Source organism: Solibacillus sp., assembly GCF_040273735.1.
Taxonomy (GTDB): domain Bacteria; phylum Bacillota; class Bacilli; order Bacillales_A; family Planococcaceae; genus Solibacillus.
Map to the genome: position 1 here is coordinate 173,014 of NZ_JBELZM010000003.1, position 55,961 is coordinate 228,974.

Sequence of the window (55,961 nt, forward strand, 5' to 3'; positions counted from 1 at the left end):
TAGGGCAAGTCATGTTGTATGTAGAAGACCAGGAAAAGTCAAAGAAGTTCTGGACTGAAAAGTTAGGATTTACTGTAGTTTCCGACATCAATAACGGCATGCGTATTATTACGATTGCACCAAATGATGAAACGCAGACAAGCATTGTATTGCATGATAAAAAGAAAATAGAAGAAATGTCTCCTGAATTGAATTTATCGACGCCTTCATTAATGTTTTATGCACAAAATTTAGATGAACTGTATGAGGACTTTAAAGCAAAAGGAATTACAGTTGGGGATTTCATGAAGATGCCTTTCGGGAAAGTGTTCAACTTTGCTGATGATGAGGAAAATTATTTTGCAGTAATGGAAAAGTAAAAAAAGGAGCTGTGCCAATGGCGGCAGCTCCTTTTCTATTTTCTCATTTGTATAAGTTTGCGTGCTTTTTCAGTATTGGCAAAATGCCATTTCGTCATGGAACGAAGTGTATCTTCGCCATGCTTTAACCAAATTTTAGCGGCCATTTCATCCACTTTGCCGCTCGCTCCTTTTTGAAGTGGGTACCCTGTCACTTTTGCAAGTCGATCCATTTCTTTAAGAAATGCATAGCGCGCCAAAATCGAGGCTGTTGCAACAGCTACATGCAGGTTTTCTGCTTTTGTCGAGAACAGGACATTTTGGCGAACAATTTCTTTTTCATTTTTAATGTGATTGTAGTAAATTCCGCGCTCTGCGAATTGGTCGATTAAAATATATTGCGGGGTTTCCGGTGCTATTTTTGTTAGTACATGTTTTAATGCCTGATTGTGCAGCAGCGCTTTTATTTTTCCTTGAGAATTCCCGCGTGCCTGTATTTCATTATATTTATCATTACGGAGCGTTAAAATACTGTGAACGCACACTTTCATTAAATCCGGAGCAATTTGTCGCATATAGTCATCAGTCAATTGTTTGGAATCCTTCACACCAAGTTCCTGAACGAGTGCTATTTTATCGGCAGGAACATAAACAGCGGCAACGGTTACAGGACCAAAGTAATCCCCTGTACCGGTCTCGTCTGAGCCTAAAACAGATAATGCTGCAAAATTTTCCGGAAGTGTATCGCCCTTCGTGGAGGCGATTTTAGTACTTGGAGCACCTGCTTGCCCCCAGCGTGCTGCTTCACGTTCTGCACCACCCCCTTGAAACATTACTTTTCCTGATTTATATGCAGTAATGGCCGTATCAGCAAGTTTTACCGAAAAAATAACACCTGGAGCCTTTCGTTCAATAAGAGCGTCTTTATAGAAATGTTGAATTGATTGCTGTTGTTCAGCACTACAAAGTAAAACGATATTTGTCATAATTGATCCTTTCAAAAACGATGTATTACTATGTAGTATAGCTTTTTGAATAAAAAAGGGGAACCTACATATGTATGCTTCTTTTGCAGGAACATTCGGGACATGGTGTTGCGATAGTGAAATTGGAAATGTTATGATGTACAATAGGAAAATGGCATCGTTATATAATAGAATCAATCGGGTTTGCTTTCAATCTTTTAATGGACAAAGAACGAAAAAAACTTATTCGTTACTGTTCACTTATTTTTTCTGGAGGGATTATTTTGGCTGAGCAAGAAAAGAATCGCATTTCCGTAGAAATATATGGTAATACATATAAAATGGTAGGAACAGAATCATCGGTCCATATGCGTCTTGTTGCTTCATTAGTGGACGACAAAATGCGGGAAATCAGTGCCCATAATCCATCTTTAGATACAGCGAAGCTAGCTGTATTAACAGCCGTTAATTCTGTGCACGACTATCTATTATTAAAAGAGCAATGTGAAAAACTAGAAATACAATTGAAACATTTGAAGGGTTGACATACATGTTGGATTTAATTATTCTCGCAGTCTTTATCATTAGTCTTATAGTTGGAGCGAAACGAGGGTTCGTTGTTCAGCTTATTAATATCGGAAGTTTTATTATTGCCCTCATTGTAGCGATTATTTATTATAAACCGCTAGCAGAAAAATTTGTTTTATGGATTCCGTATCCTGGATTTACAGAAGGTTCAACAATGACGCTCGTTCTGGATTCACTCGATGTTGACCGTACATTTTATCGCGTCTTTGCGTTTGCCATTATTTTCTTTGCAGTAAAGATTGCCCTCCAAATTGTCGGATCGATGTTTGATTTTTTAACGTATTTACCTGTATTGAGTTCGCTAAACTATGTATTAGGTGCAGTTCTTGGATTTATCGAAATGTATCTTGTACTATTTATTGGACTGTATGTTGTGGCATTACTGCCGGTGGAATCGATTCAAACATTCATCGACAGTTCAATTTTGGCAGGACTCATACTTGAGCACACACCGATTATTACGAGCATGTTCCAAAATTGGTGGTACATTCAAAAAAATTAACTTATTTCAGCGGGTATCCTAAATTCGGAAAGGGAGTTTACTAAAGAAAGAAGTCAACCTGAAAGCATCGCATTATGCTAAAATAGCTGACTTATCCGCGCAACGTGGATCTTTAGCCGGATCAGGATACCATTATGCCGAGGCGTAATTGATTTGAAAATCATGCGAATGCTTCTCTCGATTTTCGGGAGGAGCTTTTTTAAAGGAGAGACAATGATGAACAAAAAAATTATTATTCGTACATTGGAAAAAATAGCTTTATATATGGAGCTGCAGGCAGAAAATCCGTTTAAAGTATCCGCCTTCCGAAAAGCGGCAGCGGCACTCGAAGCAGACGAGCGGAGCCTAAGCGAAATCGATGATATTACAGCAATAAAAGGAATCGGTAAAGGAACGGCAGCGGTTATTACAGAGCTGATGGAGATCGGGGAATCGACTGTATTGAAAGAGCTGGAGGCAATAGTTCCGAAAGGACTTGTTCCATTGATGAAACTACCGGGTTTAGGTGGGAAAAAGCTTGCTAAATTGTATCAGGAACTAAACATAGTTGATGCAGCCACATTAAAGGCAGCTTGTGAGGCGGGTCAAGTAAGAGGGCTTGCGGGGTTTGCGGCAAAAACAGAGGAAAAAATTCTAAAAGAACTTGAAACTTTTGGTTCCCGAGCGGAACGATTACCTATTTGGCAGCTTGAGCCTGTCGTATTGGAAATTAATGAGCTTTTGGCAAGTTTGCCTGAAGTAGAGCTGTTCTCGGTTGCAGGGAGCTTCCGACGCGTTGCGGAAACGAGTAAAGACGTTGATTTTATTGTAGCGACAAAGGAATATGAAGTTGTACGTGAAGCGATTTTAACGCGCCTTGCAATATTAGAAACCGTTGCGGCAGGGGATACAAAAGTGTCCGTCATATTGGACCGTGAAGAACCGGTAAGTGTCGATTTCAGGTTAGTGACGCGGGAAGAATTTGCAACAGCACTTCATCATTTCACTGGATCGAAAGACCATAATGTACGCATGCGTCAGCTTGCAAAATCAATGGGGAAAAAAATCAGTGAATATGGTGTTGAGCAGGAAGACGGCACTGTTCTAACATTTGAGTCGGAAGAAGCGTTTTTTGCGCATTTTAACTTGCCATTCATTCCGCCGACTGTCCGTGAAAGCGGTAAAGAGCTGGACCGTTTGGACGAGCTAAGCGGCTTAGTGAAGCTGGAAGATATAGTAGCGGACCTTCATATGCATACAACTTGGTCAGATGGCGCGCATTCAGTCAGTGAGATGGGGCAAGCTTTAATGGATATCGGATATTCTCATGCAGTCATCACCGATCACTCGCAATATTTAAAAGTAGCGAATGGTTTAACACCTGAACGACTTGAACAGCAAAAGCTTGATATTTATGCATTTAACGAAGCAAACCCAAATTTCCGACTTTACAGAGGGACGGAAATGGATATTCTGCCTGATGGATCATTAGACTTTGGGGACGATGTATTAAAAGAACTGGATTTTGTTATTGCATCGATTCATTCAAGTTTTACACAATCGCAGGACAAAATTATGGCGCGCTTAAAAACTGCGGTCGAAAATCCGTATGTCCATATGATTGCTCACCCGACAGGCCGTATCGTCGGGCAGCGCGGAGGCTATGATCCGGATGTACCGTTATTGATCGAATGGGCAGCGGAACATGGTAAAATATTGGAACTCAATGCGAATCCGTACCGCCTGGACTTAAGCATCGAATATTTAATGCTGGCAATGGAGAAAAATGTACCAATCGCCATCAATACAGACGCACACGCAATCGACCAACTGCGCTTTATGGACATCGGTGTCAAATACGCACAAAAAGCATGGCTGAAAAAAGACCTGATCGTCAACACATGGTCAAAAGAAAAGTTCGAAGCATTTATTGCAAAAAATAAAGAAAAGTAATAGGAGGTGTTCTCATGATCGAACAACGAGCATTGAAAACACTAGAATTTCATAAAGTACGGGAGCAAGTAGCGGCATTTTGTACAAACTCTATCGGAAAGCAAGCGATCGATGAACTTGTACCGGAAACGGATTACGATACAGTTGTCGAACTCCTGGAAGAAATGGATGAAGGACTCGCGATTCTGCGTGTGAAAGGCAATGTGCCATTGGGCGGCATTTTCGATGTACGTCCACATGCACGCCGCTCACAAATCGGCGGTATGCTCAGCCCGATGGAATTAATGGAAATCGCAAGCACAATACGAGCAAGCCGAATTTTACGAAATTTCATTGAAGATATCGAATCGGAAAATACGATTGAAATTCCGCACTTTATCGAACGTAAAGAACAAATGCCTGTCTTGACGGCATTGCAGCACGAAATTAATGATTGTATCGATGATAATGGCACGGTGCTTGATTCAGCAAGTCCTGCATTACGCTCAATTCGCCAGTCATTGCGTTCAGAAGAATCTAAAGTGCGTCAAAAGCTGGAAAGTCTCACACGTGGTTCGAATGCAGCAAAAATGTTGTCTGACGCGATTATTACAATTCGTAATGACCGTTTCGTAATACCTGTTAAACAAGAGTATCGTTCACATTATGGCGGAATCGTCCACGATCAGTCCGCTTCAGGTCAAACATTGTTTATTGAGCCTGATGCAGTCATTCAAGCGAACAATGAAGTACAGCGTCTAAAAGTGAAAGAAAAAGCTGAAATCGAGCGTATTCTATCCGAGCTAACATTAAAGGTACAGGAAGTCGGTCATGAAATATTTGTTCTTGTACAGTTACTTGGAGAACTGGACGTTATTTTAGCAAAAGGGAAATACGGACAGGCAAATAAATGCACAATGCCAAAAATGAATAAAGAAGGTTATACACGACTTGTCCGTGCGCGACACCCCCTATTGCCAATTGACGAAGCAGTTGCCAATACGATTGAATTTGGAAGAGATGTTACAGCAATTGTTATTACTGGACCAAACACAGGCGGTAAAACAGTGACATTGAAAACAGTGGGACTGTGTACAATCATGGCGCAGTGCGGATTGCCGGTTCCGGCACTGGATGGTTCGGAATTGGCCGTGTTTGAGCAAATTTTTGCAGATATTGGTGATGAACAGTCAATTGAACAGTCATTATCAACTTTCTCTTCTCATATGGTGAATATAGTAGACATTCTAAGCAAATTTAACGAAAAATCGTTAATATTATTCGATGAGCTTGGCGCAGGTACCGATCCGCAGGAAGGTGCAGCACTCGCAATTGCTATCTTGGATGAAACAGTCGATCGCGGTGCACGTGTCATGGCAACTTCTCACTATCCGGAGCTGAAAGCATATGGTTATAACCGTCCATCAGTTGTCAACGCGAGTGTAGAGTTCGATATTGAAACGCTCAGCCCGACTTATCGATTGCTTATTGGTGTGCCGGGTCGTTCAAATGCATTTGAAATTTCCAAACGTCTTGGATTAAACTCCAATGTAATCGACCATGCAAAATCCTTTACGGGTACTGACCGTCATGAAGTAGAATCTATGATTGCTTCACTTGAAGAAAGCCGATTACGTTCTGAACGTGAAGCGGACGAAGCTCATCTTTTACTGGAAGACGCACAAAAAATCCGGGCAGAGCTCGAAGAACGTCTTCGTATTTATGATGAGAAAAAGGAAAACCTAGAGAAAAAAGCGAAAGATAAGGCTCGAAAAATTGTCGATGATGCGAAGAAGGAAGCGGAAACGATTATTGCAGAGCTCAGAAAAATGAAAGAAAATGCCGCATTATCGGTGAAAGAGCATGAGTTAATCGATGCGAAGAAGCGTTTAGATAATGCAGCACCGATTGATAACAATAAAGTGCTTCAAAAGGCTGTCGCTGCCCGTGAGCGTAAGCAAAATCTGCAAGTGGGCGACGAAGTGAAAGTATTAAGCTACGGTCAAAAAGGTACACTCCTGCAAAAAGCAGGAAATGAGTGGGTCGTTCAAATCGGTATTTTGAAAATGAAACTGCCCGAAACTGATTTGGAGTATGTGAAACCGGAAAAAGAGCAAGCTACTCGCCCGATGATGAATGTGAAAAATCGCAACAGCATCGTGAAGCTGGAACTTGATTTACGTGGGGAACGATATGAAGAAGCGCTTATTCGCACAGAAAAATATTTAGATGATGCGTTACTGGCTAACTATCCCCGTGTATCGATTATTCACGGAAAAGGGACTGGTGCATTACGCCAAGGGATTCAAAACTTCCTGAAAAATCATAAGCGTGTTAAATCATACCGTTATGGTGAAGCGGGCGAAGGCGGATTCGGTGTTACAGTCGTAGAACTAAAATAGTTGTTGCTCCTTTTAAATGATGCGCTAATATTAAACATAGAAAGAAAATAATTAAAGGGGGTAAAATGGATTGCTAGGATCAGACTTTTGGCACCATCCTCTCGTAGAAACAGCAGGCTATTTTAGTGTGGTAGTCCTTTGCCTATTCGTATCAATGATTTTATTTGAGGTCGTAACAAAGTATAAAAATTGGGATGAAATAAAAAAGGGAAATGTCGCGGTCGCTTTAGCTACTGGAGGAAAAATTTTAGGCGTCTGTAATATTTTCAGATATTCAATTAATCAGCATACGTCATTTATTCAAATGCTCGGTTGGGGTTTATTCGGTTTTACGTTATTGATTTTTGCCTATTTTTTATTTGAGTTTTTAACGCCGAAATTTAATGTGGATGAGGAGATTGCTGCTGACAATCGTTCAGTCGGATTTATCTCGTTTACAATTTCTCTCGGTTTGTCATTTGTTATCGGAGCAAGTATTTCATAGGAGCATACACATGGAAACATTATCGAAAATATTACTCGTCGTCTGTTTCATTTTTCTCGCAGTCGGCATTTACTACATGATGACACTCTAAAACATAAAAGCAAATGAACTAGCATTTAGTTAGTTCATTTGCTTTTTTCATTAGCTGAGCAGATTTATATCAATCGAATATTTTAACTTTATCTGCCCGTTACCAAAAAATATTTAAGATATTAAAACTTTATTGAAAAAGTATATTTCCATACTAAACGAATAGTCCTATATGTTTTATCTACAATAATACTATAAAAGTCAAAATAATAAACGAGAAAATAAATGCATGAACGAGAATAAAGTGTGTATATCTATGAAAATAGTTTGAAACCATTTCCAATTTTAATTATAATGATGTAAACAAGTAAAGCTTTAGCAAAGGGGAGGAGTTTTATGACAGAAAAGGTTTGGTTGGCAAGCTATCCGAAAGAAGTACCACATTCTATTGAGCTGCCGGAAATTCCTGTACACCAGTTTTTAACACAAGCATTTGAGTCAATGCCTAATAAAGTGGCAATACACTTCATGGGGCGCGAGCTTACGTACAAAGAACTTTATGAATCAGCGTTGAAGTTTGCGAACTACCTGCGTTCTCTAGGGGTGGAGAAGGGGGATCGAGTAGCGATTATGCTGCCGAACTGTCCGCAAGCGGTCATCGCCTATTATGGAACGATGTATGCCGGTGGGGTTGTCGTACAGACGAATCCGCTTTATACAGAACGGGAGCTGCAATATCAGATGGCGGATTCCGGAGCAAAAGTTATCTTAGTGATGGATATTTTATACCCAAGGGCAATGAAAATATTACATGAGACAAATATTGAAAATGTTATTGTTTCAGGAATCAAAGACTATTTGCCATTCCCCAAAAACTTAGTTTATCCGTTCATCCAAAAGAAACAGTACGGTTATAGTGTAAAGGTGGAGCATAGCGGAACTAACCACCTGTTTACAGAAATCATGAAAATGGCCAAAATGGATAAAATCGAGCAAGACTTTGATTTTGAAAATGATTTGGCATTATTGCAATACACTGGAGGGACAACAGGTTACCCGAAAGGTGTTATGTTAACGCATAAAAACTTGATTGCAAATACATTAATGTGTGATGCATGGATGTATAAATGCAAAAAGGGTGAAGAGACAATTTTAGGCATACTTCCATTCTTCCATGTATATGGTATGACAACGGTATTAATTTTATCTGTCATGCAGCAAGGCAAGATGGTATTACTTCCTAAATTTGATGCAGAGCAAGCATTGAAAACGATTGATAAACAAAAACCAACATTATTCCCCGGCGCCCCAACAATGTATATTGGCTTGTTGAATCACCCGGATTTAGCAAAATATGATCTATCGTCAATTAAAGCGTGTTTAAGCGGTTCTGCTGCATTGCCACTGGAAGTTCAGGAAAAGTTTGAAGAATTGACAGGCGGTCGTTTAGTAGAAGGATACGGCTTAACCGAAACTTCTCCAGTTACACATGCCAATCCGATTTGGGACCATCGTATCAACGGTTCAATCGGTTTACCTTGGCCAAACACAGAAGCGGTTATTTTACGTTCAGGTGAAGCAGAAATATTGCCTGTAGGTGAAATCGGCGAAATAGCGGTAAAAGGACCACAAGTTATGAAGGGTTACTGGAATCGTCCTGAAGAAACAGCAATGACATTTGCAGATGGCTGGTTTTTAACGGGTGATTTAGGCTATATGGACGAAAATGGTTATTTCTATGTTGTTGACCGCAAAAAGGATATGATTATTGCAGGTGGATTTAATATCTACCCGCGTGAAGTAGAAGAAGTGCTGTATGAGCATGAAGCGATCCAGGAATGTATCGTAGCCGGTATCCCTGATCCGTATCGTGGAGAAACCGTAAAGGCATATATTGTTCTTAAAGAGGGTAAATCTGTTACAGATAAGGAACTGAACGAGTATTGCCGTAAAAACCTGGCTGCTTATAAAGTGCCGCGTTTCTATGAATTCCGTCAAGAGTTGCCGAAAACAGCAGTAGGAAAAATTTTACGCCGTACGCTAATTGAAGAAGAAAAACAGAAAATGGCACAACAAGAAGCAAAATAATTAATTGTTTAGCAAACTATTGACAGAATGCAGAACAAACTATAATATAAAAACATGAATGAATGGTCATTCATGTTTTTATATTTTTTTTGGTGGTGATCTGCTTGAAACGAAACAAACCCAAATATATGCAAATAGTAGACGCAGCAGTCATTGCTATCGCAGAAAATGGCTATCATCAAGCCCAAGTTTCAAAAATAGCTAAACAGGCTGGGGTTGCTGATGGTACAATCTACTTATATTTCAAAAACAAAGAAGATATTTTAATTTCTGTATTCCAGGAAAAAATGGGTATTTTCGTAGAGAATTTACAGGCTATAATAAAAAGTGGGGAAACTGCTTCCGATAAGTTATGTAAAATGATCGAAAATCATTTCCATGTTCTATCAAGTGATCGCCACTTGGCAACTGTAACTCAGCTTGAGCTACGGCAATCGAATAAAGAAATTAGACTGAAAATTAATTCTATTCTAAAAGAATACTTAATTTTACTAGATCAAATTTTAATCGAAGGTATGCTAAATGGTGAATTCAACCAGACGATGGATGTTCGTATTGCGAGACAAATGGTCTTTGGTACAATTGACGAAATTACGACAACTTGGGTAATGAATGAAAATCGATATGATTTATTAGAGCAAGCTCCAAAAGTAAAGCAATTACTGCTAAACGCACTAAAAGCATAAAGGGGATGTAGAGGATGGAGTTTCTAAGTTGGAAAGTAGAAGAAGGGGTCGCAATTGCAACGATTTCAAGACCACCAGCAAATGCACTTTCACAAGGCTTGATCCAAGATGTGAATGCACTTTTAGACGCTGTAGAAGAAGATGAGAATGTACGTGTCATCGTCTTGCATGGCGAAGGACGTTTCTTCTCTGCAGGTGCGGATATTAAAGAGTTTACGAGCGTACAGTCAGGAGAAGCATTTACAGGGTTGGCGAAAAATGGACAAGATGTATTCGAACGTGTCGAAACATTCAGTAAACCGGTTATTGCCGCGATCCACGGTGCAGCATTAGGCGGCGGCTTGGAACTTGCAATGGGATGCCATATGCGCTTTGTAACCGCATCGGCAAAGTTAGGCTTACCTGAGCTATCATTAGGCTTAATACCTGGATTTGCAGGAACACAACGATTACCACGATATGTTGGTGTAGCAAAAGCAGCGGAAATGATGTTTACAAGCGACCCGATTTCGGGGACTGAAGCTGTTCAATGGGGATTAGCAAACCGTGCTTTTTCCGATGAAGAGCTGCTGCCTGAAACATTGAAAATCGCTCGGAAAATTGCGAAGAAATCACCAATTGCTCTTAAAGCAGCGATCCAAATGCTGAATTACTCAAAACCATCATCTTATTACGAAGGAGTAAATGCTGAAGCAAACAGCTTCGGTGAAGTATTTGTTTCTGAAGATGCTAAAGAAGGAATCCAAGCATTTATTGAAAAACGTGAGCCAGTGTTTACTGGTAAATAAAAAAATGTATTCTTCCCTGTTTTTCGGGATTAAAATTAAAAAGCTTTTAGGAGGTCTAGATTATGAATATTTTTGTATTAGTAAAACGTACTTTTGACACAGAAGAAAAAATCGTCGTATCCGGCGGTAAAATTCAAGAAGATGGTGCAGAATTCATCATCAACCCATACGATGAGTACGCAATTGAAGAAGCAATTCAAAAGCGCGACGCATTAGGCGGTAAAGTAACAGTTGTGACAATCGGTGGCGAAGATGCAGAAAAGCAGTTACGTACAGCTTTAGCAATGGGTGCCGATGAAGCGGTATTGATTAATACAGAAGATGATTTAGATGAGCTTGACCAATATTCTTCAGCTTATATTTTAGCGGAATATTTAAAAGACAAAGAAGCAGATTTAATTTTAGCAGGAAATGTAGCAATCGATGGTGGTTCAGGACAAGTTGGCCCGCGCTTAGCAGACCTGCTGGGCATTAACTACGTAACAACAATTACTTCATTGGAAATCGACGGCACGAACGTTAAGATTGTGCGTGATATCGAAGGGGACGCTGAAGTATTAGAAACATCATTACCATTATTAGTAACAGCTCAACAAGGTTTAAACGAGCCACGTTACCCATCTTTACCAGGTATTATGAAAGCGAAGAAAAAACCGCTTGCAGAACTGGAATTGGATGATTTGGATATCGAAGAAGACGATGTTGAAGTAAAAGTAGAAACAGTTGAAATTTATTTACCGCCACAAAAAGCGGCTGGACGTGTATTAGAAGGCGATCTTTCTGCACAGGTAAAAGAATTAGTAAACTTACTTCATAACGAAGCAAAAGTAGTCTAATAGAAGTCAACTAGAGTACGGAAATTTTTACGAAGATGGTAATGGAGGGATATTCTATGTCAAAGAAAGTTTTAGTGTTAGGTGAGGTTCGCGAAGGGAGCTTACGTAACGTTTCATTCGAAGCAGTTGCAGCAGGTTTACAAATCGCTGACGGCGGTGAAGTAGTAGGTTTATTAGTAGGGGATGCAGTAGCTGATTTAACACAGGAATTAATCGCATATGGAGCGAGCCGTGTTATTACAGTAGAACATCCACACTTGAAAAACTATACATCTGACGGCTTCAGCCAAGCAATTTTAGCAGTAGTAGAACAAGAAAATCCAGAAGCAATCGTTTTCGGTCATACTTCTTTAGGTAAAGACTTATCGCCAAAAATTGCTTCACGCTTACAATCTGGCTTAATTTCAGATGTTACGGAAATTCAGGGAGCTGGCGATGATACAGTCTTCGTCCGCCCGATCTATTCTGGTAAAGCATTCGAAAAAGTAAAAATTAAAGATGGTGTTATTTTTGCGACAATCCGTCCAAACAATATTCCACCATTAGTAAAAGATGATTCTCGTACTGGTGAAGTATCATCAGTATCTGTTGATATTACAAATTTACGTACAATCATCAAAGAAGTTGTCCGCAAATCAACTGAAGGTGTAGACCTTTCAGAAGCGAAAGTAGTAGTTGCAGGTGGCCGCGGTGTAAAATCCGAAGAAGGTTTTGAGCCATTAAAAGAGCTTGCTAATTTACTTGGTGGAGCAGTTGGCGCATCTCGTGGTGCATGTGACGCAGAATATTGCGATTACTCATTACAAATCGGCCAAACTGGTAAAGTTGTAACACCTGACCTTTATATCGCTGCGGGGATTTCTGGTGCGATTCAGCATTTAGCTGGTATGTCGAACTCAAAAGTTATCGTTGCGATCAACAAAGATCCAGAAGCAAACATCTTTAAAGTAGCGGACTACGGTATTGTTGGTGACTTATTCGAAGTAGTGCCAATGTTAATCGAAGAATTTAAAGCACTTAAAGTAAATGCATAAAAAGTGATGAGGAGCTTCCTTCTTTTCGAAGGAAGTTTTTTAGTTTTTGAAGTGATGTGGTATGCATGTGTGAATGGAAATGGATTTTTTTGTAAAGTTTTAAAATGCCAGAATAAAGGGTATATGTCTTCTAATATCCTTAAAAAAATTCTAAGAGGAATTTTTACGGCTTAAGAAATAACCGCTAAATTTAAAGTACATTTATATTCCCAAGCATTTTACTACTGTTTAATTGGGAAAACATGCTATACTACAACCATATGTTATTTAAGGAGGCTATTTAATATGGCAATTGTACACGCGACAGATCAAACTTTCCCACAAGAAATTTCAAACGGCACAGTTTTAGTAGATTTTTGGGCTACTTGGTGCGGACCATGTAAAATGATTGCTCCAGTTCTTGAAGAATTAGATACAGAAATCGGTAACGACGTTAAAATCGTGAAAGTGGATGTTGATAACAACCAGGTTACTGCTGCAGAATACCAAATCATGTCAATTCCATCGTTACTATTATTCGTAGATGGTGAAGTAAAAGCAAAAACTGCTGGTTTCATGCCAAAAGAAGCGTTAATCGATTTCATTAACGACAACAAATAATTGAACCTCTGGCCATTCAAACGCCAAGGCGCAATTGATATGTCAAAAAGCCGTATGCCGTATAAGGTGTACGGCTTTTTTCTTATACCCCAATCAGTTAAAATAAAGAAAGGACATATTAAACAGGTGAGAAGATGAATGCAATCATTAAAGCAAAACTAGAAATCCTACCGAATGAATCAGGTTGCTATATTATGAAAGACCGTCAAGGCACGATTATATACGTTGGTAAAGCTAAGGTATTGAAAAATCGAGTGCGTTCATACTTTACGGGAAGTCATGACGGTAAAACTGCGAGACTAGTCAGTGAGATCGAAGACTTCGAGTATATTGTTACTTCAAGCGATTTGGAAGCTCTTATACTGGAGCTGAATCTAATTAAGCTGCATGACCCGAAATATAATGTGAAACTAACGGATGATAAAACGTACCCTTATATAAAAATAACGAATGAACGATACCCGCGTATTATTACGACAAGAAAAGTGAAGAAGGATAAAGCAAAATATTTCGGACCGTATCCGAATGCCTACGCGGCGAACGAAACACGGAAATTACTGGACCGTTTGTATCCGCTTCGTAAATGTACACATCTGCCTAACCAGGTGTGTCTGTACTATCACTTAGGTCAATGTTTGGCACCGTGTGTGAAAGACATCGAAAAACAAGTGTATGACGAAATGATTGATGAGATTTCGAAGTTTTTAAACGGAGGCGTCGAAGAAATTCAACAAGACCTTCAGCAAAAAATGATGGATGCTGCCGAAAATCTAGAGTTTGAGCGGGCAAAGGAATTCCGGGACTTGATTGCTCATATCGATCAAATTATGGAAAAGCAAAAAATCGTAACGGATGATTTGAGCAACCGGGATGTATTTGGCTATGCAGTAGAAAAAGGCTGGATGTGTGTTCAGGTATTTTTCGTGCGCCAAGGCAAACTCATTGAGCGGGATGTTTCGATATTCCCGATTTATAATGAGCCCGAAGAGGAATTTTTAACATTTGTTGGCCGTTTTTACGAACAGCCACATCATCTATTGCCAAAAGAAATCTTCGTGCCAAAATCGATTAACGAAACAATTTTACAAAAGCTGTTGAATGTGAAGGTGCTGACACCGAAGCGCGGTTCTAAAAAAGAGCTTGTTGATCTAGCCATGAAAAACGCGGAAATAGCCATTCATGAGAAGTTCCAGTTGATTGAACGTCAAGAAGAGAGGACAGTCGGTGCTTGTGAAGCACTTGCTGAAACAATGCAAATTCCATTGCCGCTAAGAATAGAAGCGTTTGATAACAGTCATATGCACGGTGCGGATCCGGTTTCGGCGATGGTTGTTTTTATAGACGGAAAGCCTGCGAAAAAGGAATACCGGAAATATAAAACAAGGGAAGCGGCCAAACATGATGACTATGGTGCGATGCAGGAAGTTATTCGACGCCGTTACACACGTGTACTGCGGGAAAACCTGCCATTACCTGATCTGATTCTTATCGACGGAGGAAAAGGACAAATGGAAGTCGCACGTGAAGTAATTGAAGACGAGCTTGGGCTAGTCATTCCGATAGCAGGGTTGGCTAAAGACGAAAAGCACAATACGTCCCAGCTTTTATTTGGTACCCCTCCGGAAGTTGTCCCGTTAAAACGTACAAGTGACGGTTTCTATTTATTACAGCGCATCCAAGATGAGGTACACCGATTTGCAATTACATTTCTACGTCAGCAGCATCAGACAAATGCCATCACTTCTGTTCTTGATGGGATTGAAGGTGTAGGTCCGAAGCGAAAGCAGCAACTCATGAAGCATTTTGGATCAGTGAAAAAAATCCGCGAGGCAAGCGAGTTGCAGCTGCAGGAATCCGGAGTGCCGGCAAAATTGGCGGAAGTCATCTATCGTCATTTTCATGAAGCACCATTGAATAAAGGGTAGTGTTATGCTAATATATAAGACAATTCAATATTTACTAAGATAGAGGCGCAGTATTCAACAGTACATTGCTCGAGGAAGAACAATTCCATTGACAGCAATTGAAAGGGGATCCTGCCGAAGTGAAGTGCGTATTGTTCGCGTAGTTTGCTGGTTTTGCATTTAAGAGATGTAAAACTGTCAGAGCTTTTTGTTCTGGAGGGCTATCCTGAAAAACTTATAACTATTATTTGTATTGACGGCGGCTTTCCATAACATGGGAAGTCGTCTTTTTTGTTTTCGAATTTAAGGAGGGAAAAGAATGGAGACAGTTATAGTGAAGTTTGGTGGTCCTGCATTGACTACACCGGAAAAAATAGTACACATGGCTAAAAAGGTGATAAAAGAGCAAGGGCGTGGCATAAACTTAGTCGTTGTCGTTTCTTCAATGCCCGTTATACGACGAGACTTGAGACAATATGCTGCTGAAATTACTGATGAGCCGTCGAAACGGGAAATGGATGCACTCGTCTCATCGGCGACACAAATAACAAGTGCAATGCTTGCAATGGCAATTCAGGAGCATGGAGGTAAAGCTGTGTCGCTTGCTGGATGGCAAACAGGAATCCATACAAATCAAAAACATGGCAACGCACGGATTGATCATGTCGATAGTAAACGAATTCAGGAACATTTGGCATTAGGCGAAATCGTCGTAGTAGCAGGTTTTCAAGGAGTTACGGGGACAGACAATATTTCAACATTCGGCAAAGGGGGATCTGAAACTTCAGCGGTTGCACTGGCGGTTGCCCTCGAAGCAGAGCGTGTCGAGATTTTTTCATCAGTTGAAGGGATTTTTACGGCAGACCCGGAAATTGTAAAGGGATCTAGGAAACTACCGGAAGTTTCTTATGATGAGATGTTGGAATTTGCAAATTTAGGGGCTAAAATTTTGCACCCACGTGCGGTTGAACTTGCCAAAAAATACAATATACCGCTCATTGTACGCTCTTTCGTACAGGACGTGGAAGGCACTTTTATTAAAGGGGATGTAGACATGGAGAAAAACTTACTTGTACGCGGGGTAGCCTACGAATCGGATATTATTCGTTTGACGATCGGCTATGATTCTTATGAAACCGCGTCATTGGCAGAAGTGTTTAGTGTTTTAGCAGAAAATGATATCAATGTGGATATTATTGTTCAAGCAGTCATTGATGGCGTGAAGCCGACCATTTCCTTTACAATTTCCAAAGATGAGTTTGCGGAAGCTTTACGGGTACTGGAAACTAGTAAACTGTCACTTGGATTTAGTTTTGCAGATTTTGAAGTGGGCTTAGCGAAAGTATCTATTATCGGTTCTGCGATGGCATCCAATCCGGGGGTGGCGGCCCGCATGTTTGCACGCTTAGGTCGCGAACATATCCCTGTAAAAATGGTCAGCACTTCGGAAATTAAAGTGTCTGTCGTTGTACCACAGGAAGAAATGGTTCGTGCTGCGAATGTGCTGCATGAGGAATTCAATTTGGCGATGAAAGAAGTAACCGCTTCTTAAAGTAATAGCTGGAAATGAGCTGCAGTAGCTTATTTCCAGCTTTTTTATTGAGTAAACTTGCTGCTTCAGCAAAAGACAATTATTATAAGTTGAAGGCTAAATTTTCTCTTTTAAATCCCATTTTAATGTAAATTTTACGACATGTTTATCATTATCTTTTTCTTCAAAGCATTCCGTCAAATAGCCAAGCTGTTTTTGTTTCTGCTCTGCTAAGAAGCCAGCTTCAAGACGGAAGCAACGTTGTACAATATTGAGTGGCAATTCCTCTGTTGTCAAAAGTATGTAATGAAGTTCGTCCTTCGTTTCTTTTTCCAGAACTAACTGGCCCCAGCCAGCTTCCATAAAAAATGAAGGGAGTTCATCCATTGAAAATAATGGGAACTTTCTTGCAATTTCTTTACCTGCCCAATATAAAACATCTTCTTCATGCTTTCCTAGAATAGAAGGAAGAAGATGGTCACGAATGATTTCGTAGCCAAAAGTTGGAATCGTTTTCATTTTGTACCCTTCCATATAAAAAACCTCTTTCATAAATTTTCTTATAATTTTCATTCTTTCATGAAGAAATGAGTTATAAGCAGAAAAAACGGTTCTCAAAACAGCGTAAAACCGTCTTTAAAATGATTATAAAATATCCTGCGTTGCCTTGACGCTAGTATCTGTTGAGAGTACAATGGACATGTCATAATATTGTACCATGATGAAATGCGCAGTCAACATCCCAACTTCTACAAATTTGAGGCGTTGCGCATGTGTATTTCAAGTACTAAGGGGGGTAACAGTTTTGTCGAAAGATCGTGAATTTTTATGGCGCCGCTTACACTCGTTACTAGGTGTAGTTCCTGTCGGGTTGTTCTTGGTGTTCCACTTATTTCTGAACTTCACTGCAGTTGGCGGTGAAGAAACTTACAATAACGCAACAGGTGTTATGGAATTACTTCCACACTCGTTATTGTTAGCGATGGAATGGATCATTATCTATATTCCATTAATGTTCCACGGATTCTATGGAGTGTATATTGCCTTCACTGCAACATACAACACAGGACGTTTCAGCACATTCCGTAACTGGATGTTTGCATTGCAACGTTTCACAGGTATTTTCCTTGTAATCTTCATTGCGTGGCATATTTTCCAAACACGTATCCAAAAAGCATTTGGTGCTGAAGTTGAATTTAATATGATGGTTGAAATCGTTGACAATCCATTAATGTTAGTATTCTACATCTTAGGTATCGTTTCAGCAGCATTCCACTTAGCGAACGGTTTATGGTCGTTCTTAGTAAGCTGGGGTATTACGCAATCAAACAAATCTCAACGAATCGCAACTTATGTTACGTTGTTAATTTTCGTAGTATTAGCAATCGTTGGTGTTGCAGCTATCTTAGCATTCGTTTAATCACTTAACTTGATCACTACTACATAGTTAAGGTTCTAGATCGAATGGAATATGAGTAAAAGTTTTTAGCAATTAATGAGGAGTGAGAAATAATCATGGCAAAAAGTAAAGTTATCGTCGTTGGTGGCGGTCTTGCTGGCTTAATGGCTACGATTAAAGCAGCTGAAGTTGGTACTGAAGTTGAATTATTCTCGTTAGTTCCAGTTAAACGTTCACACTCTGTTTGTGCACAAGGCGGAATTAACGGAGCAGTTAATACAAAAGGTGAAGGGGATTCTCCATGGATCCACTTTGATGATACAGTTTATGGTGGCGACTTCTTGGCGAACCAACCACCAGTTAAAGGTATGTGTGATGCAGCACCTGGTATTATCCACTTAATGGACCGTATGGGTGTAATGTTCAACCGTACTCCAGAAGGTTTACTTGACTTCCGTCGTTTCGGTGGTACGTTAATGCACCGTACAGCATTTTCCGGTGCGACAACTGGACAACAATTATTATATGCCCTAGACGAGCAAGTTCGTGCACACGAAGTAGCTGGTTTAGTTACGAAGTATGAGCACTGGGAATTCCTTGGTGCGGTGCTTGATGACGAAGGTGTTTGCCGCGGTATCGTAGCACAAGATTTACGTACTGAAGAAATTCGCTCATTCCGTTCTGATGCTGTAATTATGGCAACAGGTGGTCCTGGTATTATCTTCGGTAAAACAACAAACTCAGTAATCAACACTGGTTCAGCAGCATCGATTGTTTACCAACAAGGTGCAACATATTCAAACGGTGAAATGATTCAAATTCACCCAACAGCGATTCCTGGAGACGACAAAAACCGTCTAATGTCTGAATCTGCTCGTGGTGAAGGTGGACGTGTATGGACTTATAAAGACGGTAAGCCTTGGTACTTCCTAGAAGAGAAATATCCTGCTTACGGTAACTTAGTACCACGTGATATCGCAACACGTGAGATTTTTGACGTGTGCGTAAATCAAAAGTTGGGTATTAATGGGGAAAACATGGTATACTTAGACTTATCCCATAAAGATCCTCATGAATTAGATATTAAATTAGGTGGTATTATCGAAATCTACGAGAAATTCGTAGGCGATGACCCACGTAAATTACCGATGAAAATCTTCCCAGCGGTACACTATTCAATGGGTGGATTATGGGTTGACTATGACCAAATGACTGAAATCCCTGGTTTATTCGCTGCAGGTGAATGTGACTACTCACAACACGGTGCAAACCGTTTAGGTGCGAACTCATTATTATCAGCGATTTACGGTGGTATGGTTGCAGGTCCAAATGCTGTTAAGTACATTAAAGGACTTAAAAAGCATGCAGAAGATTTACCTGAAGAAATCTACACGCGCCGCGTACAGGAAGAAACAGAGAAATGGGAAGCTATCTTAAAAATGGATGGTACAGAAAACGCTTACTTACTACACAAAGAGCTTGGTGAGTGGATGACTGACAACATGACTGTTGTACGTGTAAACGCAAAATTAGAAGAAACTTATGCGAAATTAACTGAGCTTCAAGAGCGTTGGGAAAACATCAACATTAACGACACGCAAAAATGGTCGAATCAAGGTGCTCACTTCACTCGTCAGTTAAAGAACATGCTATATTTAGCTAAAGTTATGACTAAGGGTGCATTATTACGTGACGAATCTCGTGGGGCTCACTTCAAGCCTGAATTCCCAGAACGTGATGATGAAAAATTCTTAAAAACAACTATGGCGAAGTTCGATCCGGCAACGGGCGAACCAATTATTACTTATGCCGATGTAGACGTTTCGTTAATTCCACCACGTAAACGCGACTACTCAGCGTAGAAGGGGGAACTAAACAGTGGAAACAGTAAATACTGGTAGAACAGTTAAGTTAGAAATCGTTCGTCAAGACAATGAGAATGGTGCTACACGCGTTGAAAAGTTTGAAGTTCCTTACCGTCCTGGTATGAACGTTATCTCTGCTCTAATGCATATTCAAAAATATCCTGTTACTGCTGATGGTCAAAAAACGACTCCAGTATCATGGGATATGAACTGTCTGGAAGAGGTTTGTGGTGCATGTTCAATGGTAATCAATGGACGTCCGCAACAATCTTGTTCAGCATTAGTAGACAAGTTAACTCAACCAATTCGTTTAGAGCCAATGAAAACTTTCCCGGTTATCCGTGACTTACAAGTAGACCGTGAGCGCATGTTTAACGCACTTAAGAAAGTTAAAGCATGGGTACCAATCGATGGTACTTATGATTTAGGCGAAGGTCCTCGTATGCCAGAGCGCAAACGTCAATGGGCTTATGAATTATCAAAATGTATGACTTGTGGTGTATGTATGGAAGCATGTCCAAACGTTTCCGAATCAGCATCATTCATCGGTCCATTTGCTTTATCGCAAGTTCGTTTATTCAATACACACCCAACTGGTGCAATGAATAAAGACGAGCGTTTAAATGCAATTATGGGCGACGGTGGTCTTGCAAACTGTGGTAACTCTCAAAACTGTGTAGCTGCTTGTCCAAAAGGTATTCCTTTGACAACATCTATCGCTGCACTTAACCGTGAAACAACAGTTCAAATGTTCAAAAACTTCTTCGGTTCTGACCACATGGTTGACTAATCGAATGAATATAATTGACCCTCACCTTGGTGGGGGTCTTTTTGTATAGGATCGCTTTTTGATTTCTTACAAATTATGCTATAATGAATGAGTATTCATTATCTGGGGATGATGATGTAATCAAACAAAGGGGGAATTTTTTATGCGAGCTACATATATTCAGGAAGCAACAGAATGGATGGCAGGATTTTCGTTTTCGACAAAGGTAAAGGTTCGATTTTCGGAAACAGATATGTACGGACATGTAAATAATACAAAAGTATTTGCCTATTTCGAGTTTGCGCGTATCGAATATTTTAAAGCATTAGGATTTGATTTTACTGCGGGGTCGGATACGGGAAATATGCTCGTTGTGGCAGATATTCAGTGTGATTATTTAAAGGAAGTGTTCTTTGATGAAGAGTTGACAATATATGTTAAAACGGCATCGATCGGCACATCTTCCATGGATTTGCATTATTTGGTGAAAAATGAAAAAGATGAAGTGTGCTATACAGGGCGCGGAACGCTTGTACAATTGAGCAGTGACACGGGGAAAGGTGTCCCGTTACTGGAAGAGCAAAAAAAATTATTGCTTGGGAAATAGTTAAATGCCCTCACCTGCTTTGTATTTTCGACATAATGTACAAAGAAGAGGATAGGAGGGTGTTGCAAAATGAATCGTCCGCAGCATCGTTCGCTGTTAACAAAAAGAGAACGCGAGATTTTTGAGCTATTAATAAAGGACTATTCAACACGGGAAATATCAACTAAGCTAGGCATTAGTGAAAAAACCGTTCGTAATCATATTTCCAATACGATTCAAAAGCTGGGTGTATCAAGTCGTACGCAAGCGATTCTTGAGCTATTAAGACTCCAGGAATTGTCGATATACTGATTCGATGCTTGCTATTTTATCAAAAAAACTTCAAAATAGAACTATGAAACGCATCGAGGAGTGAATGGAGTAGATGAAAGATCACAGCACACATAGCTCTGAATCTGTAGCAATCCTGGAAAAAGAACTAAGATATATTTCACACTTAATCAAACAAAAAGGTAGAGAAATTCTAAGCAATTATACGATTACACCTCCGCAATTTATTGCCTTGCAATGGTTGCATGAATCAGGTGATATGACGATCGGTGACTTGTCGACGAAAATGTATTTAGCATTTTCGACAACGACAGATTTAGTAGACCGGATGGAGAAAAATGAATTGGTACAGCGTGTACGTGACGAAAATGATCGACGTGTTGTACGGATTCATCTTTTACCGGAAGGCGAAAGAATTATCCAGGAAGTAATTTTAAAACGTCAAAATTATTTGCGGGATATTACACAGGAATTTAACGCAGAAGAGTTTGAACAATTATCAAGAACATTACAAAAACTACATTTATTAATGAAATAGGATAGAGGCGGTACAAGTGAATGCCCCAATTGGTGTTATCGATTCCGGAGTTGGCGGATTAACAGTGGCAAAAGCGATTATGGAGCTTTTGCCGAATGAAACAATATATTATATAGGTGATACGGCGCGATGTCCTTACGGGCCACGCACAAAGCAAGAAGTCCGCAATTTTACATGGGAGATGGCAAAAGCGCTTGAAAAGATGAATGTTAAAATGCTTGTCATTGCATGTAATACTGCGACTGCCGTTGCATTGGAAAGTCTGCAAAAACATATGCCATTTCCGGTTTTAGGAGTTATTAATGCAGGGGCACGAGCGGCCATAAAAAAGACAAAACGCAATGAAGTTGTCGTATTAGCGACAGAAGGCACGATCAAAAGCGGCGCATATGAAGAAGCAGTGAAATCATTATCGACAAAAGCGAAAATAATTCCACTTGCCTGTCCGACATTTGTGCCACTCGTTGAAAGTGGCGAATACGAAGGCCAATTTTCGTATGACCTCGTTGCGAAAGGATTAAAGCCGCTTGAAGATGAGCGATTCGATACAGTCATTTTAGGCTGTACACATTATCCTATTTTACAAAAGCAAATTGAGGCAGCAGTTGGCTCACAAGTTCACGTCCTGTCATCTGCCGAAGAAACGGCAAAAGATGTCGAAGCGATTTTAAGCTATACAGGACAATTACGAACAGATGAAGAACCGCCGCAGCATATTCTGCATGCATCTGGTTCCGTGCCGATTTTCCGTTCCATAGCAGAACGTTGGCTGGAAAAAGGTGAATTGGATATCCGTAAAATTACATTCGAAAAATAGTTGATAGCTCAAGTTAGGCATTTTGTCTAATTTGAGCTTTTTCCTTCTATGTCTTGCTTTTCTGCTTTAGACCCTCCTTAAATTGTGATAAGATAAGTGCGCGAACAAATTGAGGAGGTCACGAATGACTAGACATGACTTACGAGCTGTGAATGAATTACGTCCAGTTCAAATTGATAATAATTATTTAATGCATCCGGAAGGCTCGGTATTAATAACAGTTGGAAATACAAAAGTGATTTGTACTGCAACGATTGAAGAAAAGGTACCTGGTTTTTTACGTGGACAAGGTAAAGGCTGGATTACGGCTGAATACTCCATGCTACCACGCGCTACAGAGCAACGCACACGCCGTGAAAGCTCTGCAGGAAAGGTAAGTGGCCGCACGATGGAAATTCAACGCTTAATCGGCCGAGCATTACGTGCTGTCGTTGATTTAGAAGCTCTAGGTGAAAAAACAGTATGGATTGACTGTGACGTGATCCAGGCAGATGGCGGAACACGTACTGCATCGATTACAGGAGCATTTGTAGCGATGACACAGGCAATTGCAAAACTAGGCGTTGACAAGCCGTTCGTAAAATTCCCCGTAACAGATTATTTAGCTGCAACTAGTGTCGGAAAACTAGAAAACATTGGCGCAGTTTTAGATTTAAACTATGTGGAAGATTCAGCTGCACATGTCGATATGAACGTTATTATGACAGGTGCCGGCGAATTTGTAGAATTACAGGGTACTGGTGAAGAAGCGACATTCAGCCGTTCAGAACTGGATGAATTACTCGATTTAGGAGAAGCCGGAATTGCGCAGCTAATCGAAATGCAAAAAACAGCACTAGGTGACATCGCAAACTTGATCGGAAAGGTGGAAGCATAATGAAACAAGTAGTAATCGCAACAAAGAACAAAGGAAAAGCGAAAGACTTTGAAGCACTATTCGGACCATTCGGCTATGAAGTTGTCACAATGTTTGAGGTTGCTCCAGATGTGGAAATTGAAGAAACAGGTACGACTTTTGAAGAAAATGCAATTTTAAAAGCGGAAACATTAGCGAACATGCTTGGCCAAATCGTGATTGCGGATGACAGCGGTTTAGCGATCGATGCATTAAACGGTGAACCGGGGGTGTATTCAGCGCGTTATGCCGGCGATCATGACGATGAAGCGAATATGGTGAAAGTGCTGGAAAACATGAAGGACGTACCGGAAGAACAGCGTACAGCCCGTTTCTGCTGTGCATTGGCAATTGCAGGTCCGAATATGGAAACAAAAACAGTATTCGGCACATGTGAAGGTGTGATTGCACGTGAAAAGAAAGGGACAAACGGATTCGGTTATGATCCGATCTTCTATGTTCCTGCATTGGAAAAACATATGGCTGAGCTGTCTGGCGAAGAAAAAGGTGCCATTTCACACCGAGGAAATGCCATTCGCAAACTGGCATTACAGTTAGCAGAATTTCTGAAATAGCAACTTTGGTAATTGTTGTAAAATGTAAAAATTTGTTTAATAACGATTGAATTTTCGTTTCATTGCTGTCACACTAAGTATAGAAATGTAAAGGATGTGGATACGAATGAAGCTATTGATTATGAGTGATACACATGGTGACGAGGAAATCATTGAACGTGTAAAGGGCTACCATCCAGATGCGCATAAAGTGATCCATTGTGGTGATAGTGAATTACCGTATGCACATCCTGCTCTGCAAGGAGTAGAGCGTGTGAAAGGGAACTGTGATCATGACCATAACTATTTAGAGGAGATGCTGTTTCAGGTAAATGGAGATCGTGTGTATGTGACACACGGGCATTTATACGATGTGAAAAACTCTCCGATGAAACTGATTTACCGCGCAAAGGAAGTCGGTGCACAAATCGTATGTTTTGGTCATTCACATGTACTTGGTGCAGAATATATTGACGACATTTTATTTATCAATCCGGGCAGTTTGCTGAAGCCCCGCCGAATAGAAGAAAAGTCATTTGTTACCCTGACAATAACTTCCACACATTTTACATTACAATGTTATGACGATAATAATAATTTGATCGATGAATTGTTTTATGAGCGTTAATTATCAAAGTGAAGCCTTGAGGTAATGAGGGCTTCACTTTTTTAATACAGTATTTAGCGAACGGAAAAATATTTTAGTTAAATAATAATTTTGTTTGATTTGTTTGTTGACTTTAAATAAAATATACCATATAATAAAAAATGTCTTTATTACCAATTGGTTTAAAGAAATTGTCTCAGTAGCTCAGCAGGATAGAGCAACGGCCTTCTAAGCCGTCGGTCGGGGGTTCGAATCCCTCCTGGGACGTAATACGAGTGATTATGGTCAACATAATACAACGAAGAAAACCGCCAGAAACCTTGATAATAAAGGGTTTTAGGCGGTTTTTCTTTTTGTAGAATAATTCAAGAAAAGCATTAAATAACATATAAAATAAAATTGAAGTGTACAAAAAGTGTACAAGGTGAACAAAAAAATTAAGATGTGAACATGTTGATAGCAATTTCTTCATCACGTTCTTCCATCTCTTTTAATACATGTGCATAATGCTCCATTGTTGTTTGAATATCAGCATGACCTAATCGTTTTGAAACTGAATTAATATTTGATCCTTTATATAGAAGTACAGAAGCATGGGTATGACGTAAACCATGAATTGAAATGTGTTCAATTTCTAATGCGTCTAATACTTTACGCAATAACTTATTTGCACCCTCATTAGTAACGGTCTTAATTACCGATTGTCTATAGAACACCAAACTATTTTCATTAGCAGGCAATGCTAACATCAGTTTTTTAAATTCCAACATGACACGTTTATCAATTGAAATAGTTCTTTTTGATTGCTCGTTCTTTAATGGCCCAAATCCTGTACCCCTTTTATAATCCCAAGATCTATAAATACTGATACGATTGTTTTTAAAATCAAAGCAATCTGTTGTTAAACCTGTAAGTTCGCCATAGCGCATTCCTGATACAAGCCCAAGTAAAATTAAATGGTATGTACTTGTATCTGTAGATAATCGATTAAATAATTCATTATAAAATCGAATACTGTCATTATAATTCAAATGCTTTTCATCACTTGTTTTTGAAGCGACAGTAGCGTTATATTCGACCTTTTGAGTGAAGTCCTTATTAATATAGCCTTCTTCAATTGCATCCTTCACGCAAGCTCGTACATGTGTATTGAGCTTGCGAACAGTTTCTTTGGTTTTACCAGTGCCGTAGTCATTTAAAAACTTCTGATAATCTGCACGAGTGATTTTTTGGATAGGTTTCTCTTTGAAATGATCTTTGATTCGTTCGTAAGAGTTAAGATAACGATTATATGTGTTCACATGCTTATTTGATTTGTATAATTCGATCCATTCATTAAAGTATTCGGCGAAGGATTTTTCCTTAACGATTACCTGTACACCTTTATTCAATGAAAGTTCCACTTCTGCTGCAGCGGTTTGTGCTTCTTTTTTCGTACGAAAACCGCCTTTTACAATTGGCTTTCTTTTGCCATCAACAATATGATTGACACGATATTGCCATGTAGTGCCACGTTTCGTTATGCTTGCCATGGATTCTGCTCCTTTTATAATTTCAAATAGCTCTTTCAATGAAATCAAACATTTCCAAAACTCCTAATGGCTCAAAGCAAATAGTATAACCTTCCACAGAAGCTGAAAGACCGTATTTGCTTATATACCATTGGACTGCATCGTTCAAAAATTCTTCTGTCACATTTAAAAAGTCCGCTAACTCATATTTATTAGTAACATTATTTTTATGAGCAATAATTATCATTTCAAGAGGCACTAACTTGTTATAAGCCCAAGTACGAGCTCTTAACTCTTGCTTACGATTAATAATACTGTTCTGATCTAAAATGTCGCCAGAAGAAGTATAATGATGTCCTAACTCTTCACCTAAAACGCATTTCTTTTCAGTTATAGAAAAAATAGTTTTATTAATCCATATGATATTGTCCGAGTATAAACCTTTAATGCGTGGTATCATAATTTCTTCATATACACTAACTTGATTAATGAATGCTTCATGTACAAGTTGTTCATAAGTTAATGTCAATACAATCACTCCGCTCGAATTACTGACTACGTTTCATTTTTACAAATTGTTTAAAACGTTCTATTTCGTCAAGTTCCTCCTCCGTCCATTCTTCTCCGTCATGATGTGCAGCTATCGTTTCGATTTCATAATTATCAACGAAAGTTCTTTCGTTAGTTCTACCCGTCAAATAGTCAGTAGTAACTTTAAAATAATCAGCAACTTTATTTACATTATCAATTTTTGGTGATGCTTTATCCCATCTTCTAATTTGACCGTTAGAGATTCCAACACTTCTCTCAAGTTCGGCAAAAGTAATTCCTTTTTCATCACATAAAAATTTAATTCTATTCACTAAACCCACTTGTATCAACCTTCCTGGAGCTTATGAGAGAATAAAATTAACTTTTAAGCTATTTTGGTTTGACAAATAGCATTTAAGCTAATATACTATGTTCATAAGCTAATAGATTAGTTAAAAAAGACAATATAAAAACGCAACCTATAAACATTTTTCGTTGGGGAACGGTTTAAATGTTGATTTGAAGGCTTTTCAAAAGTCTTATTTCGTTATGTTTTTATAATAGCTTTTAAGCTAACGTATGTCAATGATTAGCTAAAAAATTATTTGGTAATTTTTTGTATAATGCGCTGTGATACCGAGCCAATGACGGTATATCAATTGATGTTTGTAAGGGAGGTTTAGATATGCCAGAAGATGTAGGAGCACAAGTAAGAAGTGAGTTATTTAAGAGAAAAATGAGTCAGAAGGATTTAGCGGCAATGTTAGGTATTTCAGGAGCTTATTTAACAGATATTATTCGAGGTCGTAAAGATGGCCCGAAAGCACAAGAACATATCAAGCATATCCGAAAAATTTTAGATATTTAAATGAGGTGAATTAAATGCAACAGTTACAAGTTAATTTGACTGTAAGTGTCCCTGAACATCTTGTACTTGTTGAAAAGGTTGAATATGAAACCCTAAAAGAAAGTTCCTTACAAGGGATCTATTGGACCATGCAAGATTTAGAAAACCGGATAGGAAAAAAACAAGTTTGGATTAAAGAAAACGTTCTTTATCCAATTAGATTCAAAAAACAGTTAGATGTATTGCAAGGTGGATTTGTGTATTACCCCCAGGCAAAAGGTGAGAAGTGGAGCTTTCATGCTAAGAAAATGGCACAGTTTTTAGATGATAATTTTTATCAAATTTTTAATCCATAAAGGAGTTGAACCCAAATGAAAATCAACATTCGTCAATGGCGGTCAATGGAAGCTAGTGAACGTGTGGCAATGATTAAAGCTCATGTAAGTGAAATGGCGAAAGGGTGGGTTAAATGAAACCTGTATTAATTGTGGAAGGCAAACAGATGGAGGTCATTACGCAACATTTAATTAATGGACAAGCGTACAAAGTTGAAGTGTTTGAAAACAATCCAATGGAATCAACGTTTTACTACGATGTGAATTATAAAGATCAGTTTGTAGAGGAACAATTAAGGATTGATTTTTCAAAGTATCTTATAAATCCTAAAGAACAATTTGATATTATCCAAATCCATCAGACTATCGAAGGGATGATTGATGTTAAAGCAAACAATTTAAAGGACATTGCTGTGGCATATATGGAGGCGGAACTGAATTATCCGTTTAAATCAGCAGCTATAAAATTGGAATACCAATTGGAGCAACGTGTACAAATCGGTTTGAAGGATGCTTTAGAAGTAGTGGAAGTGTATATGCAAGATGATGTGGATTTATCGGGTGGTGAAGAAATTGAATCGAATTGAATTTCTTGAAAAAGAAAACGTAGCATTAAGTATTCATAAAAGCGAATTGATTGAAAAGGTTTGGGCTTTGGAAAGTGAAATCGATCGCTTACGTAAATTCGAAGAGTTTACAAAATGTTATTACACTCAATTCCTTAAAGAGCGTAGGGAAAATGAAAGTAGAAGATTATCAGCTAACTCCCAACTTTTTATTTACGCACACGCAAATCGACTATTGGGTGAACCAAATGGCGCTCCATTAGAAGGTGATACAAAATGACACAACTTGAACAACTACAAGCTGCCTACGAATTAGCGCTGAAACAACCAACATTAAAATGTTAGGAGTGAGCGTATGAAACAAATGATTAAGATTCTCCGCAAATCAGATTTAGTGAAATTGGCACGGGATTCAATATTAGCTGATCAAGATTACTATTTAGATTCATTAAATTATGCACGTAAAAATAATGATGAAGCGGAAATTAAGCGTTGCGAAAGACGATTGTTTGAAATCAGTGTTGAGTTGAAGGGGTTAGACATGCATGAACAGCTGCAATGAATGTGGAATGTCGCAATGTGATTGTGAAGTCATGACACTCGACATCTACGGTACCGAAATCGTACCAGGTGAGGAATACATCCTCAATAACTTTGATGAAGCCATCCACAAGGATAATATCATTCGTTATCTGATTGAAGATGGTACGCATCAATTAAAAACTCGCTAGAAGCGGCAACTTCTAAACGAGCAATAAAAAACTAAAAGACAGTGGTAGTATACCACGATTCGGAGGAAATTATGACAAATAAATTTAAAGTTGGCGATAAGGTACGTTTCATTGAAGATTTCGGCACATTCACAAAAGGTGCAGTAGTTAAAATTGTAAGTTTTATCGATAAAAACCACATCGAAATTGAAGGTGTTAATAAATTTGGTGATTTTGATGAAGGTGATTGTTACCTGCATCGTGTGGAATTAGTCGACTTAAAACCTACAAAAAACCAACGCATCACAGCATTAGAAGAAACTGTAGCCAAGCAAGGTGAGGAAATCGAAGAACTCAAATTAATCGTTGCGCAAATTCGTAAGCCTTCCACAGTTGTAGAGGAAGCATTAGCAAATGACATTATCGAATTTGAAGGCAAGCAATATAAAAAGGTTGATCGTGAAGCACGTGAGGGTGATGTGGTTATCTTTAATGACGTTGCTGATAGCCGTGCGTTCAGAATTAAAAAACCTTACAAAGTATTAGAAGGTTTAAGTGTAAACGGCGGTTCGGGTTATGGTCATTTCTCTGTTTATACAAATGTGTACAATCGCACAAAAGAAACAGTAGACGTCTACGAATTAATTGTGGAGGACAAGCAAGATACCGAACCTCCTGCACCAAAAACTCAAAATGAATTACGTGCTGAAATTATTGAGAAGGCTAAGGGGTTTGTTGATAACATCTTAGGAAAATACGACACGTTCAATACAACTATCGGTAAATACAAAGACCAATGTGTAAGGCCTGTATTCCAAGTTAACGAAAAGAAACGCGCAATTACTGTATTAATATACGGAGCATTTAGTAAAGTGTTAGTTTTCAAGGGTATCACAAAGTGCCATCCGAAATCTGTATTTAACGTATGGATAGGCAAAGCCATCGCATTAGGTCGAGCGTTAGGGTTGGATGTGAGCGAGTTTGAACAGGCGGTGCAGCCTACATTGGCGATTGGGCAAATCGTAAAATTCGGAAATGAAGAAGCTAGATTAATCCCTAACAGTGAAACTGCATATCACGATAACGGAACGGCTCGAGTAGATAGTTACTTCAGTATCAATGGAACAATCATCAACGATACCAACGCTCAATATGGAGGTGCTGAATAATGGCAAACATTTACGAAATCACTGACAAATATAAATTCATCCAGCAGTTAATCGAGGATGGTGCACCGGAAGAAGCGTTTATTGAAGCATTAAACGCAATCGATGGTGAGCTTGCGGAAAAGCTAGAAAACTACGCATCTGTTATGAAAAACATTGAATCCGATATTGCAGGCATCAAAGCAGAAGAAGGCCGTTTAGCTGAACGGCGCAAAGCAATGGAAAACTCCATTAAGCGTATGAAAGAGAACATGCAGTTGGCAATGGATGCAAGTGGTGAGAAGAAACTTAAAGGTGAAAAGTTTACGTTCACTGTTCAAAAGAACCCACCGTCTTTAAAAGTTTTAGACGATGCGGTTATCCCTCCACAATATATTTCCGTGGAAGAAGTACGGAATATCGATAAAAAAGCTATTTTAGCAGAGTTAAAGAACGGCGCTGAAATTAGCGGTGTAGAAATTCAACAAGGGGAATCAATTCGGATTCGATAGGAGGAATAACAATGTCAAAACAAATGATTAGAGTTAACGTCAATCGTTTCGATCCACAAGATATTGCCAGAAAGTTAAACGAGGTATTGGCCAATAAAGAATTAGCAGTTAACGGTATTTTTTATAACAAATCCTCTTTCTTAAAAGGGACATTTGATATTTTTGTAGAGCCGCAACAAGTGGTTACGATTGAAAAACCTGTTGAAGTAATTAAAGAAGTTGAAGTTATTAAGGAAGTACCACTTAAAATTGTAAATCAAATCAAAAAGCAACGTGGTGCATCTTCACAATATCGTGGGGTTTGTAAGAAAGGAAGTAAGTGGTATGCCATGATTCAACATGACGGTAAAAAGCATTGGTGCGGATCTTACTTCCATGAAAGTGAAGCTGCAGAAGCATATGACAAGAAAGCATTTGAATTAATGGGTGCTCGTGCAATATTAAATTTCCCTCAAAACTTTGAAAAGGTGGCTAAATAATGAAGAAGTTATTAAATCAAAAAGAACAGCACTATGCAGATACACGTGAAGAAGCAGAGGAAATTGTAATTGCTGCAAAAGAAAATGATGCATTGATCATGAACAAAATCAGCGAAAAGTATAACAAATACGGTCAGTACTTCCTGGTTGATTTAACGTATCAATACGGAACGCCAAAAGATGTGATGGAAGGCAAGCCAGATAACGAAGCGCCGGATGGTCAAATGAGCATCGAGGAAGTAGGTGAAAACGAATAATGCAAATTCAAAATGGTGCAGATATTACCAAAAGTAAAAAAGTAAATGCCATCATTTATTCCAAACCTGGTGACGGCAAAACTTCAGTCGCACGTCTCTTACCAGGTAAAACATTAGTCTTAGATATAGACGGTACAAGCCAAGTTTTAGCAAGTCATGCAAATGTCGATGTAGCAAAGATTGACGGTGAAGATGCTCATAATAGCATTTTGAAATTCTACGCACTGGCAAAAGCGAACATTGCGAATTATGACAATGTCTTTATCGATAATCTTACGCATTACCAAAAATTATGGCTGCTCAATAAAGGCGAAAAAACTAAAAGCGGAATGCCGGAATTAAAAGACTACGCTTTATTAGATAACCATCTTCTGAAATTAGTAGAAACATTTAATGCACTTGATGCAAATGTTGTTTTTACAGCGTGGGAAACTACACGTGAAATTGTAGAAGAAGGCGGTTCTAAATACAACCAATTCATTCCCGACATTCGCGATAAAATAGTCAATCACATCATGGGGATTGAACATGTGGTAGCACGCTTGGTAAAAAAAGCAGACGGCACTCGTGGTTTTATCTTAGAAGGTAATCAATCAATGTATGCCAAGAATCACTTAGATGATCGTTCTGGCTGCTTACAAAATGAATTAATCTTACCAATTAAAAATGAGACGAAAAACAAGGAGGAAAATAAATAATGGGATTCAAAATTAATTTCGATTCAGCAAATGTTTCAACGGGGTTTGGTTTAGTGGAAGAAGGTAAATATGAGGTGACAATTGTAGCTGCAGAAGCAAAAGAGTGGCAAGGTCAATATTCAATCGGGTTTGATGTTGAAATTCGTTCAGACATTGAACAGAAACATCAAGGTGCAAAAATCTTATACAATACGCTTTATTTAACAAGTGCCAATCCTCAATACGCTGAGGACGCTGAAAAGAAAAGAAATTCATTCTTTGTGGCTTGCGGCTACACAGGAAAGATGGACTTAGATTTGGATGTAGTTGTACGAGAAATTATTGGAAAATCAGTCCTTGCTTATGTAAAGCATGAGACAGACAAAAACAATAAAACTTGGGCGAAGGTTAAATTTGTAGCACCGTCTTCAGCAGATCCAGCGCAACCAGATGGTCCGCCAATCCAAGTTGGCGAAGATGATTTACCGTTCTAAAAAACTAAATAGAGAGCTCTTTTTTCTGGGGCTCTCTTTTCTTATACCCAAAATACGAGTTTCGGAGGTAAAAATGGTTATAAATCCAATGCGTATACAGGAACAGACAGATGATCTTGCGCAATTGTTAGCAAAAAAGAATGCCGATTATGGCAATTCATTTGAAGAACAATTCAATGAATACGGTTTAACAAGTGTGCTCATTCGATTAGATGATAAGTTGCGTAGGCTTAAAAATTTAAACAAAAATGAAGCACAGGTAAATGAATCAATTACTGATACGTTGCAAGATATTGCTGGATATGCAATTTTGGCAAGCATTTTAACGGATAACGAAAATAGGTGAGCAGCATGAAAGTAATACCATACAACTTTAATGAAATTCCATCAGAAATTAAGAACATGCCCAACTGGATCTTGTGGAAGGCAGAGAAAAAAGAAAATGGGAAGTTTACAAAAATCCCATATCAAGCTGACCCACTGGCACAGGGAGCAGAGGCAAGAGCAAACGACCCGAGAACGTGGTCCACTTTTGCGACAGCGGCCAAAATATACACTAATTCAAATGCTGATGGTATAGGTTTTGTATTTAGTCGCCGTGACAGTTTTGTTGGAATCGACATTGATCATTGTGTGACCTACTCAGCAGACGATGAAAATCGCGAAAATCCAATCATTAGTGATTTTGCAAAAGAAGTAATTGAAATGCTAGATTCCTATACCGAATTTTCTGTTTCGGGTACTGGCGTTCACATCATTGTAAAGGGCAGCCTTCCACAAAGTGTGTGTGGTACTGGACGTAAAAACAGCAAGTTAGGATTGGAAATTTATCAGCATACCCGTTATTTCACAATGACTGGAATTAGAGAAAATTCAAATGAAATTATCGAACGTACAGATGAGCTCGTTGAATTTCTGGATAAATATTTTGACGACAGCGATTTACAAGGCCGACTCGTTAAATTACAAGACTATGAAAAAGATGAAGTTAAATTATCCAATGAGCAGCTTTGGGAGCGAATGTTCCGCAGTAAATCGGGTGATGAAATTCGATCGATGTTCAACGGAAATTTAATCAACAATGATCATTCATCAACGGACATTGCCTTATGTAATCACCTGGCATTCTGGACAGGAAAGAGCGCAACAAGAATGGACGCAATGATGCGTGAGACAGCGCTCATGCGTCCGAAATGGGACCGCATTACTTACGGTGATACAGGCGAAACATACGGTGAACGTACCATCGCAAAGGCTATTACCTCTACTACCACAACTGTATTGGACCATAAGCATGAAATTGAATATGCCGAATTTGATGTGTCCTCCACAGTAGAGGCAGTGGACGATGGAGAGGAAGTTAAACCGAAAAAGAAATTCCGTTTGAATGAATTAGGAAATGCAGAACGGATTGCTTATGAATACGGCCATGTTATCCGTTTCGTTAGTGAAATCGGTTGGATGCTTTGGGACGGAAAGCGTTGGAAGTACGACAACAAACTGCAAATCGAACGCATTGCTAATAAAGTTTTGCGCGAACTGGAAAAATCAGATGATGAAATGGAAGTGCGATGGGCTCGTTCTTGCGGTAAACGGAACATTCGGATGAACAGTATCAAAGACTTAATGCCGTTGGTTCCAGCTGAACGTGAAGAGTTTGATAAGCATAAATTCTTGTTCAACTGTTCAAATGGAATTTTGGATTTACGAACTGGAAAACTGCAGCAACATGATCGTGACCTTCGTTTATCAAAACTGGCAAACGTAGAATTTGATGAAAGCGCACAATGTCCGACATGGTTGAAATTTCTTCAGCAAATCTTTAAAGGCGATGAAGAGCTCATTGATTACATGCAGCGACTAATCGGTTACAGCATGACAGGCGATATTTCTGAGCAAGGTATGTATTTCCTTGTAGGTGGCGGTAGTAATGGTAAATCAACATTTATCAACATCATCAAAGCAATGATGGGTGATTATGGTTTGCAAACTAAATCAGATACTTTCATCAAAAAGAAAAATGACGGTGCAAATAACGATATTGCCCGTTTGGTTGGCAGTCGATTCGTTTCTGCAGTGGAATCTGAAGAAGGCGAAAAACTCCAGGAATCACTTGTTAAAACAATTACAGGTGGAGAACCAATACTGGCGCGTTTCTTAAGACAAGAATTTTTCGAATTCACTCCAGAGTTTAAAGTGTTCTTCACGACAAACCATAAACCGATAATCGGCGGAGTTGATGAAGGAATTTGGCGCCGTGTAAAGATCATTCCGTTCACTTTAAATTTAGCCCCACATCAACGGGATAAAAAACTTGAAGAAAAACTTACGCTTGAAATGAGCGGGATCTTGAATTGGGCCATCGAAGGTTGCTTGAAATGGCAGCAGTCGGGATTAAAAGAACCGAAAGTGGTAGTGGATGCAACCGGCAACTACAAAGAAGAAATGGATATTCTCGGACCATTCCTAGAAGAACGTTGTTATATGAACCCTAAAGATATAAATACCAAAATCGAAGCGAAAGAACTCTACAATATTTATTCAAATTGGTGCTATGCAGCAGGTGAACGTTCCATTTCCAATCGTTCGTTTTATCGGATGCTCGAAACGAAAGGATTTGGAAAAAGTAAAGGCGCAGGTAACAAAATGTATTTGGTTGGAATTACCATTCAAGAACGAAAACCAGTTACTGAACCAGTTATCGAAAATGAAAAAACAGGCGGTTTTAAGCTCTCTTAATAACTAAAGTTAGTTTAAATAACTATTTTATAGATTGCTATAAACGCAGTAGTATCAAGGGTTTGAAGGTTGTTTTTTAGTTAAATAGTTACTTTAGTTATTTATTTTGGGGTTAATTAAAAAAATAAAAATAAAAATAAATATATATATAGAGCCTTTATACAAAATAACGATAACTATGCTAACTTTTTTAACTAAAAAACTAATCAATACCTTGTGGCTGTAGTGTTTTAAGGGTGTTATTTTAAATAACTTTTAGTGTTATTTAGGGGTTATTTAGTTACTTTTTTAAATTTAATTCTAGCATTATTTGGAAAAGTGGTGAGAGTTATAGTTTTATTCGTTTTATCTCGAATATGGAAATTTGGCGGAATTATTGAACGTGATAAAAATGATGGTCAACTCGAATTGAAAAATCATCAAAATATACCAAACGAAGTTTTGAAGGCAGCTGATCCAATTTTCCCCGAGATTGATGCGTATCTAAAATCTGTGGAAGGCATGAATGCAGCTGACAAAACGCTTTGGAAGATGATAACCGTATTTGCAGGATGGCAGAAAAACGATTCGATTACGAATTTCTTAAACAATGATCCAGTCGCATTAAATCTATTCCTAGATTACCAGGCGAAGTTGAACGGTAACGGATGGCATGACATTTATGAGGACTGGCGACAATACGAAAATGATGAATCGACAAAATTTAAAAATGAAATCTATGCAAGGGCAGTCGCGTTTGCAAAGAAAGGAGCGTAATTGAAAATTGATACGCTACAAATACAACGACAAAGAAATCGATGCGATTCTAAAACATTTAACAATAATCATGGACACACGCGAAAAATCAGCTTTGCACATTCTTGAATATTTCAAGCAGAAAAACATTGCCATGAAAGTTCAAAAATTAGATACGGGCGATTATAGCTTTATGATTCCGAGTAATGATGAAACTTTAAAATACGGGATTACCCGAGATTTATATTTCAATAGTTTCGTAGAACGTAAAAACTCATTGGACGAGATATGCGGCAACTTACAAAAGGACACGCAGCAAGCATTTATTAATGAGCTTATACGTAGCCAGGATAGCAAGTTTGTATTGTTTGTGGAGGACCCGAATTTCGATGAAAACCTAGCGAAAGGAAATTATCGTAGCAAGTATGATCCAAAAGCATTGAAGGGCCGACTTGAATCATTTAAAGCGAAATATAACTTTGAAATTGTACCCATGAGTAAAAATATCATTGCCCACAATTTGTATCACCGGTTTTTATATCAAGCAAGGCATTACCTAAAAAACGGGGTGTTTTAAATGACAAAGCTTAACACGTTGATTCAAAAATGCGAGACGCAGAAAGTGGTAAGCGCAAAGCTTGTCAAAGGGGTCTTGGGGCATTTACGTTCAGAAGAACTGAAATTGAAGAAGAAACATAGTAAAGCAGCACATGAAAAGAATATTGAGTATCAAGCTCTTAAAAAGCAGTTTGGAGAACTAAGGCGTGAAAATACCGCATTAAGACGGGAGTTAGAGAAGTATAGAGCGGAGGAAAACAAATGAGGTGTTCTAATGCAAACACTGAATAAAAACGGCATACCGCAATGGGTGCCAAAGCATAAACGTAAACGTGAACGGAAGCCATTAACTATACAGTTACCAATGAGACGATTCGCATTAATCGATGATGAAGCAGAAGTTGAGGTCGTGGTGCCTCACTTCTCGCCGATTGTGGATGTATTGACTAAGGATGGATGGAGGGAAATCCATTGAAGAAGAAATCAAGAATCATCCTAGATTGGCTCGTTTATTTGGTGGATCGGTGGATTAAGTGAAAGAGGTGAAATAAATGCAGCTAAAGTTACTATCACTTTTTGGTGGAATTGGAGCAGATATAAAAGCTGCAAAGCGATTGGGTGTAAAAGTAAAAACAATTGATTATGTGGAGTGGAAAGAAAATCGAGTGAAAGCCTACAACGCAATGAATCCATTTCGTTATAAAACACAGGATGTTCGTACTTGGGATTTAAAGCCAGACATTTTAGTTCACGGCAGTCCATGCCAGGATAATTCAGCAGCCAATCATAACAACGATAAAGGCCGTTCGGAATTGCTCCTGGAAACTATTAGGATCATAAAGGAAATGGGAGAATGGCGTCCTAAATTTGTAATTTGGGAAAACGTTCGTGGTGCGCTCTTTAAAGCCAAGCGTCCAATATTCGATGAATATTTGCGAGAAATGGAATCATTGGGATATACAAATAATTTTAACATCGAAAATGCAATGGATTACGGATTGCCTCAAACTAGAGAACGAGTTTTTTGTGTATCTGTGCTAGGCAAAGAGAAATTCGATTTTAGCAAAATGAAAAAACGACCTTTACGTCCCATGAGCGATTTTCAGCAGCCGGAACATGAAATCGAAAACATTGAAAAATATGTAGTGAATATTCCATCTATGCTCAATAGATTAGAAGATTTAGCAAGTGCAGAAGAAATCGAAGCTAATAAATCTAAATTCCGATACATCAAAACCATTATTGATACATGCAATACGATCACTGAACGTCCAGATCGTTGCCCAGCAGCAGGCGTATTTAAAATGGCAGATGGTCGCTATCGTTATCCGACTGAAAGAGAGTGGTGGCGATTGATGGATTTCGATGATGAAGATTTCGATTTAATGCTTGATGTATTTCCGATAAAACCACATCAAAGGAGCGCGACATTATACGCATTGGCAGGCAATAGTATAGCGGTGTGTGTACTAGAAGCGATATTTGAAGTCATTTTATCTGATGATTATGCAATGAAATGTGACGAACAATTACAGTTAATTTAACCAGGAGGAAACAATTATGAACGAATTAATTAAACAAGTAGAGCAATGGTCAATTAATAAAGGATTGGACAAAGCTGAATCTAGTAAACAATTTTTGAAAGTTACAGAGGAAGTCGGGGAAGTTGCAGCAGCACTTGCTCGTAATGATAAAGATGCTTTGCGTGATGGTATTGGCGATGTGGTTGTGACCTTAATCATTCTTGCTCAACAAAACGGCATGGATTTAACTGAATGTTTAAGCTGCGCCTATGACGAAATCAAAGGGCGAACAGGCAAGATGGTAAATGGTGTGTTCGTAAAGTCCAGTGACCTTTAATTATTTGTGGAAGGCGAGTTGATATAAATGGCTAATCGTGGCAGACCGAAAGATACGAGTGATTATGCATTGTATAAAGGTGATAATTTGTTAGCAATTGGCACACTGGATGAATTGGCAGAATTTCGAGGGGTATCACGAAACACGATTTATTGGTATTCGATGCCTGCTAATAAAAGACAAGACCGAGGCAATAAGGTTGTGGCTATCAAATTAGAAGATTGAGGTGATTTCATGCACCAACAAAATGACAACTTAACCGAACACGAGGAAAGAATGTGGGAGCATTACAAGAAAATCGAATCTGAAAACTACAGCTTAAAGAATCAACTCAAAAATAAAAACGCGATTATCAAGGATTGGCAAAAGTCATATAGCGCTTTGAATAAAAAGTACAAGCTGCTTTTAGATAATAGAAAGCCACGTTTCCGAAACAAAGGCAAAAAGAAAATTAAGTGAGGAGTGGACATCATGACTGATAATGAGTTACTGGAAAAACGTTTAGAGATTCTGGAACAGATTAATCGCATTTCATCTTTTTGTCTCTGTGACAATACCAATACCAAACAAAGCTGCGAGCATTGCGAAAAGATGAAGTCATTAGGCGATCAATTACTCAAACTGATTAAGCCGCGAAAAATCATTAAATCCGATGGCACCTTAACGGAAGGCGTAATGGTAGAACGTCGTAAAAGGTCTAAGCCGAAAGAGTTCACAATTGAAGAATATCTATTGGCTAGAATCAAGGGTTTAACAGATACACAATTTGCCTCAACTGTTTCGATGGGCTCCAGAACTTTTGTTAGATGGAAGAGTAATAATCTTAAAGAAATCAATCGAGTGAAGAAGAAAATGAAAGTTAAATAAGACATATATCAATTTGAAGTGATTTAAGTGCGATTCTAGGTGTTTTAATTCATTACCTACCAAATACACCAAAATGGATCTAAAACGTCTACAATCGAACGCTAGATAGGCAGAATCGCATGTTGTTAAGTTATGGAGGTGCAAATATGAACGTTGCACAAAATATTAAAGCTAATCGCACAAAATTGGGACTAACTCAAAAACAGTTAGCGGAAAAGGTCAATAAATCAGAAGTTGCCATTCGTATGTGGGAATTAGGTAAGAATGAGCCGACATTAAGTAGTCTATTGATTCTTAAAAATATATTTGAAGTTACATTGGACGAATTAGTCGAATGATTGTGGAGGACAAATTATGAAACTATCAAGGCACGACATTCAGAAACTTGAAGATTATTGGATTAATCTTGAGGAATATAAAAAACAGCTAAAGTATCGTGAATGGGAGTTGCTTAATCCACATCAGGCAGAAGATACAAATATGGGTGGAGGTAGAGCCAATCGGATTTCCGATACAACAGGCAATCGAGCAATCATGTTAGCGGAAGATGATTTATATAAGAACTTGCAGCGTATCATTAACGGCATTGAACGATTATATATTTCATTAAATGACGATGAAAAAACAATTGTCGATATGCGTTATCGTACCAAGCGAGGTTATAACGAGTGGGAAGACATCGCTTATGAGTTGGGTTATTCGCGTAGGAAGGTTTTGAAGATACGGGATAATCTTATTGATAGGACAGCTTTGGAAATTAAGTTTGTATAGAAATAAATATGTCGGGTGGTGTGATTGTGAAAAGGGTTTTAGATGCTTGTTGTGGCAGTCGGATGTTCTGGTTCGATAAACAAAATGATGATGTACTTTTTATGGATAAACGCACTGAATACGAAAAACTAGAAACTGGACATGTTATCAATGTGAATCCAGATGTTGTAGGTGATTTCAGGAATATGCCATTTGAGAACGAACAATTTTGGCATGTTGTATTTGATCCACCTCATTTATTATACGCAGGCACTAAATCATGGCTTGCTAAAAAATATGGTCGGCTAGATAAAGATACTTGGCCAGATGATTTGAAAAAAGGTTTTGAAGAATGCATGAGGGTTTTGAAGCCAAACGGGACACTTGTTTTTAAGTGGAACGAGGACCAGATACCATTGAAGGATGTTTTAAAATGTTTTGACTTTCAGCCGCTCTATGGAAATAAACGAGCGAAAACACATTGGATTGTTTATATGAAGTAGTAGCTCAATTTCATGATAACTTAATAATGCACTTTGCAATTTATAGAAGTACCGTAAAAAACAGTGTAAATTGATAACATACCATAATTTAAACAAACCAAATATCATATTAAAGTCGTTGGCGATTGCTGAAGGCTTTTAATTATCAAATTCGTATCATTCTATTGAATCCCTATTTAATTTACAATTATAAGTGGATGGGGGTGAGTAGAATATGGAATGGTTATGGACGTGGAATGGTAAGTTCTTTGGTTATAGAGATGGCGAAGACCTCTGGACATATAAAGGGCACCATATAGGAAAATTTTATGGTGATGAAGTATATGATAAATCGGGTCGCTATTTGGGAGAGATTATGGATAGAAATAGACTAATCACTAATATAAGTAAAAAGGGATATAAAAATTTCGGTTTTCACCCGTACGCTAATAGAGCTAGTTATGCAAAGTACGCTGATTATGCAGGTTACGCAATGTATGCAGGTTATGAGGAATTTTTTTCCGTTGAACAATTTGTTAATTAAACTTTGAGTCATCACTCGATTGAGTGGTGGCTTTTTATTATTAGGAATATAGTAGTGACAATCATTTCCATTCACATTATGATTAGTGTGGAGGGAAAGAAAATGAACTGGGATTTGAAAGATTTTATCATAGCTACTACATTAGGGCTAATGTGTATTTTATCAACGTTCACTTTAGTTGATTGGTTTATAGAAAAAGATAGTGCGATAGGGGTCGGAGTTGCTATCGGATTTATTGGGGCAATTTTAGGCGGAGTAATCTCGGGTTTGTTAACATTATTTGGTGTTAAGTTAACAATGGAGAGTTCAACTAAACAAGTAAACAATACTTTATTAGAGCAACAAAGATTAAGAGAAGAAGAGTTAATAAATAATGCAATTAAAGACCGGTTGCTTTTACTGTACAACCCACTATATACACTGATAAATGTAAATCATTTTAAGTATGGCGCACATGATTTTGAAAATTTAACAAAAGAAGAACAACTCGATATTATTAATATAATTGCAAAAAATGAAATCTATGCAGATGAAGAACTGTATATTAAAATACTTGAAATCAATTGGGCATATAAGGAAAAAGATTATGTGTGGATTAACCAGTTATATCGTGAAATGGGCGATATAGTAACGGACACTATATCAATCATGAAAGATCAGTTAAAGTTACCTAAACGAGAATTATAAGAGATTTGTAATTAGTCACTCATTAAATTGTGAGTGGCTTTTTATTATGCACTCAAACATTGAAAGGCGGTGAACACATGGAAATTTACAATTTAATCGATGATGATACGCGAGATAAATTAAATGCTGTTCATCGTCCTAAGAAGAATAAAGAGAAGTTATCGAAGCGTGATCTTGAAGAACTAATGGGAACACATCGCGATACATACAAACGAGTAAATGGGAAGGTGAAGCGTAAGTAATGTGAGCAATCATTGTGTTGTTAGTGCATAGTTGGCTCTAAAACAGTGATATGACTTTATTTTATGGGTCCTCCTGGAGCTTCGAAAACCGTGCGGGGCTTGCGAGCCCCAAAATAGGGCAATTTTTTTTTCGGAAATCTTACTTTCGCTTTCCCCTGAGAAATCGTCTAGTTTTGATTTTCGAAAAAGTACCTTCATTAAATAGAACAAAAAAATCTTCAATAAAATTGTATTTGAAACGAAAGTGAGGTGTGGGGAATGTCGGGAACGAAAACGAAAGCCGAAACCTTGTCGGAATTAGAAATTGGTACAAGTGAATTAGCAAAATTAGTTGGGAAAACGCCACAATGGATTCGTCAATTGACACGGGACGGTATACTCACGCAATGCGCTCGTGGTAAATACATAGTTGGTCAAAACATTTTAGCTTACATCGAACACGCTTCTGGTGGCAAAGAAGATAACGGCAAGCCCCGTTATGTTGATGCAAAAACCGAACATGAAATGTTAAAAAAAGAAAAGACTGAATTGCAAGTGCAACAATTACGTGGTCAGCTGCATGATGCAAACGATGTTCGTGCAGTAATGGGAGACATAATTTTAAGTGCTAAATCAAAATTACTATCTTTTCCTATCCGTATTAGCCCACAACTGGAAGGAGAGTCAGCCAAGGCGATTGAAAAGAAATTGCAAGATGAAATCACAAGCATTTTAAACGTTTTGGTTGATTACAGTCCAAAATTGTTTGAGCGAGAAGGTAATGAGTAGATTGGTTGCTGAAAAGACCGTCAATCTATTCAAAGAAATATCTCAATTATGGGCGCCACGTCCAAATTTAACGGTGTCAGAGTGGGCAGACCGTTATCGGATATTAACAACAGCAACTTCTGCTGAACCAGGTCCGTGGCGAACAGATCGTGCTCCATATATGCGTGAAATCATGGATAGTATTACTGACAAAGAAACAGAAGAAGTCGCTATTATGGCTTCGGCTCAGGTAGGTAAGACCGAATTTATGTTGAACATGGTTGGCTATCATATTGATTATGATCCGTGCCCGATTATGTTCATGCTTCCTAATAAAAAGCTAATCAACTATTTCTCGAAGACACGTTTGTCTACCATGATTGAGGCAAGTGAGCCGTTACAAAGGAAGTTTACTGCAGCTAAAAACTTAGGTAACACCATCGATGAAAAGAACTTCCTTGGTGGTTCAGTTGCAATTGTCGGAGCAAACGCGGCCTCCTCCCTCTCCAGTCGCCCGATTCGCGTTTTATTATGTGATGAAGTTGACCGTTATCCTGTTTCTGCAGGAGATGAAGGGGATCCAATCAACTTGGCAACGATGCGTACTACAACATTTGATTTCAATCGTAAGCTCGTTTATGTTTCAACACCGTTAAATAAAGGCACATCTCGAATTGAACAGCTATATGAAGATAGCACGATGGAAGAATGGTCATTTGCTTGTCCGTCATGTGATGAATATCAGCCTATTAAATGGGCTCAAGTTAAATTTGAATTTCACAAAACAGACAGCGGCGAGTTCATTATTGATGATGTGAATCATGCATGCTGTAAATGCGGTTGTTTGCATAGTGAGCGTGATTGGAAACGCAGTTCTGGAAAATGGATTGCACGAAAAGAGCATTCAAGTCGCCGTGGATTTCATTTAAATCAGTTTTCAAGCCCATGGGTAGCATGGTCGAGTATTGTAAATGATTTTTTGAAGGCAAAACGTGATGGCCGTGAAAAACTAAAAACCTGGGTCAACACAGTACTTGGTGAACCATGGGAAGAGTCAGGTCAAAAAGTTGATGAAGAATTGCTGTTTGAACGACGCGAAACATATGAAGCTGAGGTCCCGGACGCAGTAAAAGTATTAACTGCTGCTGTTGACGTGCAAGATGATCGCTTCGAAATAGAAGTGGTTGGTTGGGGCGCAGGTCGTGAATCATGGGGAATTGAATATCACATTATTCATGGTGACTTAAAACGTCCGGAAATATGGCACCAGTTAGATTTATGGTTACAAAAGCGCTGGAGTAAAGCAAATGGTAAACAATTTGGCATAACTTGTACATGTATAGACTCCGGTGGTCACTTCACACAAGAAGTATACCGTTTCACTAAAGCACGTGAAGCCCGTCATATTTATGCTATAAAAGGGGCCAATGCACTAAAAGGTGAGTATGTGCCCTTAATTGCAAGAACATCTCGTCCAAAACCATTGAAGTCTTTGCTTGTCACTTTAGGTGTAAATGATGGTAAAGCACGTGTAATGTCCAGCTTACAAGTGGATGAAGTAGGACCAAACTATTGCCATTTCCCTAAAGGAAGAGGTTATGAATTTAACTATTTCTTAGGATTAACAGCTGAAAAGTTAGAAGTGCGTCACGAAAGAGGCGTTCCGTATCATATATGGGTAAAAGTGCGAGCAAGAAATGAACCATTTGATTTACGTGTTTATAATACAGCTGCAATTGAAATAGTGAATCCAAACTTTGAAAAAGAATATACAGGCGCAATTCAGAAGAGGAAAAGGCGCGTAAGGAAAGGATAATGACAGATGATTACATTGGAACGGGCAAAACTGCATTTAGAAGCATGGCTGGATGCAGAATTAGCAATTAGTACCGGTCAATCTTATACAATTGGCTCCAGATCTTTAACACGAGCGAATTTATCAGAAGTTCGTAAACAAATTGAGTACTGGAAGAATAAAGTGATCGAGTTGGAACTGAAAGCTACAGGTAGAAAGACTAGTCGGAGCAGACGATTTATGCCAAGAGATTTATAGGAAGGATATGAGATAGTGAACATTTTAGAAAAAACTATTGCGATTATTAGTCCTGAAAAAGCATTAAAGCGTACGAAAGCTCGTCAGATGAATCATTTTCTCAGTAATTCTGGTTATGGTAATCATGGAGCTAGTACAAAAAAGAAAAGCTTGGCCGGTTGGTTAAGCGGTAGTGGTTCTGCTATAGAAGATATTGAACATAATGTAGAGACGCTTCGAAAACGTTCACGTGATTTATATATGGGTGCGCCAATTGCGACAGGAGCTATTAAAAACACTGTAACAAACGTTGTTGGTTCCGGCCTTAAATTAAATACACAAATCGATGCTGAATTTTTGGGAATGAGTCCTGAAGAAGCGGATGCCTGGGAGACAAAAACTGAGCGTGAATTTACGTATTGGGCTGAAAATAAAGATTGTGATGTTACACGAATGAAGAATTTTTATGAGCTTCAATGGTTGGCCTTTATGTCTCAATTGATGTCAGGCGATGTTGTAGCTCTTATGCCGACGATTAAACGTATGAACAATCCCTATGAATTGACGATTCAACTTATCGAGGCAGATAGAGTATGCAATCCTTCCAATGTATTTTCATTGGATAATAAAATAGTAAATGGTATTGAAATTGATAAAAAAGGCGAAGTAGTTGCTTATCATATCGCTAACTTTCATCCAGGTTCTGCAAATGCGATACAAAATAAATGGTCACGTATTCCGAAATACGGTGCTAAAACAGGTCGTTTAAACGTTATTCATCTGATGGAAATGGAACGTCCAGAACAACGTCGTGGTGTGCCAATCCTTTCTCCAGTGTTCGAGTCGTTGAAGCAATTAAGTAGATACAGTGAAGCAGAATTAATGGCAGCAGTTATTAGTGGCATGTTTACTGTTTTTATTACCACTGAAAGTCCAGAAACTGGAGACTTTGATGGCATTGCTGCAGAAGAAGAAATCGATCCAGAAGATGAAACGACAGCTGAAATCGGAAATGGGCTCGTAAACTATTTACGAGAGGGAGAAAAGGTTGAAACATCTAACCCTGGAAGACCAAACACTGCATTTGATGGTTTTGTCACTTCGATTTGTCGCCAAATAGGTGCGGCTTTAGAAATCCCTTATGAAGTGTTGATGAAACATTTCACAAGCTCATATAGTGCTTCGCGCGGTGCATTACTTGAAGCGTGGAAAATGTATAAAAGACGACGCGACTGGTTAGCTAATGATTTCTGCCAGCCAATTTATGAAGAGTTTTTAGCAGAAGCTATTGCAAAAGGGCGTATCTATGCTCCAGGTTTCTTTGATGATCCGATTGTACGTATGGCATATGCAAAAGCAGAGTGGAATGGACCGACACAAGGCCAGTTAGATCCATTAAAAGAAGTGAATGCAGCTACTAAACGTGTTGAGGAAGGTTTCTCGACACGTACTCGTGAAACGATTGAGCTTACAGGTGGCGATTACTTTGCAAACCATAATTTACGTGTGCAAGAAGAAAATCTAAGGCGTGAAGCGGGTTTTGGAGTGGATAATAAAGGTGTGTCTAAATCACCAATTGAAGAAGAACAAATGGAAGATGACGAAAAGAACTAGCGTCAGCTTCTCTATAAGAAAAGAAGAAAAATTATGAGAAAAAAATAACTGACAGTGGGGTTTGAAATTATTCTAGTATCCTTTTTTTCTCAAAAATATGTTAAGATGTGGGAGGAAACTTTTTTATTAAAGGGATAAATAAGGTAATAATCATTTAATGATTTATTCTAAAAGAGGTGTTTTTTATAGAAGTGTTAGGGTTAATTATAGGGATAGGATTAATAATAATTGGATGTTTTATACTTCCGATTGGCTTTGTTCAACTAAAAGATGAATTAGGAGATTATAGTGATAAACCATTATATAAAAGAATTTTTGTTTATATAATTGGAATTATTAGTTTATTAGATTTAAGTAATATTACTGGTTGGTTATTAGGTATAGGATTTTTATTAGTTATTTCAGGTTTCTATTTTGTAATTTTATTTTTTTTCTAAGAAATAATGCATATCTATTACGTTAATAACAAAAAATAACTAAAATATGTAAATATAATTGAATTATTTTACTATAGTGTTAGAATTTATGTTGAAGGAGGTGGAATAAATGGGAGTTATTTCATCAGTTAAATCAACATTAAATAGTTGGAGTAATAAAGATACAATTAAAAAAACAGTTGCAACATCATCTGCTCAAGGAGCAGTAATTGGTGGCGCTGTTGGTACAGCAGTAACAGCAACTCAATCTTCTCGCGGATTTACATCTATGGGTACAGTAAAGGCAGCGGGAGTGGCTGGAGCTACTCTTGGTGCAAATGTGGGTGCTATTAAAGGTGCTATTACTGGATCAGTGAAATATGCAGCTGGGTCTACAGCAAAATATTTTGGATTGACAAAGTAAGAATACTTTAAACTGGATGCAAAATTTCATAAATTAGCATCCAGTTCTTAATTTTTTTGAATTTTTGGGGTGCTAAATTGATTAACTCGATTACTATTTGTGAAAATATAACTGAAGAATTTAAATCAGTTAATGAAAAAAACTTATTTACACCAAAAGACGCTCAAGTCTGTGCTTTAATTGAGTTAGGTAAGATTAAAGAGGATACAATAATTAATATCGAATGGACAATTGATGATAGTAAACAAGTATTAATCGGTATTTATCAATTGCCTTTAATGGGGAAAGAAGATAGTTCTAGATTTGCTGTTGCAGGTTTAGATATTCAAATGTTGTTATCAGAAAATATTATTAATAAAACTACTCAAATTAAAGTTACAGCTTACTTGGATAGTAATATTGAGTATAAAATAAGCTCAACTTTTATATTAAAAACTTTTATTGAGTATAAAGGGAATAAATTGAAAAATATAAATTTACATACATCGTCCAAAGAGTGGCAGATTTAAAAAGTAATATAATCTCTCAATATACAGTTGTTCTCTTGTATAAATCTAAAACTATATAATTTCATCAGAATTAAAGAAATTCATGTAATTATACGTACTCAACATATACAAAACTAGAGCAGTACAACACTAATCAGGTTGACCTTGTTCTTTTTTTATTTATAATTACTTTTAAATCTGTTATTTCTAACATTAGAAATAATAGTTATTGAAAAGAGGAGTAAGATAATTTTGGGATATAATAAAAAAACTATTTTAACACTCATACTTTGTATTTCTTTTATATTAATTCTAACCAATGCTCCGTTTGAAAATTATAATTATTATGAAAGCACAGGAAAATTAGTGGGTATAATATCATTTCTACTAAACTGGATATTTATGATGTTTTGAAATAATTTCATGATACCTCTTGTTGTTCAGAATGCACCCATTGCTTTCTTTTGGAGTAGAAATTATTCTGCAATATTGCGGGCTTATTAGTGGGTTTACGGTTAGTATATCTAGTTTTATTCAATAATCATTAGAAGTACAAAGTAGACTATTTTCTGTTGCAGTTTATGTGATTTTAATAATTTTTGATAAGTATAAATTATACAAAACAAAATCAATAAACGTTTCCAAATGTCATAGTACTTCAAACAGCGACAAATACTGTTAAATCAGTATTTGTCGCTGTTTTTTATAGAAGATAATAAATTGAAACGCTGTGATAAGTTATTTTAAAGAGAACCGTTCAATCCAATTATTCACAATGGATTTAAAAACTAAACAAAGTCTTAAAATATGTTTAAAAACGATAGTTTGCAGGCTTTTAACCACATATAAAAATTATCGGTATCTTTAAAAAAGCCTTAGAGACGGCTATTAATTTTTACGAGAACGTAATATTTTATTCATTATTCTAAATAACATTCCCGATTGGTAATCAGGTTAGTAAAAAGGCACGAACGTTGTTAAGTCAACGTTTTGTGCTTTTTCTTTTGAACATTATATAGCATTTTGTACAAATAGCTCAAATGGTTAATCTAGCTGTATTTATACATGCAGCAAGGCCTGTTCCCCATATTCTTGTGAGTAAATGCTTCAACTGCTCGTAATGAATAATAATTTTGTTAACGAGAGGAGGTGAAAATAATGAAGAAAATTGAAATTAAGGGGCACATTGTAGGTGATGACCACTTAGAGGTTTATCAGTGGTTTGGAATAAATGCGACAAGTCCAAGCCTTGTAAAAAATGCTATCGCCGAAGCTGAAGCAGAGGGCGAAAAGGAACTATTGATTGAAATCAATAGTGGCGGTGGCTCTGTTTGGGCAGGCGCTGAGATTTATTACGCACTTAAAAAATTTGATGGCACTGTGAAAGGTGAAATCTCTTCTTTAGCTGCATCTGCAGCAACATTTATTGCAATGGCATGTGATCATTTGTCGATGTCTATGTTAGCCCAGTTTATGATTCATGGGGCATCAACATGGCAACAAGGTAATCATCAAAACATGGCAGATGCAAGTGATTTTTTGAAAAATATCGATGATAGCATTATTAGTTCATATTTAACAAAAACATCATTGTCCCGTGAGGAAATTCGAGAATTGATGAATAAAGACACATGGATGACAGCTCAACAGGCTTTTGACAAAGGATTTATTGACGAGATTTTATTTGGTAATAGTACACCTGATGCCGTAGCTTCGGTGAGTGTAGCAGATAACACTATGTTGTTATCTCAAGACGTTATTGACAAAGTAAAGGCTGAAATTTTGGCAAGTAAGACCGTTGTACCAGATTCAGTGAATGTGGTTGAACCACAAGCAATTAATCTAACAAATAAAAAGGAGGATGATGTTGTAATGGATTTACAAGCTTTACAAAATGAACATCCAGAATTATTTAACCAAGTAAAAAATATGGGGTATGAGGAAGGCGTTAATGCTGAAAATGCTCGTATTAAAGAAATTGAAGATTTAGCAATGCCAGGTAATGAAACCTTGGTTAATGCTGCGAAATTTGAAAACAAATCAACTGCAGCTGATTTAGCTGTTGCGATTGTCAAAGCTGAAAAACAAAAGGGTGCGAACTTCTTAGAGAATCGCAAAGAAGATGCAGCTCCATTAAATGATGTTCCGGGTACGCAAGAAAATCCAGTTAACAAAGATTCGAAAGAAGAGAATCTTGTTAATGAACTCACAAATATTTGGGGAGGTAAAAAATAATGACAAATTTACGTTCAACAGCTGGAGAATTTACACCAGATTCATTAATTGCAGACATTGCCTTTCCTTTGCAAACAGGTAGCGTATTATTAGCGGCTTCACAAGGGATTTTATTACGTGGAACTGTAGTTGGTAAAAACGCAGATGGTAAGTTCGTACCTGCCGTAACAGGTGCATCAGAAGTTGTAGCTCACGGGATTTTAGCGGACGATGTGGACACTGGAACTTCAACAGATGTGGTTGCAGTTATTTATACTTCAGGTTCATTTAATCGTGCGGCATTACTCTTTGGTGGCGAGGACACACCGGAAGATCACGAAGATGTTTTACGCAATAAAGGTATTTATTTAAAGGCTGTACTATAAGGGGGAAAATCCAAGATGAACTTATATAAAACTCAAACACTTTTACAGGCTGTTGTGAACATGCCAAAAACACATACATTTTTACGTGATACGTTCTTTCCAAAGAATGAAACATTCGTTACGGAAGATGTATTAATTGATTATAAAAAAGGAAAACGCCGAGTTGCACCTTTCGTGGCTCCACGTGTGGGAGGTATTACGATTGCACGTGACGGATTTAAAACTGAGCGCATTAAAGCTCCGCGTGTTGCTCCACAGCGTATTATGACAGTGGACGATATTTCAAATCGTCAAGCTGGAGAAAATTTGTTTTCAGCTAAAACACCAGCTCAACGTCAAGCAGAGTTGTTAGCTAATGACTTACAAGAGCTGGGTGATTCAATTGATCGCCGTGAAGAGTTAACTGCTGCACAAGTATTGTTTGAAGGTAAAGCAATTTTAGACGGCTACATCGATGACAAATTAACATTAAAGGTTGATCAAGAAATTGATTTCGACTTTTCGCAAGTAGAAACATTGTCTGGAGCTGACAAGTGGTCAGAATCAACTGCGGCTATTTATGCTGATTTAACGAAATGGCGCAAAGAAATCATTAAAAATTCAGGGGTTTCACCTGATACTGTGATTCTTGGTGAAGATGTTTTACCTGTATTTCTAAGTAACCCAGTAATTAAAGAAATGTTTGATAAATTAAATATCAACCTTGGTTCAATTACACCATCTATCGTTAGCGATGCTGTAACATTCATTGGAAAATTACCTGGTTTAGGCTTAGAAATTTACACTTATGATGAATATTACGAAGATGAAAATGGAGAATTAAAATCATTAGTGCCTGCTACGAAAGTGTTAATGGCCAAAAAAGGTGGCGGCGGTTTCGCTTATGGTGCCGTTACTCAATTGGAAAAAGGTCAATTCAATACTTATGAAGGCCGTCAAGTACCTAAACAATGGGCGGATGAACAAAACGAAGCTGTAATGTTACGTTTAACGTCACGCCCAGTACCTAAGCCAGATGATGTAAATAGCTGGTTAGTTGCTAATGTACTTTAATATGAATCGGAGGGATTTTTGTGAAAGGTTATTTAGTTAAATCGCCTCTCCGCCATGACGGTGAGCGCTATAAAAAAGGTGATTTTATCGATGCTGAAATTTTAGATGAGCAGTCTGCAAAACGACTGCTCTTTTTAGATGTTGTTTCTAAAGCAGTAAAGGAAGATGAATCTGAAATTATTCCTGATCAAACAGGTCAAGATAAAAAACTTGATGGGGCAACCCCACCTGGAGAAGAAACCATTAATGAAATTTTAGATACAAACTTTGAACTGGATGAATTAAAAGAAGGTGCAAAAGAAGTCGGATTGACGTTTGCAGCTAATCTGGGAAAAGCAAAATTAATCGCATTAATCGTTGAAAATGAGAAACAAGATTATTTCTTAGATCAATTAGAAGATTAGTGGTGATAAATGATGAAAAAATCGTTTAAAGACTTTGTCACGCAAGATGTAGGCAAAGTCTTTTTTAATGGTGATGAATTTGCAGATTTGCATGTGTGGCAAGGGAAAGAAGTTTTAATGATAGTTGAGGATGACGAAAATAACAAGTCGTCCAATCTTGAAAAAGAACATTCACTTGTCACGAAAGATGTTTATTTTGCAGATAAAACAGTTCGGGTTCAAGCAGGACTCATTTCAAAGCCGCGAAATGGCGCTCGTATAACTTTAGATGACAGATTATACAACGTTGTTCATTCAGATGTTGATACTGGTATGCTGACAATCAAATTGCAGGCAAATGAGGTGTAATTAATATGATTGATATTAGTCTCCAACACGCCGATCGGATAATTCGTGAACTGAATAATACACCTAAAGCTATACCAGGTGTTCTTTCCAGAGCAATAAACCGAACTGCAGCTACCGTAAAAACTCAAGCCGGTCGAAGTGTACGCGAAATGTACACTGTAAAAAGTAGAGATTTCGCTAGTACTATAAGTACAACTAAGGCATCGGCTGGAAATTTAGAAGCAACTATCAAATCTGAAGGATCACCATTAAAATTAACTCAATTTGCATATTCTCCTGGATCTCCTAAACAACGTCCGAATATTAGAGTAGCTGTTAAAAAGGGCGCAAAAAAGAAAATCGGCAGTGCGTTCTTTGTTTCAGCAAAAAACGGTTTGAATATTTATACTCGGGTTTCTAAAAATCGACTTCCAATACAAGGTTCGTTTGGTCCATCTGCAGCACAGATGTTAGCCAATGAAGATATTGTAAAAACGTTAGAGGAAAAAGGAAGAACAGAATTAGGGAAACGTGCAGAACATGAATTAAAACGTTTGATAGGTGGATGAAAATATGGACGCAGTTTCTTTAGTAGATGAAATTCGCAGTTTTCTAGCTGAAAAGTTAAAGAATTTTGATTTTCAAACCAAGAAAGGCACAATATCAAAACCTCCATCTGTATATTCAGGTTATTTACCTGAAAAAGAGTATGAAGATGAGGAAGAGGATATTCCAGAAGACTATCCGTTTGTAATCGTGCAATATTTATCAGATGACGAAAAGACCCATGAATCTGTCACATATAACTTACAAATTATTGTGGGTGTTTTTGATCGTAGCGTAGACGGTTGGCGAGATGTACTACGCTTAATGACAGAGATTAAGCGTTATCTGATTATAAAGAATGTCATTAAATCTTTTACTTTAAAAGATGATATTAAAAGTAAGTTATTCGAAGAGCAACTACATCCATTTTGGCACGGGGTCATTTCTTTAGACTTCGAAGGGCCAGGTGTAGCACAAGAAAGGAGCGATATACTTGGCTAGAATCAATAAAAAAGATGAGGCTCCACAACTGTTAATTTATGTGGGTCCAAGTACAAAGTCTATTCGACAATATTCTTCGTACATTGGAGGATATCCTAAACAATTAGAATCTCTTCTAAAAGAAAATCCGGTTTTAAATTCAATGTTCATTTCACCAGAAGAACTTGATGCATTTGAAAAAGACCGGAAAGTAAAGGGTACGGCTGCATCGGTAACTTATGAAAAAGCAAAAACTATTTTATTGGGAGGTAATGCATAATGGCATTCCGTCATGGTGTAAGCGTATTTGAAACACCTACTGGAGTTTCTGCACCTACCGTCGCAACGTCGACACTTCAAGTAATCGTAGGTACAGCTCCAATCAATACTGCAAAAGATTTATCGAGTATTAATAAACCTGTACTGGTGTATAGCAAAGATGAAGCAATACAAGCTTTTGGGTCATCAACAGATTTCGAAAAATATACGCTATCCGAAGCGATTTTCGTTAACTTTGATTTGGTTGCTGTAGCTCCACTGGTCTTAATTAACGTATTAGATCCGGCTCGTCATAAAAAAAGCGAGACAGCAGAGGCTAACGTTGAAAATAAAGTAGCTACAATCAATAAAGAAGGCATCTTATTGCCAAACTTAGTCGTAAAACCTTCTATCGCTGGTGATGCACTAATCGAAAACCAAGATTATGTTGTTTCATTTGATGATAAAGGGCACATTGCAATTGCTGCTATAGCAGGCGGGGCAATGGCTTCTTTAACATCTGTTCATGTAACATACGATGTTTTGGACCCGACAATGGTAACTAACGCAGACATTATCGGTGGTACGGATGTAGATACAGGAACGAAAAAAGGACTTGAACTGGTTAACGAAGTTTTCCCTCGTTATGGTTTAGTTCCTGGCCAAATTATTGTCCCTAAATATTCATCCATCCCAACCATTGCTGCTGTATTACGCGCAAAATCTCAAACAATTAACTCATATTTCAAAGCGTTCACTCCACTCGATGTTGATACGAATACTGTAAAGAAATATACAGATGTAACACAATGGAAAAATGATAACGGATATACTGGCACAAAAGAAGTTCCATTGTGGCCAAAAGGTTCGATGGATGGCGTTCAATTCCATTTATCGACTTTAATCGGAGCACGTATTGCTAAGTTGTCATCAGAAAACCACGATGCACCACATGTGAGCCCATCAAATAAATCGATTCCGGTTAATGCTGCTGTTTTAGCAGATGGTACACAAGTAGCTTTAGGCCCGGACGAAGCCGAGTACTTAAATTCTCAGGGAATCACAACAATTCTAAACTTTATTGCCGGGCATAAAATTTGGGGTAACCGTACTGGAGCATTCCCATTCAATACAGATGTGAAAGATACATTTATTTCAACACGTATGACGCATAACTGGATTAGTAATACGATTGTTTTAACAGCATGGACGTATTTAGATGATCCGACAAATCGTCGTCTGATTGACCAAATAGTATCGACATTCAATATGTGGTTCAACGGGTTAACAACAGATGGTATTTTATTGGGTGGTCGCGTGGAGTATCTTGCTAATTTAAATCCACCAGAACAATTAGCTTCTGGAAAAGTTGTATTTAAAGTCTATGTAGCAGAGCCTACACCTGCCGAAGATTTAACTTTTGATATCGAAGTGGACTTAAATTATTACAATACATTGGCAGAATAGGAGGAAATGTAAATGGCTAATTTTCCAGAAAAAATTAATGATTATAAGATTTACGTAAATCAAAAGCCTGAATTACGAGGGATTGGAGACTTACAATTGCCTTCCTTTGATGCATTAACGGAATCAGTAAATGCTGCAGGTATTTTAGGGGAGATTGAAATCCCTATCTTTGGTCAGTTTAGTTCTATGAAGTTTGTCATCAATTGGACAATGATTACAGATGAAATTACAACTTTCTTGCAAACAGGTAATTTAACAATCGATGCTCGTGTCGCTAACCAGGAACACGATACAACTCAGGGGGAAAGTAAATTCGTCCCTCAACGTGTCTTTGTACGAGGTAAAGCAACGAAAAATGATTTCGGTAAAGTAGCTAAAGGTCAAGGCTATGAAGGTAGTACAGAAATTGAAGTTACGTATATCAAGATTGAACGTAATGGAGTAACAATGGTAGAGTTAGATAAATTAAACTACATTTATAAAGTGAATGGCGAAGATCAGTTAAAAGGCCTTCGTGCTGCACTTGGGATGTCATAGGGGGATAACACAATGAACGAGAATAAGTTCCA

The 55,961-nt window shown here is 38.0% G+C and carries 76 protein-coding genes, 1 tRNA gene and 1 riboswitch (2 of these 78 only partly in view); of the genes, 72 read left to right on the forward strand and 5 right to left on the reverse strand.

Going from position 1 to position 55,961, the window contains the following annotated elements:
- Positions 1-359, forward strand: partial view of a VOC family protein gene (locus ABS917_RS05080; RefSeq protein ID WP_350477976.1) — the 3' portion only. The gene continues 13 nt to the left of window position 1, outside the view; the window shows 359 of its 372 coding nt (coding positions 14-372); its start codon lies beyond the left edge, outside the window; the stop codon is at positions 357-359.
- Positions 360-394: 35 nt separating this feature from the next.
- Here the strand turns inward: ABS917_RS05080 and rnhC are convergent, their stop codons facing one another.
- Positions 395-1,324, reverse strand: a complete 930-nt coding sequence (gene rnhC, locus ABS917_RS05085) for a ribonuclease HIII (protein ID WP_350477977.1) — start codon at positions 1,322-1,324, stop codon at positions 395-397.
- Positions 1,325-1,587: 263 nt separating this feature from the next.
- On the opposite strand from rnhC, the gene zapA reads away from it, so the two are divergent.
- From zapA to ABS917_RS05150, 13 genes are all read left to right on the forward strand, one after another.
- The gene (gene zapA / locus ABS917_RS05090) at positions 1,588-1,848 is read left to right on the forward strand and encodes a cell division protein ZapA (RefSeq protein ID WP_350477978.1); all 261 of its coding nucleotides are present in this window, start codon (positions 1,588-1,590) and stop codon (positions 1,846-1,848) included.
- A 5-nt stretch (positions 1,849-1,853) separates the two neighbouring features.
- Complete coding sequence (locus ABS917_RS05095; RefSeq protein ID WP_340801952.1) at positions 1,854-2,393, forward strand: CvpA family protein; 540 nt, start codon at positions 1,854-1,856, stop codon at positions 2,391-2,393.
- Between the two features lie 216 nt (positions 2,394-2,609).
- Positions 2,610-4,325 (forward strand): DNA polymerase/3'-5' exonuclease PolX, encoded by a 1,716-nt coding sequence (polX, locus tag ABS917_RS05100; protein ID WP_350477979.1) that lies wholly within the window; start codon positions 2,610-2,612, stop codon positions 4,323-4,325.
- Positions 4,326-4,339: 14 nt separating this feature from the next.
- Positions 4,340-6,706: an endonuclease MutS2 gene (locus ABS917_RS05105; RefSeq protein ID WP_350477980.1), complete on the forward strand. Its 2,367-nt coding sequence runs from the start codon at positions 4,340-4,342 to the stop codon at positions 6,704-6,706.
- A gap of 70 nt (positions 6,707-6,776) precedes the next feature.
- Positions 6,777-7,190 carry a DUF350 domain-containing protein gene (locus ABS917_RS05110; protein WP_350477981.1) on the forward strand — a complete coding sequence of 138 codons (414 nt, stop codon included), beginning with the start codon at positions 6,777-6,779 and terminating at the stop codon, positions 7,188-7,190.
- Between the two features lie 426 nt (positions 7,191-7,616).
- Entirely contained in the window at positions 7,617-9,308 is a 1,692-nt protein-coding gene (locus tag ABS917_RS05115; protein WP_350477982.1) for a long-chain-fatty-acid--CoA ligase, read from the forward strand.
- A 104-nt stretch (positions 9,309-9,412) separates the two neighbouring features.
- The gene (locus ABS917_RS05120) at positions 9,413-9,994 is read left to right on the forward strand and encodes a fatty acid metabolism transcriptional regulator FadR (RefSeq protein WP_079528268.1); all 582 of its coding nucleotides are present in this window, start codon (positions 9,413-9,415) and stop codon (positions 9,992-9,994) included.
- 14 nt (positions 9,995-10,008) lie between these two features.
- The gene (locus ABS917_RS05125; RefSeq protein WP_350477983.1) at positions 10,009-10,782 is read left to right on the forward strand and encodes an enoyl-CoA hydratase; all 774 of its coding nucleotides are present in this window, start codon (positions 10,009-10,011) and stop codon (positions 10,780-10,782) included.
- Positions 10,783-10,844: 62 nt separating this feature from the next.
- Positions 10,845-11,618, forward strand: a complete 774-nt coding sequence (locus ABS917_RS05130) for an electron transfer flavoprotein subunit beta/FixA family protein (protein ID WP_350477984.1) — start codon at positions 10,845-10,847, stop codon at positions 11,616-11,618.
- Between the two features lie 56 nt (positions 11,619-11,674).
- On the forward strand, positions 11,675-12,652 hold the full coding sequence (locus tag ABS917_RS05135; RefSeq protein WP_350477985.1) for an electron transfer flavoprotein subunit alpha/FixB family protein: 978 nt from the start codon (positions 11,675-11,677) through the stop codon (positions 12,650-12,652).
- 285 nt (positions 12,653-12,937) lie between these two features.
- A complete protein-coding gene (gene trxA, locus ABS917_RS05140; RefSeq protein ID WP_079528262.1) occupies positions 12,938-13,252 on the forward strand; it encodes a thioredoxin in 315 nt (104 codons plus the stop codon).
- A gap of 134 nt (positions 13,253-13,386) precedes the next feature.
- Positions 13,387-15,177: an excinuclease ABC subunit UvrC gene (uvrC, locus tag ABS917_RS05145; protein WP_350477986.1), complete on the forward strand. Its 1,791-nt coding sequence runs from the start codon at positions 13,387-13,389 to the stop codon at positions 15,175-15,177.
- 32 nt (positions 15,178-15,209) lie between these two features.
- Positions 15,210-15,388: riboswitch (Lysine riboswitch) on the forward strand.
- Positions 15,389-15,475: 87 nt separating this feature from the next.
- The gene (locus tag ABS917_RS05150) at positions 15,476-16,708 is read left to right on the forward strand and encodes an aspartate kinase (protein WP_350477987.1); all 1,233 of its coding nucleotides are present in this window, start codon (positions 15,476-15,478) and stop codon (positions 16,706-16,708) included.
- 96 nt (positions 16,709-16,804) lie between these two features.
- On the opposite strand, the gene ABS917_RS05155 is transcribed toward ABS917_RS05150, so the two are convergent.
- Positions 16,805-17,221, reverse strand: a complete 417-nt coding sequence (locus tag ABS917_RS05155) for a YslB family protein (RefSeq protein WP_350477988.1) — start codon at positions 17,219-17,221, stop codon at positions 16,805-16,807.
- Between the two features lie 271 nt (positions 17,222-17,492).
- Between ABS917_RS05155 and ABS917_RS05160 the strand changes: the two genes are divergently transcribed.
- The 11 genes from ABS917_RS05160 to ABS917_RS05210 all read left to right on the forward strand — a co-directional run bounded on the left by ABS917_RS05160 (position 17,493) and on the right by ABS917_RS05210 (position 25,275).
- On the forward strand, positions 17,493-18,107 hold the full coding sequence (locus ABS917_RS05160) for a succinate dehydrogenase cytochrome b558 subunit (RefSeq protein WP_008405036.1): 615 nt from the start codon (positions 17,493-17,495) through the stop codon (positions 18,105-18,107).
- 95 nt (positions 18,108-18,202) lie between these two features.
- Entirely contained in the window at positions 18,203-19,948 is a 1,746-nt protein-coding gene (gene sdhA / locus ABS917_RS05165; RefSeq protein WP_350477989.1) for a succinate dehydrogenase flavoprotein subunit, read from the forward strand.
- A gap of 16 nt (positions 19,949-19,964) precedes the next feature.
- Positions 19,965-20,741: a succinate dehydrogenase iron-sulfur subunit gene (sdhB, locus tag ABS917_RS05170; protein WP_008405039.1), complete on the forward strand. Its 777-nt coding sequence runs from the start codon at positions 19,965-19,967 to the stop codon at positions 20,739-20,741.
- A gap of 142 nt (positions 20,742-20,883) precedes the next feature.
- A complete protein-coding gene (locus ABS917_RS05175; RefSeq protein WP_350477990.1) occupies positions 20,884-21,327 on the forward strand; it encodes an acyl-CoA thioesterase in 444 nt (147 codons plus the stop codon).
- 69 nt (positions 21,328-21,396) lie between these two features.
- Positions 21,397-21,618 carry a helix-turn-helix domain-containing protein gene (locus ABS917_RS05180; RefSeq protein WP_008405041.1) on the forward strand — a complete coding sequence of 74 codons (222 nt, stop codon included), beginning with the start codon at positions 21,397-21,399 and terminating at the stop codon, positions 21,616-21,618.
- A 73-nt stretch (positions 21,619-21,691) separates the two neighbouring features.
- Complete coding sequence (locus tag ABS917_RS05185) at positions 21,692-22,135, forward strand: MarR family winged helix-turn-helix transcriptional regulator (RefSeq protein WP_339172394.1); 444 nt, start codon at positions 21,692-21,694, stop codon at positions 22,133-22,135.
- Between the two features lie 16 nt (positions 22,136-22,151).
- On the forward strand, positions 22,152-22,952 hold the full coding sequence (gene racE / locus ABS917_RS05190; RefSeq protein ID WP_350477991.1) for a glutamate racemase: 801 nt from the start codon (positions 22,152-22,154) through the stop codon (positions 22,950-22,952).
- A 124-nt stretch (positions 22,953-23,076) separates the two neighbouring features.
- On the forward strand, positions 23,077-23,829 hold the full coding sequence (gene rph, locus ABS917_RS05195) for a ribonuclease PH (RefSeq protein WP_350477992.1): 753 nt from the start codon (positions 23,077-23,079) through the stop codon (positions 23,827-23,829).
- On the forward strand, positions 23,829-24,422 hold the full coding sequence (locus ABS917_RS05200; RefSeq protein ID WP_350477993.1) for an XTP/dITP diphosphatase: 594 nt from the start codon (positions 23,829-23,831) through the stop codon (positions 24,420-24,422). The genes rph and ABS917_RS05200 overlap by 1 nt, the downstream gene beginning before the upstream one ends.
- Before the next feature lie 106 nt (positions 24,423-24,528).
- Positions 24,529-25,029 (forward strand): YfcE family phosphodiesterase, encoded by a 501-nt coding sequence (locus tag ABS917_RS05205; RefSeq protein ID WP_079528237.1) that lies wholly within the window; start codon positions 24,529-24,531, stop codon positions 25,027-25,029.
- A 172-nt stretch (positions 25,030-25,201) separates the two neighbouring features.
- Positions 25,202-25,275, forward strand: a tRNA-Arg gene (locus tag ABS917_RS05210).
- Between the two features lie 170 nt (positions 25,276-25,445).
- Here the strand turns inward: ABS917_RS05210 and ABS917_RS05215 are convergent.
- From ABS917_RS05215 to ABS917_RS05225, 3 genes are read right to left on the reverse strand one after another with little or no spacing between them, the layout of a single operon-like run.
- The gene (locus ABS917_RS05215; protein ID WP_350477994.1) at positions 25,446-26,540 is read right to left on the reverse strand and encodes a site-specific integrase; all 1,095 of its coding nucleotides are present in this window, start codon (positions 26,538-26,540) and stop codon (positions 25,446-25,448) included.
- A 22-nt stretch (positions 26,541-26,562) separates the two neighbouring features.
- Positions 26,563-27,048 (reverse strand): ImmA/IrrE family metallo-endopeptidase, encoded by a 486-nt coding sequence (locus ABS917_RS05220; RefSeq protein WP_350477995.1) that lies wholly within the window; start codon positions 27,046-27,048, stop codon positions 26,563-26,565.
- 19 nt (positions 27,049-27,067) lie between these two features.
- Positions 27,068-27,391: a helix-turn-helix domain-containing protein gene (locus ABS917_RS05225; protein WP_350477996.1), complete on the reverse strand. Its 324-nt coding sequence runs from the start codon at positions 27,389-27,391 to the stop codon at positions 27,068-27,070.
- A gap of 344 nt (positions 27,392-27,735) precedes the next feature.
- Between ABS917_RS05225 and ABS917_RS05230 the strand changes: the two genes are divergently transcribed.
- The 47 genes from ABS917_RS05230 to ABS917_RS05460 all read left to right on the forward strand — a co-directional run.
- Positions 27,736-27,918, forward strand: coding sequence for a helix-turn-helix domain-containing protein (locus ABS917_RS05230; RefSeq protein ID WP_350477997.1), 183 nt, complete (start codon positions 27,736-27,738; stop codon positions 27,916-27,918).
- Positions 27,919-27,932: 14 nt separating this feature from the next.
- Positions 27,933-28,253, forward strand: coding sequence for a DUF771 domain-containing protein (locus ABS917_RS05235; RefSeq protein WP_350477998.1), 321 nt, complete (start codon positions 27,933-27,935; stop codon positions 28,251-28,253).
- Between the two features lie 113 nt (positions 28,254-28,366).
- Entirely contained in the window at positions 28,367-28,819 is a 453-nt protein-coding gene (locus ABS917_RS05240) for a hypothetical protein (RefSeq protein ID WP_350477999.1), read from the forward strand.
- Entirely contained in the window at positions 28,806-29,078 is a 273-nt protein-coding gene (locus ABS917_RS05245) for a hypothetical protein (protein ID WP_350478000.1), read from the forward strand. Before ABS917_RS05240 ends, ABS917_RS05245 begins: the two co-directional genes overlap by 14 nt.
- 75 nt (positions 29,079-29,153) lie before the next feature.
- Positions 29,154-29,360: a hypothetical protein gene (locus ABS917_RS05250; RefSeq protein ID WP_350478001.1), complete on the forward strand. Its 207-nt coding sequence runs from the start codon at positions 29,154-29,156 to the stop codon at positions 29,358-29,360.
- A 31-nt stretch (positions 29,361-29,391) separates the two neighbouring features.
- The gene (locus ABS917_RS05255) at positions 29,392-29,529 is read left to right on the forward strand and encodes a YqaI family protein (RefSeq protein WP_350478068.1); all 138 of its coding nucleotides are present in this window, start codon (positions 29,392-29,394) and stop codon (positions 29,527-29,529) included.
- 41 nt (positions 29,530-29,570) lie between these two features.
- Positions 29,571-30,677, forward strand: a complete 1,107-nt coding sequence (locus tag ABS917_RS05260; RefSeq protein ID WP_350478002.1) for a hypothetical protein — start codon at positions 29,571-29,573, stop codon at positions 30,675-30,677.
- The gene (locus ABS917_RS05265) at positions 30,677-31,165 is read left to right on the forward strand and encodes a siphovirus Gp157 family protein (protein WP_350478003.1); all 489 of its coding nucleotides are present in this window, start codon (positions 30,677-30,679) and stop codon (positions 31,163-31,165) included. Before ABS917_RS05260 ends, ABS917_RS05265 begins: the two co-directional genes overlap by 1 nt.
- Before the next feature lie 11 nt (positions 31,166-31,176).
- A complete protein-coding gene (locus ABS917_RS05270; RefSeq protein ID WP_350478004.1) occupies positions 31,177-31,644 on the forward strand; it encodes an AP2/ERF family transcription factor in 468 nt (155 codons plus the stop codon).
- Positions 31,644-31,901, forward strand: coding sequence for a hypothetical protein (locus ABS917_RS05275; RefSeq protein WP_350478005.1), 258 nt, complete (start codon positions 31,644-31,646; stop codon positions 31,899-31,901). Before ABS917_RS05270 ends, ABS917_RS05275 begins: the two co-directional genes overlap by 1 nt.
- The gene (locus tag ABS917_RS05280) at positions 31,901-32,599 is read left to right on the forward strand and encodes an AAA family ATPase (RefSeq protein WP_014823276.1); all 699 of its coding nucleotides are present in this window, start codon (positions 31,901-31,903) and stop codon (positions 32,597-32,599) included. Before ABS917_RS05275 ends, ABS917_RS05280 begins: the two co-directional genes overlap by 1 nt.
- The gene (locus tag ABS917_RS05285) at positions 32,599-33,072 is read left to right on the forward strand and encodes a DUF669 domain-containing protein (RefSeq protein WP_350478006.1); all 474 of its coding nucleotides are present in this window, start codon (positions 32,599-32,601) and stop codon (positions 33,070-33,072) included. Before ABS917_RS05280 ends, ABS917_RS05285 begins: the two co-directional genes overlap by 1 nt.
- Positions 33,073-33,145: 73 nt before the next feature.
- The gene (locus tag ABS917_RS05290) at positions 33,146-33,418 is read left to right on the forward strand and encodes a nucleotide modification associated domain-containing protein (protein WP_350478007.1); all 273 of its coding nucleotides are present in this window, start codon (positions 33,146-33,148) and stop codon (positions 33,416-33,418) included.
- Positions 33,419-33,423: 5 nt separating this feature from the next.
- Positions 33,424-35,811 carry a phage/plasmid primase, P4 family gene (locus tag ABS917_RS05295; protein WP_350478008.1) on the forward strand — a complete coding sequence of 796 codons (2,388 nt, stop codon included), beginning with the start codon at positions 33,424-33,426 and terminating at the stop codon, positions 35,809-35,811.
- 321 nt (positions 35,812-36,132) lie between these two features.
- Positions 36,133-36,567 (forward strand): hypothetical protein, encoded by a 435-nt coding sequence (locus ABS917_RS05300; protein ID WP_350478009.1) that lies wholly within the window; start codon positions 36,133-36,135, stop codon positions 36,565-36,567.
- A 7-nt stretch (positions 36,568-36,574) separates the two neighbouring features.
- Complete coding sequence (locus ABS917_RS05305; protein ID WP_350478010.1) at positions 36,575-37,123, forward strand: ERCC4 domain-containing protein; 549 nt, start codon at positions 36,575-36,577, stop codon at positions 37,121-37,123.
- A complete protein-coding gene (locus ABS917_RS05310; RefSeq protein WP_350478011.1) occupies positions 37,124-37,369 on the forward strand; it encodes a hypothetical protein in 246 nt (81 codons plus the stop codon).
- A gap of 9 nt (positions 37,370-37,378) precedes the next feature.
- Positions 37,379-37,579: a hypothetical protein gene (locus ABS917_RS05315; protein ID WP_350478012.1), complete on the forward strand. Its 201-nt coding sequence runs from the start codon at positions 37,379-37,381 to the stop codon at positions 37,577-37,579.
- Between the two features lie 76 nt (positions 37,580-37,655).
- Positions 37,656-38,648 carry a DNA cytosine methyltransferase gene (locus tag ABS917_RS05320; RefSeq protein ID WP_350478013.1) on the forward strand — a complete coding sequence of 331 codons (993 nt, stop codon included), beginning with the start codon at positions 37,656-37,658 and terminating at the stop codon, positions 38,646-38,648.
- A 16-nt stretch (positions 38,649-38,664) separates the two neighbouring features.
- Positions 38,665-38,964, forward strand: coding sequence for a MazG-like family protein (locus tag ABS917_RS05325; protein ID WP_350478014.1), 300 nt, complete (start codon positions 38,665-38,667; stop codon positions 38,962-38,964).
- A 27-nt stretch (positions 38,965-38,991) separates the two neighbouring features.
- Positions 38,992-39,189: a hypothetical protein gene (locus ABS917_RS05330; RefSeq protein WP_350478015.1), complete on the forward strand. Its 198-nt coding sequence runs from the start codon at positions 38,992-38,994 to the stop codon at positions 39,187-39,189.
- Positions 39,190-39,198: 9 nt separating this feature from the next.
- Positions 39,199-39,423, forward strand: coding sequence for a hypothetical protein (locus ABS917_RS05335; RefSeq protein ID WP_350478016.1), 225 nt, complete (start codon positions 39,199-39,201; stop codon positions 39,421-39,423).
- A 12-nt stretch (positions 39,424-39,435) separates the two neighbouring features.
- Positions 39,436-39,831: a hypothetical protein gene (locus tag ABS917_RS05340; protein ID WP_350478017.1), complete on the forward strand. Its 396-nt coding sequence runs from the start codon at positions 39,436-39,438 to the stop codon at positions 39,829-39,831.
- A 146-nt stretch (positions 39,832-39,977) separates the two neighbouring features.
- Positions 39,978-40,169, forward strand: a complete 192-nt coding sequence (locus ABS917_RS05345; RefSeq protein ID WP_350478018.1) for a helix-turn-helix transcriptional regulator — start codon at positions 39,978-39,980, stop codon at positions 40,167-40,169.
- A 16-nt stretch (positions 40,170-40,185) separates the two neighbouring features.
- Positions 40,186-40,602 carry a transcriptional regulator gene (locus ABS917_RS05350; RefSeq protein ID WP_350478019.1) on the forward strand — a complete coding sequence of 139 codons (417 nt, stop codon included), beginning with the start codon at positions 40,186-40,188 and terminating at the stop codon, positions 40,600-40,602.
- Between the two features lie 8 nt (positions 40,603-40,610).
- Complete coding sequence (locus ABS917_RS05355) at positions 40,611-41,084, forward strand: TRM11 family methyltransferase (RefSeq protein ID WP_350478020.1); 474 nt, start codon at positions 40,611-40,613, stop codon at positions 41,082-41,084.
- A 214-nt stretch (positions 41,085-41,298) separates the two neighbouring features.
- Positions 41,299-41,607 (forward strand): 4-fold beta flower protein, encoded by a 309-nt coding sequence (locus tag ABS917_RS05360; protein ID WP_350478021.1) that lies wholly within the window; start codon positions 41,299-41,301, stop codon positions 41,605-41,607.
- Between the two features lie 102 nt (positions 41,608-41,709).
- Positions 41,710-42,294 (forward strand): hypothetical protein, encoded by a 585-nt coding sequence (locus ABS917_RS05365; protein ID WP_350478022.1) that lies wholly within the window; start codon positions 41,710-41,712, stop codon positions 42,292-42,294.
- 77 nt (positions 42,295-42,371) lie between these two features.
- Complete coding sequence (locus ABS917_RS05370) at positions 42,372-42,536, forward strand: hypothetical protein (RefSeq protein WP_350478023.1); 165 nt, start codon at positions 42,372-42,374, stop codon at positions 42,534-42,536.
- Between the two features lie 258 nt (positions 42,537-42,794).
- The gene (locus ABS917_RS05375) at positions 42,795-43,304 is read left to right on the forward strand and encodes a hypothetical protein (RefSeq protein ID WP_350478024.1); all 510 of its coding nucleotides are present in this window, start codon (positions 42,795-42,797) and stop codon (positions 43,302-43,304) included.
- Positions 43,297-45,099, forward strand: coding sequence for a phage terminase large subunit family protein (locus tag ABS917_RS05380; protein ID WP_350478025.1), 1,803 nt, complete (start codon positions 43,297-43,299; stop codon positions 45,097-45,099). Before ABS917_RS05375 ends, ABS917_RS05380 begins: the two co-directional genes overlap by 8 nt.
- Positions 45,100-45,105: 6 nt before the next feature.
- The gene (locus tag ABS917_RS05385; protein WP_350478026.1) at positions 45,106-45,336 is read left to right on the forward strand and encodes a DUF6148 family protein; all 231 of its coding nucleotides are present in this window, start codon (positions 45,106-45,108) and stop codon (positions 45,334-45,336) included.
- A gap of 15 nt (positions 45,337-45,351) precedes the next feature.
- On the forward strand, positions 45,352-46,929 hold the full coding sequence (locus ABS917_RS05390; RefSeq protein WP_350478027.1) for a phage portal protein: 1,578 nt from the start codon (positions 45,352-45,354) through the stop codon (positions 46,927-46,929).
- 191 nt (positions 46,930-47,120) lie between these two features.
- Positions 47,121-47,366: a hypothetical protein gene (locus ABS917_RS05395; RefSeq protein WP_350478028.1), complete on the forward strand. Its 246-nt coding sequence runs from the start codon at positions 47,121-47,123 to the stop codon at positions 47,364-47,366.
- Positions 47,367-47,475: 109 nt separating this feature from the next.
- Complete coding sequence (locus tag ABS917_RS05400; RefSeq protein ID WP_350478029.1) at positions 47,476-47,769, forward strand: hypothetical protein; 294 nt, start codon at positions 47,476-47,478, stop codon at positions 47,767-47,769.
- A gap of 77 nt (positions 47,770-47,846) precedes the next feature.
- Positions 47,847-48,278, forward strand: coding sequence for a hypothetical protein (locus tag ABS917_RS05405; protein WP_350478030.1), 432 nt, complete (start codon positions 47,847-47,849; stop codon positions 48,276-48,278).
- Positions 48,279-49,415: 1,137 nt separating this feature from the next.
- Positions 49,416-50,492, forward strand: coding sequence for a head maturation protease, ClpP-related (locus tag ABS917_RS05410; RefSeq protein ID WP_350478031.1), 1,077 nt, complete (start codon positions 49,416-49,418; stop codon positions 50,490-50,492).
- Positions 50,492-50,857, forward strand: coding sequence for a head decoration protein (locus tag ABS917_RS05415; protein ID WP_350478032.1), 366 nt, complete (start codon positions 50,492-50,494; stop codon positions 50,855-50,857). Before ABS917_RS05410 ends, ABS917_RS05415 begins: the two co-directional genes overlap by 1 nt.
- Before the next feature lie 15 nt (positions 50,858-50,872).
- A complete protein-coding gene (locus tag ABS917_RS05420) occupies positions 50,873-51,910 on the forward strand; it encodes a major capsid protein (protein WP_350478033.1) in 1,038 nt (345 codons plus the stop codon).
- Positions 51,911-51,930: 20 nt separating this feature from the next.
- Complete coding sequence (locus ABS917_RS05425) at positions 51,931-52,314, forward strand: hypothetical protein (protein ID WP_350478034.1); 384 nt, start codon at positions 51,931-51,933, stop codon at positions 52,312-52,314.
- A 12-nt stretch (positions 52,315-52,326) separates the two neighbouring features.
- Complete coding sequence (locus ABS917_RS05430; RefSeq protein WP_350478035.1) at positions 52,327-52,662, forward strand: hypothetical protein; 336 nt, start codon at positions 52,327-52,329, stop codon at positions 52,660-52,662.
- Positions 52,663-52,667: 5 nt separating this feature from the next.
- Positions 52,668-53,210, forward strand: coding sequence for a phage tail protein (locus tag ABS917_RS05435; RefSeq protein WP_350478036.1), 543 nt, complete (start codon positions 52,668-52,670; stop codon positions 53,208-53,210).
- 4 nt (positions 53,211-53,214) lie between these two features.
- A complete protein-coding gene (locus ABS917_RS05440; protein ID WP_350478037.1) occupies positions 53,215-53,688 on the forward strand; it encodes a hypothetical protein in 474 nt (157 codons plus the stop codon).
- Complete coding sequence (locus ABS917_RS05445) at positions 53,681-53,947, forward strand: hypothetical protein (protein ID WP_350478038.1); 267 nt, start codon at positions 53,681-53,683, stop codon at positions 53,945-53,947. The genes ABS917_RS05440 and ABS917_RS05445 overlap by 8 nt, the downstream gene beginning before the upstream one ends.
- Complete coding sequence (locus tag ABS917_RS05450) at positions 53,947-55,392, forward strand: phage tail sheath family protein (RefSeq protein ID WP_350478039.1); 1,446 nt, start codon at positions 53,947-53,949, stop codon at positions 55,390-55,392. The genes ABS917_RS05445 and ABS917_RS05450 overlap by 1 nt, the downstream gene beginning before the upstream one ends.
- Positions 55,393-55,404: 12 nt before the next feature.
- A complete protein-coding gene (locus ABS917_RS05455) occupies positions 55,405-55,929 on the forward strand; it encodes a phage major tail tube protein (RefSeq protein WP_350478040.1) in 525 nt (174 codons plus the stop codon).
- Between the two features lie 12 nt (positions 55,930-55,941).
- Positions 55,942-55,961, forward strand: the 5' portion of a protein-coding gene (locus ABS917_RS05460) for a hypothetical protein (protein ID WP_350478041.1). It continues 283 nt past the right edge of the window; only the first 20 of its 303 coding nucleotides appear in the window; its start codon is at positions 55,942-55,944; the stop codon falls past the right edge of the window.

Coding starts and splice junctions, on each gene's coding strand:
- rnhC (WP_350477977.1), bottom strand. CDS start 1,324: ATGACAAATATCGTTTTACTTTGTAGTGCTGAACAACAGCAATCAATT.
- ABS917_RS05095 (WP_340801952.1), top strand. CDS start 1,854: ATGTTGGATTTAATTATTCTCGCAGTCTTTATCATTAGTCTTATAGTT.
- polX (WP_350477979.1), top strand. CDS start 2,610: ATGAACAAAAAAATTATTATTCGTACATTGGAAAAAATAGCTTTATAT.
- ABS917_RS05105 (WP_350477980.1), top strand. CDS start 4,340: ATGATCGAACAACGAGCATTGAAAACACTAGAATTTCATAAAGTACGG.
- ABS917_RS05115 (WP_350477982.1), top strand. CDS start 7,617: ATGACAGAAAAGGTTTGGTTGGCAAGCTATCCGAAAGAAGTACCACAT.
- ABS917_RS05125 (WP_350477983.1), top strand. CDS start 10,009: ATGGAGTTTCTAAGTTGGAAAGTAGAAGAAGGGGTCGCAATTGCAACG.
- ABS917_RS05130 (WP_350477984.1), top strand. CDS start 10,845: ATGAATATTTTTGTATTAGTAAAACGTACTTTTGACACAGAAGAAAAA.
- ABS917_RS05135 (WP_350477985.1), top strand. CDS start 11,675: ATGTCAAAGAAAGTTTTAGTGTTAGGTGAGGTTCGCGAAGGGAGCTTA.
- trxA (WP_079528262.1), top strand. CDS start 12,938: ATGGCAATTGTACACGCGACAGATCAAACTTTCCCACAAGAAATTTCA.
- uvrC (WP_350477986.1), top strand. CDS start 13,387: ATGAATGCAATCATTAAAGCAAAACTAGAAATCCTACCGAATGAATCA.
- ABS917_RS05150 (WP_350477987.1), top strand. CDS start 15,476: ATGGAGACAGTTATAGTGAAGTTTGGTGGTCCTGCATTGACTACACCG.
- ABS917_RS05155 (WP_350477988.1), bottom strand. CDS start 17,221: ATGGAAGGGTACAAAATGAAAACGATTCCAACTTTTGGCTACGAAATC.
- sdhA (WP_350477989.1), top strand. CDS start 18,203: ATGGCAAAAAGTAAAGTTATCGTCGTTGGTGGCGGTCTTGCTGGCTTA.
- ABS917_RS05175 (WP_350477990.1), top strand. CDS start 20,884: ATGCGAGCTACATATATTCAGGAAGCAACAGAATGGATGGCAGGATTT.
- ABS917_RS05180 (WP_008405041.1), top strand. CDS start 21,397: ATGAATCGTCCGCAGCATCGTTCGCTGTTAACAAAAAGAGAACGCGAG.
- ABS917_RS05185 (WP_339172394.1), top strand. CDS start 21,692: ATGAAAGATCACAGCACACATAGCTCTGAATCTGTAGCAATCCTGGAA.
- rph (WP_350477992.1), top strand. CDS start 23,077: ATGACTAGACATGACTTACGAGCTGTGAATGAATTACGTCCAGTTCAA.
- ABS917_RS05200 (WP_350477993.1), top strand. CDS start 23,829: ATGAAACAAGTAGTAATCGCAACAAAGAACAAAGGAAAAGCGAAAGAC.
- ABS917_RS05205 (WP_079528237.1), top strand. CDS start 24,529: ATGAAGCTATTGATTATGAGTGATACACATGGTGACGAGGAAATCATT.
- ABS917_RS05215 (WP_350477994.1), bottom strand. CDS start 26,540: ATGGCAAGCATAACGAAACGTGGCACTACATGGCAATATCGTGTCAAT.
- ABS917_RS05230 (WP_350477997.1), top strand. CDS start 27,736: ATGCCAGAAGATGTAGGAGCACAAGTAAGAAGTGAGTTATTTAAGAGA.
- ABS917_RS05235 (WP_350477998.1), top strand. CDS start 27,933: ATGCAACAGTTACAAGTTAATTTGACTGTAAGTGTCCCTGAACATCTT.
- ABS917_RS05240 (WP_350477999.1), top strand. CDS start 28,367: ATGAAACCTGTATTAATTGTGGAAGGCAAACAGATGGAGGTCATTACG.
- ABS917_RS05250 (WP_350478001.1), top strand. CDS start 29,154: ATGAAACAAATGATTAAGATTCTCCGCAAATCAGATTTAGTGAAATTG.
- ABS917_RS05255 (WP_350478068.1), top strand. CDS start 29,392: ATGACACTCGACATCTACGGTACCGAAATCGTACCAGGTGAGGAATAC.
- ABS917_RS05265 (WP_350478003.1), top strand. CDS start 30,677: ATGGCAAACATTTACGAAATCACTGACAAATATAAATTCATCCAGCAG.
- ABS917_RS05270 (WP_350478004.1), top strand. CDS start 31,177: ATGTCAAAACAAATGATTAGAGTTAACGTCAATCGTTTCGATCCACAA.
- ABS917_RS05275 (WP_350478005.1), top strand. CDS start 31,644: ATGAAGAAGTTATTAAATCAAAAAGAACAGCACTATGCAGATACACGT.
- ABS917_RS05280 (WP_014823276.1), top strand. CDS start 31,901: ATGCAAATTCAAAATGGTGCAGATATTACCAAAAGTAAAAAAGTAAAT.
- ABS917_RS05285 (WP_350478006.1), top strand. CDS start 32,599: ATGGGATTCAAAATTAATTTCGATTCAGCAAATGTTTCAACGGGGTTT.
- ABS917_RS05290 (WP_350478007.1), top strand. CDS start 33,146: ATGGTTATAAATCCAATGCGTATACAGGAACAGACAGATGATCTTGCG.
- ABS917_RS05295 (WP_350478008.1), top strand. CDS start 33,424: ATGAAAGTAATACCATACAACTTTAATGAAATTCCATCAGAAATTAAG.
- ABS917_RS05310 (WP_350478011.1), top strand. CDS start 37,124: ATGACAAAGCTTAACACGTTGATTCAAAAATGCGAGACGCAGAAAGTG.
- ABS917_RS05315 (WP_350478012.1), top strand. CDS start 37,379: ATGCAAACACTGAATAAAAACGGCATACCGCAATGGGTGCCAAAGCAT.
- ABS917_RS05320 (WP_350478013.1), top strand. CDS start 37,656: ATGCAGCTAAAGTTACTATCACTTTTTGGTGGAATTGGAGCAGATATA.
- ABS917_RS05325 (WP_350478014.1), top strand. CDS start 38,665: ATGAACGAATTAATTAAACAAGTAGAGCAATGGTCAATTAATAAAGGA.
- ABS917_RS05330 (WP_350478015.1), top strand. CDS start 38,992: ATGGCTAATCGTGGCAGACCGAAAGATACGAGTGATTATGCATTGTAT.
- ABS917_RS05335 (WP_350478016.1), top strand. CDS start 39,199: ATGCACCAACAAAATGACAACTTAACCGAACACGAGGAAAGAATGTGG.
- ABS917_RS05340 (WP_350478017.1), top strand. CDS start 39,436: ATGACTGATAATGAGTTACTGGAAAAACGTTTAGAGATTCTGGAACAG.
- ABS917_RS05345 (WP_350478018.1), top strand. CDS start 39,978: ATGAACGTTGCACAAAATATTAAAGCTAATCGCACAAAATTGGGACTA.
- ABS917_RS05350 (WP_350478019.1), top strand. CDS start 40,186: ATGAAACTATCAAGGCACGACATTCAGAAACTTGAAGATTATTGGATT.
- ABS917_RS05355 (WP_350478020.1), top strand. CDS start 40,611: ATGTCGGGTGGTGTGATTGTGAAAAGGGTTTTAGATGCTTGTTGTGGC.
- ABS917_RS05360 (WP_350478021.1), top strand. CDS start 41,299: ATGGAATGGTTATGGACGTGGAATGGTAAGTTCTTTGGTTATAGAGAT.
- ABS917_RS05365 (WP_350478022.1), top strand. CDS start 41,710: ATGAACTGGGATTTGAAAGATTTTATCATAGCTACTACATTAGGGCTA.
- ABS917_RS05370 (WP_350478023.1), top strand. CDS start 42,372: ATGGAAATTTACAATTTAATCGATGATGATACGCGAGATAAATTAAAT.
- ABS917_RS05375 (WP_350478024.1), top strand. CDS start 42,795: ATGTCGGGAACGAAAACGAAAGCCGAAACCTTGTCGGAATTAGAAATT.
- ABS917_RS05380 (WP_350478025.1), top strand. CDS start 43,297: ATGAGTAGATTGGTTGCTGAAAAGACCGTCAATCTATTCAAAGAAATA.
- ABS917_RS05385 (WP_350478026.1), top strand. CDS start 45,106: ATGATTACATTGGAACGGGCAAAACTGCATTTAGAAGCATGGCTGGAT.
- ABS917_RS05400 (WP_350478029.1), top strand. CDS start 47,476: ATGGGAGTTATTTCATCAGTTAAATCAACATTAAATAGTTGGAGTAAT.
- ABS917_RS05410 (WP_350478031.1), top strand. CDS start 49,416: ATGAAGAAAATTGAAATTAAGGGGCACATTGTAGGTGATGACCACTTA.
- ABS917_RS05415 (WP_350478032.1), top strand. CDS start 50,492: ATGACAAATTTACGTTCAACAGCTGGAGAATTTACACCAGATTCATTA.
- ABS917_RS05420 (WP_350478033.1), top strand. CDS start 50,873: ATGAACTTATATAAAACTCAAACACTTTTACAGGCTGTTGTGAACATG.
- ABS917_RS05430 (WP_350478035.1), top strand. CDS start 52,327: ATGAAAAAATCGTTTAAAGACTTTGTCACGCAAGATGTAGGCAAAGTC.
- ABS917_RS05435 (WP_350478036.1), top strand. CDS start 52,668: ATGATTGATATTAGTCTCCAACACGCCGATCGGATAATTCGTGAACTG.
- ABS917_RS05440 (WP_350478037.1), top strand. CDS start 53,215: ATGGACGCAGTTTCTTTAGTAGATGAAATTCGCAGTTTTCTAGCTGAA.
- ABS917_RS05450 (WP_350478039.1), top strand. CDS start 53,947: ATGGCATTCCGTCATGGTGTAAGCGTATTTGAAACACCTACTGGAGTT.
- ABS917_RS05455 (WP_350478040.1), top strand. CDS start 55,405: ATGGCTAATTTTCCAGAAAAAATTAATGATTATAAGATTTACGTAAAT.